This is a genomic window from Cryobacterium sp. TMT1-3 (genome assembly GCF_004402315.1).
In the GTDB taxonomy this organism is placed as follows: domain Bacteria; phylum Actinomycetota; class Actinomycetes; order Actinomycetales; family Microbacteriaceae; genus Cryobacterium; species Cryobacterium luteum.
The window spans coordinates 1-42,432 of sequence record NZ_SOFW01000003.1 but is presented as its reverse complement, the minus strand read 5'-3'; the positions used below and the strand labels follow the sequence as shown (position 1 = coordinate 42,432).

Sequence of the window (42,432 nt, the reverse complement as noted above, 5' to 3'; positions counted from 1 at the left end):
GCAAAGACGGGCGGCGCCGGAGGGGCTGGCGGCGCCGAGAACGCCGGCTGCGCCGCTATCGGCGGGGCTGGCGGCGCGCTCACGTAGAACGGCGGCGGTCCGGTGGGCAGACCACTCACGACGGGCGGAGCCGGCGGCGTGGACGGTACGGGCGGAGCCGGCGGCGTGGACGGTACGGGCGGTGCCGGAGGAGCCGGAGGAGCCGCCGCCAGGAACGCCGCCGGAGGGGCCGGCGGAGCGGGCGGCATCAGGCGCGGCTCGGCCGGAGCAGCAGCCACAGCCGCAGCCCTCATCGACAGGGGCGTCATCGACAGGGGCGTCACCGGGGCAAATGGCACGTATCCGGTCGCGGCCACGCCGGGCATCCAGCCGGTGTCGACGCTCTTGCCAAAGCCGACAACGCCGGCCCAGATGGGAAAGGAGACCAGATAGAGCAGCGTGAATCCGCCGCCGTGGCCCAGACGCCGGTTCACATTGTTGACCGCCATGATGAAGACGACGAGGGCCACCAGGTTTGCTGCGGGAATGAACAGGCCGATAACCCAGAGGGCCGAATAGCGACCGAGCTCGAACAGGGTGATGGTGTTGACGATCGGCACCCAGCCCTTCCAGGCTTGTTCCCCGAGCTTCACAAAGATTCTGCCGAGGGCGATTGCCGAGAAAACGTACACGCCGAGGCTGACCAGCACGGTCACCACGATTGCCGCGATCACCGCTCCAGATGATTCATCCATTTATGCTTCGCGGCCGCTGGTGTGCGGCCGCTCCCCCATTCTGCTGGTGTCGCGCCGGTTCGAGCGCACGGTGGTCGTGACGTATCGAGAAATGCGTCGTCGAAAAGTGAAGAGTCGACCGGCATCCGCCAGCCGAGCAAAGGAGCGCAGGGAGAGGGCGGCGCGCCAGCGGTCGCGGCGCGTGCCGCTCGCGGCGAGGCCCGCCCGTTCCGCGGTGACGAGGGCCCAGAAGGCATCGCTGTCGCCGGTCCCGGGTGGCACCGGGCCGAACACGGCGCGGTCGGCGAGGTGTGCGAGCACGGTGCCGCCGACCGACCCGTACTGCGACGCGATCTCGACCCTGGTCATGCTGCCCTGGTCGGCGAGGCCGCGGTCGACGGCGGCGTCGACGTATTCGTCCCAGCCGCCGGCAAACCGCGCCGACACGTCGGCAGCGCGGTATCGGTCCCGGCGACGCTTCAGCTTGGCACCGAGAATGACCAGGAACGGCGTGCTGATCGCCAGCAAGGCGGCGAGGCTGATGCCGCCAATCTTGAGGGCCGCGAACAGCCAGGCCAGGTCGGGGCCGGTGACCTCTTCCTGTTCCTGCTGGTCTTCACCGCTGGTCGGGTTCGCTTCGGGAGCGCGCTGTTCGGTGGCGCTCTCGGCGATGACTTCGGTGTTGTACTGCGGGTCGCGCGTGGTGTCATCGATGGGCGACAGCGGGTTCTGAAACTGCGGGGTCGCCTCCACGGTGACCCAGGTGTCGTCGCCGGCGGCCACTTCGACCCAGGCCGCGAGGTTCCGCCCCGAGCAGATGCCCTGCAGGCAGGCGCTCGCCGCGCCCACGGTCCGCGCAGCACCCGCAGTGGTCGCAGCGTCGAGGGTGAAGCCGAGCACCACCCGGGACTCGAACCCCAGGTGGCGGGCGAGCAGCGCCGTCGCCACCGCAAATTGTTCGTCGTCGCCGATCGCGGCGACGAGCTGGGAATTCTCGGTGGCCGTGGTGTTGTTCTGCTTCTCGAGCAGCGCGGTGAAGAGCGTGTCGATGCGGGCGACCGAATGCCCGGAGAGGCTCGGCGAGAACTGATAGTCGCCGAGATCGGCGGTCCAGGAGTCTTCGGGCGCTGTGTCGAGGGATGGTGCGGTGAGCGCGTGGCTGAGATAGCCGCGCTCGCGCAGCCGGGTGACCAGTTCGGCCAGTCCGGCACCATCACTCGTGACCGCCTGGGCGTCGACCCAGTCGGCGAGGCTCGCGGGAATCAAAGCGTCGTCGATCGTAACGCCGGCCGGGCGGGTGAGAGCGGCGAGGGTCGTCGCCTCCGTTTGAGATTCGGAGACCATCGTGTAGCGGTCACCGTTTTCGAGGGCGTTGAGCTGAATACCCGAGGCCGTGCCGGCGTTGTAGAAGAAGCCGTCACTCAGTTCGGCGGCACGATCACCGGCAAAGCGGATGCTGGACAGCTCGCCTGCGCCCGGCATCCACACGCCGCTGTACCCGGCGATGTCGAACCTGGTCGTGACGCGCTGCGCGGTCGAGGCACGCGAGTGCGGCACCCGGGCGAAGGCCGTGATCTGGTCGCTCTCGCCCGCGGCGGGGTTCACGACCCGAAACACTTCGCCGTCGTAGTAGCTGAGCACGGCGAGGCGCACGCGCGATGCGGTGCCGGCGGCGGCTGCGTCGGCGGCGCCGGTCACCGTGAACAGTTGCTGGTCGTACCGCTCCGCACTGAAGTAGCTGCGGTACTGGCTGAGCGGGCTGATGTACTCACGCAGGTCGACAGCCGGGTCGATGCTGCTGCGCAGCACGTCGCGAGCCGGCGTCGCCCAGGTGGCCGAGAGTCCGCCGAGCGAGACACCGATGGCGAGCAGCAGCACACCGCCGGCGAGAACGCCTCGGCGCACGCGACCGCCGAGGCCGCCGGGCGTGCGCCGCACCCCGGTCGTGCGGGCGGCCAGGTCGAGCGCGTCGCTGCGGGCAAGGTGGGTGCGCCAGGCCAGAAAGCCGAAGGCGAGCAGCAGGGCGGCGAGGCCGATCAGGCTTTCCCGCGGTGCCGGCACGCTCCACCCGAGCACGGTCAGCGGAATGCTCACGGCACTCGACCCGAAGACCAGGCCAAACAGCTGCACGGCGAAGATCAGCGGCACGGCGAGGGCGAAGAGTCGGCCGCCGCGCCAGACCAGGGACAGCGCAACCGTGGTGCCGCCGAGAAACAGCAGAAAGGCCGGGGCCAGCAGGCTCTGGTAGGAGCCGACCGGCAGAGCGATGGTGACGAGCTCCTTCCAGCTGAACACCGTTGCGGTCACGAGATCGAGCAGCCCGCCGAGAATGTTCGGCACGCTGCTCAGAGCGGTCGGAACGGCGAGCGGAACACCGAGCAGCAGGTAGCCGCCGAGCACGGCCAGCAACACGGTGAACCAGGACCAGCCCCGGCGGGCGCCGAGCCAGGCGAGGGCGATGCCGGTGAGCATCGCGCCGGCCGCCATGATCAGGTAGCTCACGTCCTGGTAGATCGGCCAGGCCGCCCAGACGGCGACGAGCATCATCGCCACAACGAACAGGGCGTTGATCACGCGGGCCCGGCGGCGGTGGCTGCGGGCGCGGCGTGGTCGGCGCGGCCGAATCGTCGGCATGGCCCCGGTCACGGGGCGGCCGGCGTCGGAGGTCGGCGTTGCGGGGGCGCTCATGCGGCTTTTCGGCTCAGCAGGGAGCGAAAGTCGTCGAGCACGCCAATGGTCAGCACGCTCGTTCCGGCGAGGTCGCGAAAGCTCGGCTGCTCGGCGGGGTTGCACAAAACGGCGACGACCTGCACGTTGCCGGCAAATTTGAGGGTGAGCGCCTGCAGGCGCCGCGCGGTCATGGTCGAGCCGCAGACCACGAACGCGATCGAAATATCGGGCACCACCTGGGCGGCGAGCACGCAGACATCTTCAACGTTCATGGCGTGCGGGCTGGTCTCGATCGCGGTGAGGTCGTCGAGCAGGGTGCGGGTCGACACGACACTCAGGCTGCGCACCGAACGGATGCTGCGGCGCACGATATCGGGGATCTCCTCGCTCGCCACGACGGCGAGATCGCGACCGTCGCGAATGGCGCGCACGCCGAGCGACCCGGTGGCGCTGACCGCCATCTCGAACTCCTCCTCGGAGGCGTACTCCGCCGCGTTGAGGCTCAGCACAATGGCCAGGCGGGAGCGTCGGCTCTCTTCGAACTGCCGCACCATGAGCTTGCCGGTCTTCGCGGTGGACTTCCAGTGGATGTGCCGTTGCCCATCGCCGGGGGCATACTCGCGAATGGCGTGAAAAGAGATGTCGGAGTCGACGATGTCACTCGTGGGATTGCCCTCGAGGTCACGCACGAAACCGGCGCTCGTACTGGGAATCGACACGGTCACTGGGTGCACGAACAGGTGGTTCACGTCGGCCCAGGCCACTTCACGGCCGAGCACCCCGAGCGGGTCGCTGCGCACGGTCGTGACCGGGCCCACGTCGATGACGCCGCGGCGGTAGGCGGGCACGCGAACGTGCTCTTCGTGCACCTGGCCGGCGCGCAGAAGCGGCACGTAGACATCCGCCAGTCCTTTGCCGATGGGAACGTCAACGCGACCGGGCAGTTCGAGCCGCTTGGAGATGTTCGTCACGGTGAGGGTGCCGAGCACCTCGGAGCCGGCGACGACCCGATCGACCGGCAGCACGAAGTCCACGCTGTAGGCGCGACCGCCGGCCAGAAACGGCAGCGAGATGAGAATGAGCGCAACCGCCACACAGCCGGTCACGATCAGTTCGGTCCAGCCGAAGACCAGGCCGAGCGGCAGCAGCACGATCGCCGCTGCGACCACGACCCACCCGGCCGGTGTGACCGTCTCACCGACCCACTCAACGGATGCCTTCACACCGATTCGCACCATTCGCGCGACGCGCATCCAGAGCACCACGGCGCCCACGAGGGTCAACGTCGTTGATTTGCTCGTGCGCGTGCTGCTGTACCGGGTGTGCGTTGCAGACCTGGTCTGGGTGCTGGTGCGAGCCAGATTTGACGTCTGGGACCGCCGCGATTCGGTGTGAAAGCTCACGCCAGGTCGCTCCGACTGGGCGGTACGACGTCGAGCAGAATCTGACCGATGACGGCGCTCGCGGTGACGCCGTCGAACTCGGCCTCCGGATCGAGCACCATGCGGTGCGCGAGCACCTGCTCGGCGAGAGCCTTGACGTCGTCGGGGGTGACGAAGGTGCGGCCGTGGGCGACAGCCCAGGTCTTGGCGGCCTTGGTGAGGGCGCGGGCGCCACGCACGCTCACGCCCATGCGCACCTGACGGGCATCGCGGGTGGCCTCGACCAGACGGCCGATGTAGTCATAGACGAGGGGGTTCACGAACACGCCACGAGCGATGTCGCTCATACTCACGAGCGCCTGCGGGGTGATCACCGGGGTGAGTTCGTGCCGCACGTCGGCGGTGCCCTCAAGAATGCGAATCGTCGACGCGAGGTCGGGGTAACCGAGCGAGGCCTTCATCATGAATCGGTCGAGCTGCGCTTCGGGCAGCCGGTAGGTGCCGGCCTGCTCGATCGGGTTCTGGGTGGCGATGACGAGAAAGGGCACGCCGGTGGAGCGGGTGACGCCGTCAATGGTGACGTTACCCTCTTCCATCGCTTCGAGCAGCGCCGACTGGGTCTTCGGGCTGGCCCGGTTGATCTCGTCGGCGAGCACCACGTTGGCGAAGATCGGACCGCTGTGAAACTCGAACTCGCCGGTCTTCTGGTCGTAGACGGTGATACCGGTCACGTCGCCGGGCAGCAGGTCCGGCGTGAACTGGATGCGGGTCGAGACGCCCTGCACAGTCTGCGACATGGCGCGGGCGAGCGAGGTCTTGCCGGTGCCCGGGTAGTCCTCGAGCAGTAGGTGGCCCTCGCTGACCATCGCCGTGAAGGCGAGTTCGATCACGTGGCGCTTGCCGAGCACGACCTGCTCAACGTTGTCGACCATCATCGTGAAGGTCGCGGCAAACCAGTCTGACTGCTCCGAGGTGATTGTCATGTGTGTGGCTCTTTCAGTGGGGCGGGGCGTTACGAGGCGGGATTGCAGGGGATGGCGGTGGTCTGGGTCACGCCGGAGACCGTGGCGAGGCCCTGGGTTTGGGGCGCGGTCCAGGTGATCGTCCAGTTCACGTTTCTCGTCTGGGCTGCGTCACCGGGAACGTTGGCGCCGTCGCGATACGCCCACATGCGGCCGCCGTTCGGGTTGGGCACGTCGTACTCGGCGCGGGTGACGACGGCCGTCGCGAGACCGGTCGAGGTTGCATCGACGGCGACCTCGAGGGTGCTGCCGATCACGCACTGCGCGGTCGTCAGGCTGGCAACCGAGTACCTGACCTGCCAGGCGCGCGAAGCATCCGCTGCCGTCACCGTCGACCAGTCGCTGCACAGGCTGGCGTCATTATCGGTGCAGTACCGCGCGGTGATGCCGGGGTCGGCTCCGAAAACGGATGACCCGGTCGACTCGTCGTAGCCGTTGAAGTCGACCACGAAATCGGCGGGCACGGTGGCCTTGGCGGTCGGCATCGTCAGCCGGTACTCACCGTTGGCCGGCGCCCCCATGCCGTAGGTGTACGTTCCGTTGCCGGGGGCGGCCGGTTTCTCCCAGGTCGTGATCGAACCGGCACCGGTTTGTGTGACCCCGTAGCCGTTGGAGTAGCAGACGGTCACGAAGTACTTGGTGTGCTTGGTCAGGCCGCCGATCGCGGGGTCGTCCGATGAGCCGGCGCCCTCCGGGGTGAATCCCGCCGGGGTCAGCGTGCAGGCTGCACCCGCGGTAAGCGAAGCGACGTACAGCACCTCTGGCGGCTGAACGCTGGAATTCACGTCAAACCGGGCGTCGGTCACGGTGATCGATCGGTTCTGGGAGGTCAGCACCCCGGGCGATGTAATCAGGGGCGATCCGGCCACGAGCACCGTTTGACTCTTCGATTCCTCGGTCGGGCCGCTGCCGGCCGGTTGCACGAAACTGCTGAGGGGGGTGACGATCACGGTCTGTGCCCCCACGCCGAGCGCCAGCTGGTGCACCGTCGTTCGTCCCGCGGCGGCATCGATGACGGCGTCGCCGATGCGGTAGCGGTTCGTGGAAGGGTCGGTGTTCTCGATGGTCACGGTGACCGCACCGGTCGATGCGCTCGTGGTGCCGTCCTTGAAAACGGGTTCCGCCGAGAGTGCGCCCATGCCCGGAGTGTCGTACGACCAGGCCGTCACGCTCACCGCGGTGCGCGATTCGCCGACCGCGTTGACGGCCCTGGCCTCGTAGACCGCCTGGTCGCCGTTCGCCGTCGTGGTGATTTGACCGCAGTTACCAGAGGTATCGCAGCGGGCCACCGAGGCTCCATTGCGGTACAGGTTGAACCCCTCCAGCGCCGGGTAGGCGGCGTTGGCACCGCCGGGGCTCACCGAGAGGGTCAGCGAACGGTTGCCGTAGGCTATCTGCGCCACCGCGTTCGGCGCCTTCGGGTAGCCCTGCAGGTCCACGGTGATCGACCCGTTGCGGCTTCCGGCGCTGAGCTTGCCCTGGGCGTCGCGCACCACGAAGCTCGCCTCACAGCCCCCTCCGGCAGTGTCGCCCGACCAACTGGCTCGCACGTTCTTGGAATTCTCGACCGCGAACGACACACCCACGCAGGTGCTCGGCGCGGTGACGGAGACCAGTTCGAGCGGCGTGTTGCGGTACAGGTTGACCTCACCGGCGGTTCCGACGACCGCGATCGAGCAGCTGGAGCCCGACGACTGCGTGCAGGTCGTGGCCACGGTGCCGCCCTTGGGCAGTTCGCTCGGCGCCGGTCCCACCTTGAGCGCGAGCACCGCCGAAACCACATCGCGGTGGCTCGACAGGCTCACCGAGACGGCGGCTTCGCGGCCGGCCACGGCGTTGTCGGCGACACCGATGGTGAGGATCGCGCCGTCCTGCTGCACGGTGAACTGATCGGAGGAGAAGTCGATCGCAAAGGTCAGGGCCGGCACGTCGCCCTTGCCCTGCCACTCCACCATGTGGCTGAGGTCGTAACGAATGGCCTCGGAGCCAGGGCTCGCGGTGAGTGCCGCCGGGCGCAGTTCCGGCTGCGGGTCGAGCGGTTCGACCACGATCGGCACGACCAGCTGGGTGTAGTCCTCCTGCCCGTCGATGCGCGCCGGCACGGTGCAGGAGTCGGTCCAGGGCGCGTCAGACCCGGCCGTGTAGGTCACCGTGGTACCGGAATCGAAGGTGCAGGTTGCGTTGCCGCGCTCCCCCGACGAGCGGATGCCGGTGCGCTGCAGTTCCAGCGTGGTTCCAGCGGGAATCGATACCAGGCTGGTCAGGTCGAAGCTGACCGAGGCGTCTTCCTTCACGTTTTGCTCGAGGTTGCCCTTTTTAAGCGCGATGATGATGGCGTCCTTCGCCGGGATGCGGAGAAACCCGTAGGTGGTCACCTCGACCCCTTGAAAGTTCGGTCCGGTCAGGACGAACGGGGCGAGCAGGCCCTCGTCGGGAACATCGCCGCTGATCTTCCAGCCCGACACCTCGAGGCCGGGGTGGCTGCCCCACAGCGTGAGGGTGAGGTCAGAGACGTCACCGGAGTTCCAGGAGACCTTGTCGGTGACGACGTCGACGCCCTTCGGGAACGTGTCACGTTCGTCTAAAGCCAGGGTCGTGTCAATCACGACCGGATAGTCCGGAACGGAGGTACGCACGATCTTGACCACGATGAGTCCCTGGCCGACGTCGTCGTTGGCGTTGGTGACGGAATAGACGAAGGTGAGCAGGCCCGGCTCTTCGCCAGCCGTGAACACCACCCGGTCGTCGGTGACGGATTCGATCCGCCCGGCGAGCGCGTCGAACTCGACGGTGCCGGCCGCCGCGTCGGGGGTGACCATGCTCAGGGTCAGGTTGCCGCCACCGGGCTCGATGTCGTTGGCGGCGGGAAAGACCACCACTTGGTTGTCTGCTCCGGCCTGCACCTCGACGTAGTCGCTGAAGGTGATCGGGCTCGGGTTGGAGCGTTGGTCGAGCACGCCGATGCGCACGAGGGCGAGACCGGTGGCCCCGCCGGTGTCGCGCACGCGGTATTGAAATTCGATGGCGCCGTGATAGTCGAGGGGGCTGGAGTAGACGATGGCGTCGCCGGTGGCGTTGATCGACGCCGTTCCGCGGGCCGGCTGGGTGAGTACCCGATCGAGCACGACGTTATCACCGTCGGGGTCGGTGCCGAAGCTGTCGAACGGAATCTCGATGCTCTCCCCCGACAGCACCCGACCGTACAGGGTGTGCGGCTGGGGGGCGGTGTTATCGCCGTCGGGCAGCACCTCGACCGCGACCACGGCCGAGTCGATGAGTTCGGGTGCGCCAGCGGTGTACACGCTGTAGGTGAGTTCGTAGCTGCCCGGTTCGTCGGGGGCGAGGTAGCGCAGCTCGGCGCCGGCCGCGAAGGCGAGACCCCGGTCGCTGCGGTTCCGCACCGATTCGGCGTTGAGCAGTACGATATTGCCGTCGGGCGCCACGTCGTTGTCGAGTACCGGAATGTCGATCTGGGCGCCGACCCGCACCGAGACGCTGTCGTTTAGGGCGATCGGTGCCTGGGGAACGGATGCCGGAAGCAGGTACACCGTGGCCTCGCCGCGCACGGTGTAGAGCGGGTTCTCGGTGCCGTCCGACACGGTGTACCGCACGGTTCCGAGCTTGCCCGGCTGTTCATCGGCCGTGGAACCGCGCACCCGCAGAATGTTCTGCCCGACGACGTCGACGCTGAGGGAAGCGCCGAGCACGGTCTCGGGAATCGCTTCGCCGAGCAACAGCACGCGCCCGGCCGGGTTGGAGACGGCGGAGAAGACGTCCACACTGGTGTCGGCCTTGGGCCGCACGAAAACCGTCACCGGGGAGGTCGTGAGGGCCTGGGCATCCGCTGACACGACCGAGATGCGCACGAGCGACACGACCTCGCTGACGTCGTCGGCGATGGTGAGGCTGACCGTGTAGTTGCCGATGGCGGTCGCGGCGAAGTCGAAGGCGGTACCGTTGGCGGTGATGGCCACGGTGGAGCCCTCGGCGCTCGTCGGGATGGTGGCCGACTCGATGCGGTACAGGCCCGCAACGCCCGACACATACTCAGCCGGATTCACCGTAATGCGTTCATTCACCGAGGCGAGCAGTGCGAACGGTTCCACCGTGAGGCGCGGGGTCGGCGTGACCGTGATCGTGAGCGGTTTCTCGGTCGCGGCACCATGGATGTCCGAGACGCCCACCAGAATAGTGGCGGACTGCGCGCTCTGTTCGGCCGCGTTGGGGTGCTTGTAGACGAGTACCCCGGCCGGCGTCACACTGGCCGAACCGATGTCGGTGGTGTTGTGAGCGGATGCGACGAAAATAGGATCCCCGTCGGGATCGACCCAGCCGGGCAGCACCGGAACGGTCGCCGTGCCGCCCGGCTGCACCTCGGGGCTCGGCCACTCCTGCAGGCAGCCGTCGGTGCCACACCAGACCGGCGCTGAATTCACGTCGTCGCCGTGCACGGTGAGGGTGACTGTGGTGGACGGCGAGTTGAGGCCGTCGGTGCGGGAACCGTCGGTGATGGCGTAGTTGAAGGTGGCTGAGCCGCTGGCGCCGGGGGCGACCTGCACGGCGAGCACCTGGTTCTGGTCGGTCACGAAGACGGTGCCCCAGTCGGGGTCGAGACCGGTGACCGAATCGGGCACCACGCTGAGCACGTCGTCGTTGGCGTCGTGGTCGTTGAGCAACACCGACAGCGTAACGAGCTGGTCGACGCGCACGCCGAAGGAATCCGGCACGGCCACGGGGGCTTTCGGTTCGACGACCTCGGACGCCTCTTCCACGTCGTCCTGCCGCTGCGGTTCGTCAACGGCGGCCAGGGTCCAGTCCTGGGAACTCGGAACGAGGGCGCCGTCGGGAAGCGTCCACACCCATCCGCTTCGGGTGTCGTTGAGAATCATAAGCGATTCGTTGACGCGAAACGCCGGGGCGGCGTCACCGTTCGGCGTGACCGCGCCGTAGCTCAAGGCGGACTCGCCGGCGCTCTCGCTGAACAGCGTTCCGCCGGTGCCGGAGGCGGGCAGCCAGGCCGCGTAGCGCTCTCCGTGATACGACGTGGGGGCGGCGGGCGCACCGAGCACAGCTCCGGCGCCCCCGTTTAGCGCAGTGTCCCCGACCAACTCGGTGCGAGCGCCGTCGGCGAGGGCGAAGGCTGCCAGGCCGGTCTGGTCGGCGATGAGCACGTCGTCATCATCGGTACTGGGGCGTTGCAGCAGGGCCAGTTCGCTCAGGTTCGTCTCGATGGGTTCGTTCCGGCCGGCCAGCCACAGTTGCTCGCCGCTCACGCTGAGCACCGCCCAGGTGTCACCGACGACGGTCAGCTGGCTTCCGGCATCGGCCGGACCGTCGGTGACGGCGTCTTCACCCACCACCTCGTCGTCGTCGATGGAATAGCGGAGCACGCTTTCGGCCCCGCTCGAATAGCTGTACAGCACCCCATCCGGCGTGATCGCAATGGAATCGGAGCGGTAAACGCGGGGAGTCTCACCCGGAACGACCTCATCGTTGGCGTAGGGGTTCACCGGGCGGGGCTCGGCAGCATCACCGGCACCGCCGACAGCGCCGGCGAAGACTGTTCCCGCGCTCGTGAGGTAGCCGACCCAGGAGCCCGACGACACGATGGTTCGGGTGCCGGCCGGCGTGCTGTCGTAGTCGGCCGCGTCGTCACCGAGGTCGATCGGAGCCGCGAGGCTCACGTCGACGACTTTTTCGTTGTTCTGGGCGTAGAGCAGCACGGTGGTATCGGTCTGTACCAGTTCGCTCGGTGCCGGCACCGTCTTCACCGTGTCGACTTCACCGAGGTCGGTGTTGATACGGGCGTAGCGGTTGCCCTCGCCGCTCTGCAAAGCCCAGATCGAACTGGCATTGACCGGCGTCTGCTTCACGTCGAAACCGTCGACGACGATGGCCACCGTGGCCAGCAGCGCGCCGATCGCGGCGACCGCAATGATGCGAACGACGCCGAGGCGCGCCTTCAAGAGCAGCGGCAGGTGCCGACGCCTGCGTTCGCCGCCCATCAAAACACCCCGGCGAGCGCGAGCGCACCGACGGTGGCACCGATTCCGACAACGACCGCGCCAGTGAGGAGCAGGCTGAGTGTGAGCGGGGTGAACCGCGTGCGCTCGGCGCCGCCGCCCGGCATGGTGCCCTCGCGGGTTTGCGAGACTGGGCGCCGCGCGCTGCGCCGCGGTCCGGGGCGCAACGTGGGCATCATCACGTCGGAGATGATCGCCCCGCGCGACTCCTGGTTGTTGAAGTCAACCGGTGCGCCAGCGGATGCCCACGCTTCGTCCGCCACTTCGAGCGCGGTGAGGGGCAGCCCGAGGTCTCGTTCCACGCGCTGCAGGTCGTGGGCGCACTCGAGCAGGCTCGTCTGGCGGGCAGCGGGGTCGCGACTCATCATGCGGGCGAGGGCGTTCTCGAGGGAGGCGGGAACATCCGCTCGCCCGATGTTGGTGTACCTGGCACGGTTGATGCGCTGCTTCAGCTGGGTGCGCGACCCATTGGAACCGGCGGGCAGTTCGAACGGAGCCCGGTCGGCCAGAAGCGAGTAGATGGTAGCGCCGAAGGACCAAACCTCGGTAGCGATCGTGCCGGTGGTACGTTCGTCGACCACTTCGGGTGCGCTCCAGGGCAGCGACATGGCGAACAGTTCGCTCTGGGCACCGCCGGCGAGCGAGGCGGCAATACCGAAGTCGCCAAGCACCGGCCCGCCGAAGGTGGTGGTGAGAATGTTCGAGGGTTTGATGTCGCGGTGCAGCACCTTGGAACGATGGGCCGTCTCGAGGGCGCAGGCGATTCGCACGGCCACAGCGAGCACGGTCGCCACGGGCAGCGGCTCCGCACGCTCGCGGGCCGAGTACGAGCCGGGACAGAATTCCATGACGAGGTACGGGCGGCCATCGGCTGAGATGCTCGCGTTGTACACGGTGAGAATCGCGGGGTGCGAGCTGAGCCGCGCCATGACGTCCGCTTCGGCGTTGAAGGAGCGCAGCACGTCATCGTCGACGATGTCCTGCAGCAGAACCTTGACCGCCACCGAGCGGCGCGGCATGTTCTGCTCGAACAGAAAAACATCGGCGAATCCGCCGGTACCGAGGGGACGCACGTAGGTGTAGCCCGACAAAACGGGCGGAGCGGAAGGAAGCCGTCTGCCCATTGTTCCCCCGACCTGCATTGTTTCTCTATTGCGTTTGATTACCCCACGCAAAGACTCAGCTGGTCTCGAGCTCAAGCCTAACAATGGCACCCGACCCCGTCACCCACTCGGGGCTATGGTACACCCCCAAAATGGGGGTGTCTGTTGTGATGATTGTTGAGGCTGCCGAACGGAACGGTACCGGCAGAAACGTGAGCATTCATGTTGCTTCGGGGGTGGTCGTCGACATAACCTTAAGCATCGTTCGGCACCGAGCCCTTCGGAACTGAAGGGCTCCCCCCATGCTGCAAATAGCACGACTGGCTGTCTCCGTTGTTGGAGCGACCACCGTGATCGTGATCGTCGGCTGGTACACCGGCATGATGGTGCTCACCAAACTTCCCGGCTTTGCGTCAATGAAGCCGACCACCGCTGTGATTTTGTTGTTACTCGCGGTGGGGCTGCTCCTCATCGATAAGCAGCGGGTTGCTGTCACGATCGGCACCGTGGTGGCGCTTCTCGGCACCCTGACCCTGGTAGAAGTGCTGATGGGCAGGTCGATCGGTATCGACACCATTCTGATGGGCATCAGACCCGGCACCGGTTCGCTCCTTATGGCCCCCGCCACGGCGCTCGTCGGGCTTCTCCTTGGCTGTTCGCTGGCGACCAGTGGCCTGGCCCGCACCTGGCTGTCCCCCGCTTTCGCGCTTCTGGCGTTGTGCGGAGGCCAGATCGCTTTTTTGGGGTATCTCTATGGGGCGTCGTCGTTGTACGCGTTCGGCAGTTTCGCCGCCATGGCCCCGCAGACCTTCGTCTGCACGATCGTTCTGGGTTCCGTGCTCCTACTGCACCGCTACGAAAGCAGCCCCGCCGGACTGCTCGCGGATCGCGGCAGTGCCGGAACTCTGCTGCGCTGGACTATCCCCTTTTTCATCATCGGCCCGCTGGTGCTCGGACTGGTACGCCTCTGGGGGCAGCAGGCGAACCTGTACGACACCAAATTCGGGGTGGTGTTGCTCGTCATCACCATGACGGTGCTGGGTTGCACCGTCAGTTGGGTCGCAGCGGCACGACTGCGCGACCTCGACCGCCTGCGCGACCACGCGACCGTCGAACTTGCCCAATCGATCGCCGGTCTCGAATCGGCGGTGACGGAGCGTACCGCCGAGCTGGCCGACACCGCCCTGCAGCTGAACGCACTCGTGCGGCTCGCCCCCGTTGGCATCGTGGAGCTCGACCCGACCGGCGCTCTGCTGACAGCGAATGACCAGTGGCTGGCCCTCAGCGGCCTGCGCCTCGTCCAGTCCCTCGGGTCTGGCTGGGCGGCCGCGATCCACCCCGACGACCTGGAGCGGGTGACCAGCGAGTGGGCGGCGCATGCCGCCGCCGGCACCGCGTACCAGACGTCGGTGCGCTTTCGCACGCCCAAGGGTCGCATCAACTGGGTGCAGGTGCACACGTCGCCGACCGATTCAGACGGGGTGGTGGTCGGGCATGTGGCGGCCGTCACCGACGTGACCGCTCTGCGCGTGGCCGAGCACGAGGCATCCGCTGCCCGCGCCCGTTTCGAGGCAGCCTTCGAATCGTCTCCCCTCGGAACGGCCATCGTCACCCTCGACGGGTACGTCGTCGAGGGCAATCGACGCCTGTTCGAGCTCGCGGGACCGGCAGGAAAGGTGCTGAACCGGCCCATCGAGAACATTTTTCAACCGACGATTTCAGCGGATGAAAGTCACCCCGTCACCCCGCCGGCTCGCCCCCAGTCACACCAGTCGTCCGAGCGCCAGCTGCGCGGTAGCCACGCGCAGGAGATCACCGTCAACGTCAGCGTCGCCGAGATTCACGAGGACGCGCGGGTGACCGGGCTGCTCTACCAGCTCGAAGACATCACGGCCCGGCTAGTGGCCGAAGCACGGGTGGAGCACCAGGCTTTCCACGATTCCCTGACCGATCTGCCCAACCGGCTGCTGCTGCTCGGCCGTCTCGACGACGCCCTGCACGCGGCTACGCAGAGCGGGCGCGGTGTCGGGGTACTTTTTCTCGATCTGGACGGCTTCAAGGCCGTGAACGACACGCTCGGCCACCAGGCCGGAGACGCCGTTCTCGTTGAAGTCGCCGCTCGTCTGGTGGGCGGCGCCCGCGCCAATGACACCGTGGCCCGCATCGGCGGCGATGAATTCGTCGTGCTCTGCCCCGACATCGCTTCGACCGCTGAGGTGGCCGTCATCGCCGAACGTCTGCAGCAGTCGCTCGTGCAACCGATCCGTGTTGGCACGGCGACCGCATCGATCGACGCGAGCATCGGAATCGCGTTCGGCAGTGGCTCGTCCGATCCCGAATCGCTGTTGAGTGACGCCGACCAGGCCATGTACCTGGTCAAGAATCAGGGTCACGGTGCGGTTGAAGTCGGCGGCGAACGCGTTCGCGCGGTCACGTCAAACCGGCTGGAGACCGAGATGGCCCTGCGCGAGGCCGTCGGCCGCGGCGAGATCGAGACCTGGTATCAGCCCATCGTCGACCTCCAAAACGGCGGGGCGGCCACGGTCGTCGCGACCGAGGCCCTGGCGCGCTGGCGACGCCCGGCCACCGGAATCATGATGCCGGGCGACTTCATCGCCCTCGCCGAAGAGTCCGGCCTCATCGCCGACATCGGCCAGGCGGTGCTCAACCAGGCCTGCCTCGCGGCAACGGGGCTCGACCGGGTGACCGTCAGCGTCAATGTCTCGGCCCGCCAGTTCACCCGCGACGATTTCAGTGACGTGGTGCGGCAGGCCCTGCGCGTGTCCGGGCTTCCGCCGGAGCAGCTTTGCCTGGAGCTGACTGAAAGCTCCCTCCTCGACGCCATCGGCACGGCCGCCGCGACGTTCGCCGAGCTGCGACAGCTCGGCGTGCGCCTCGCCATCGACGATTTCGGCACCGGCTATTCCTCGTTCACGCACCTGCGGGCTTTCACCTTCGACCTGCTCAAGATCGACATGACCTTCATTCAAGGCATCGAAGAATCGGGCCGCGACCGCGGAGTGGTCGAGGGAATTCTGCGGCTGGCTGACGTGCTGCACCTCGACGTGATCGCCGAGGGAATCGAGACCGCCGGTCAGCGCGACCTGCTGCGCGAGATGGGCTGCCGCTACGGTCAGGGCTATTACTTCTCCCGTCCCTCGCCGGCGGCGCAGCCCACCCTGGTCGCGCACCCGTGAGATCGCCCGAACTCAGTCCGTGTTGAGCAGCACGTAGACGATCCCCGCGATCTGGCCCGTCACCTGGTCGGGAACGTCGGCGCTCGGGGTGCCCGAGCTGAACGAGGTCACCGTCATCAGACGCTGACCGTTGTGCAGGCCGTCGAGAAATTGCAGTACGGCGTCGAGACTTCCCGTCACCGAGATCGTGACCGGCACGGCGACGAAATTGTCTGTGGTCACCAGTGGGCTCGGCGCGGCGGAGGCCGCATCCGCAGCCTCCGGCACCGTCGTGTCGGGCGTCGCGTCGGGCACCGTGGTGTCCGGTGCTGACGTGTCGGGCACGATCGGCGCATAGGGCAGTGCGTCGGCCGAGGAGAATTCGGTCAGGGTGACCGAGGTGCGGGCGGCGATCGCGTCGAGCTGACCGACAAAGGTGGGAAGCGCTGCCCCCTCCGGAATCGCCTCCCGAAGCACCGCGAGCTCGTCCTGCACCGTCTCGAGGCCGTCGAATTCGCGCTGCAGGGCAGCGAGCTGCAATTCGTAGACGTCGTTCTGCGCCAGCGCCGCGGTGCGCGTCGCGCGTGACGCGCTCAACTCCTCGAGTTTGGGTGAGATACCGAACGTGAATCCGGCCGAGACGACGAGCACGATGACGAGTATCGCCCCCACCAGCCACCATCTGGTCATCGTCACTGGGTCACCTCGGCTTCTGCGAATCGGTTGGAGAATGCCTCGGCGTTGACGTGCAGGGTGAGGCTCACCTCGTACCCGCCGGAGTCGAGCAGCGCCACCCGGTTCGGTGCGCTGTCCGCGTAGCCGGGCAGGGTCGCCATGGCGTCGAGCCAGTCCGGAACGCTCGGCAGGGTCGGGCTGGTCAGCGTGAGACTAACGGTGGCCACGCGCCTCGGCTGCAGCGGCGCGGTCGACTGCCCGTACGGCGCCCACGGCGAACCCGCGTCGAGCACCACGGCACTGATCACGACGTCGCCGGGCAGGCGCGTGCGTATCTGCTCCAGGTAATCGGTCCAGTTGATATCAACGGATGCCGCCAGGCGGCGCGCCGCGACCGTCGCGTCGACCTCCTCCTGCGCCCGGCGCACCTCCACGTACTCACCCTGCGCGGCGAGGAGTTCGGCCGTGCGGGCCTCGACGACGGCGAGGCTGGCCTCGCTGCGCTGCGCTTCCCAGAAGACGGCCGCGACGCCTCCGGCCGTGACGAACACGACCGCGACGACCGCGACGGCGAGTGCGCGGCGCAGCCGGCCTCCCTTCTGCTCGGCCGTGACTTCGGGCGGCAGCAGGTCGACCCGGGGTTCGCCGCCGATGACCGGGTCGTGCAGGGACTTCGCGGCGCTCATGCTGTTCGTCCGAGCGCGAGACCGAGTGCAACGAGATAGTCACCGCGGGAATTGACCAGCCGCTCGGCGTCGACGCCTTTGCCCACGGCGAGACCGCCGGTCGGGTTCGGCGGTACGACCGGCAGGCGGGTGAGGTCGGCGAGTTGGGCGGCGAACCCGCCCAGCCGGGCTCCGCCGCCGGTGAGGACGATGCGGGTGACGGGCAGGTCGCTGCGGGTGTGGATGAAATAGTTCACGGTGTTGCGCAGGCTCGCCAACAACTCGCTCACTCCCTCGTGAATGACGAGCGCAGCGGTCGCAGCGGCGCCGTCGGCAGCGGTATCGACCGACCCGCCGGCATCCACTGTGCTGGCCGTGAGCGGCCCGCCGAGGCCGATTCCCGACGCGCGTTTGAGGGCTTCCGCCTGATCGGCGGGCAGGTCGAGGTGCGCGGTCAGGGCCTGGGTGAGGTCGTCACCGCCGGCCGGAATGAGCCGCACGAACTGGGGCACACCGGCCGCCGTGATCACGACACTCGTCGTGCCGGCGCCGACGTCGATCTGCGCGACGACGTCGTCGGTGGGACCGCCGCGACGAATGGCCCGGCTGAGGGCGAACGGAATGAGGTCGACCGCCACCGGGTTGAGACCGGCCAGCTGCACCGCGCGAACGTTGCGCAACACGACATCTTTCACCGCGGCGATGAGCAGTCCATTGAGCTGCGGCCCCGACTGGCCGTCACCGGGCATCGCCTTGATCGGGTAGAAGTCCAGCAGGGCCTCGGACACCGGAACGGAGAGCAGGTCCTGCACCTGGAACGGCAATGCTTCGCGGATGCTGCGCATCGGTTGCGCAGGCACGGTCAGGTCGCGAGCAACCACCCGGTGATTGCCCATGCCGATGACCACATTCTTGCTGGTGAACTTGCCGCCGGCCCATAACCGTTTCAGCTGGGAAGCCACCGTGTTGGGCTCGAGAACTTCGCCGCGCCCCACGGCACCGTCGGGCAACGCCTCCTCATGAAAGCGCACGATTGTTGGTTGCTCCCGGCTGGCGTCGGCCAGTTCAACCGCGCGCAACGAGGCCCGGCCGATGTCGATGCCGACAACGTGGCGCGTCATAGTGTGTTATCCATCGTTCAGGTCCCTCATTGACGTCATGTTTCCCAGCCGGGCAACAGCACCGGCCGAACCTCCCCCGGTGACCGTGCCGGTCTCGAGGTCGATTCCCGGCAGCCCGAGCGGCGCGGACTCGAACCGGGTGTTGTTCTTGAAGTCGTTGGCGCCGTTCGCGTAGAGCTGGCCGCGCCATTCGAAGTTGTTCATGGCGTTGAACCGGCACGGGGTGTAGGTCATCGCGTCGAGTGTGGGCGCGATCGTGAAGCTGTTTTTCATCCAGAAGTCGCCCTGCAGCACACCGCAGGTGGGCAGCTGGTCGGCCACCAGGTCGGGCGTGATGAACCAGAGCTTGTGCCGCGCAGTCGTCGAGGACTGAAATTGCACATTGTTGACGAAGGTGAATTTGTTCGCGAAGATCACGACGTCGCCCGGCAGCTTCACCGTGCCGACGGCGGTGACGCCGAGCGGGCAAAGGGCCAGGGCGTTGATGATGATGGGTTTGCCGCCGTTCACCGCCACGGCCGCGGCCAGAAGGCTCGTGTCGATCGTGCAGCCGAGGCCGATCGGCGCGACGCGGTACGGCAGCCCGTTCGCGTCGACCCAGTCGCTCGGCACGTAGTTCAGGTCCACCCAGGCCGGCACGGTCGGAATGGGCGTGCCGACGGTGTTCCGGGTGTAAACGCCACCGATCCGGCTGGCCCGCTGGGCCGCGGTCAGGTTGACGCTCGCCGCGGTCAGGTTGCCGGTAACTGCGCCGAGCGTCGCCGCCCCGGATGCCCAGGCGTTGCCCTCGATGGAACATCCGCTGATATTGAGGTTGCCAGCCGCTACGACGACATCGCCCTCGATCACGGTGTTGTTGGAGCACGACACGTTGCCGTTTTTCACCTGGATGGCCGCCCGGCCCGACTCGGCAACGAGCAGGTTGGCGTTGTTCATGAATACCACGCCACCGTGGAGATACATGGCTGCACCACTGGGCTGCACGCCGGGGGACACGGCCGATTCGTAATCGAAGATGGCCTCGACCGTGGCCTCGTCCGACGCCGGGCCGGTGAGCGAGCTGCCGGTGGATTCGACGCGCAGCCGCACGGCCGGCACACCGACCGGCGGGCAGCCCGCCACCCAGGCGTCACCGGTCCCGCTCACTGAGTACGACACCGCGGCCGTGAACTGCGGCGACGAGCGCGAGAAAGCGGGGCGACAGGTGCCCGTGGTCAGGCTGAGTTGGGCGGCGCTGACACCGCTTTCGGCGGCGGCGACCGATTGCACCGACGCCCGGGTGCTGCGGGTGAAATCGAGCGAGTACAGCGTGGCCGTGGTCAGGGTGAGCGTGATCACGATCAGCACGCCCATGACGCCGATCACGCCCATGAGCGCGCTGCCCCGCTCGGTGCCCGGGTGGCCGAGCTGTCTTTGGTTCAGAGGCACGGGGCACCCACCGTTGCGAGTGTGCGCGGCGTCACCGTCGTGTTGACGATCACGGAGGGCTGGGTGCCGGCCTCAAGATCGAGGGCGATCGTGATGCGGTCGTTGACCCCGCCGAAAACCGCTGAGCCGTTCGTGCTGACGCCCTCGCCGAGCTTGATCCAGCTCGCCAGGTCGCCGCCGGGTGCCGCGATGAGGCTCGCCGGTGAAATGCGTTTCGTGTAGACCGAGCCGCCGGCCGCCGGTGTGTAGAACCATGCCTGGCACGCCCACACCACGGATGCCGCGCTGCCCGCTGTTCGTGCCACCAGGAGTTGGGTGTCGTCGATGTTCTGCAACGACACCTGTGAGGCGTTCCGCACGCCGGACTGCACCGACCGGCTGATCAGCTGGCCGAGATTGGTCGCTTCGGTCGTGCTGCGCACGTCACGCTCGGTTCCGACCGAGCTGATCAACATGCCGCCGACGATCACCAGTATGACCACGGCAAAACTCACGTAGACCAGTAGTTCGATCAGGGTGAATCCCGACTCCGGCGCCGTCGAAGCGGATGCAGCGGTGCCTCTGGCAGCGGAGCCGGTCACGGCCGCGCCGGTCACGGCCGCGCCGGTCACGGCGCATCCAGCAGAATGAGAGTCTCCGCGGCGGCCAGTTCCTCGGATGAGCCGACGTCTGACACCCAGACCCGCAGCTGCACGACGCGCAGGTACGGCTCGACGCAAACATCGGACACCGGCAGGTCAAGGCTGAGGTGCGGTTGCAGCAGACCACGCTCGGTCGACACCACCGCCGGAACGATCGCGGTGATGGCCTTGACCGCTGAGCAGCTCGACCCGGCGGCCCCGACGCGCTCCAATTGCTGGGCAACGATTTGGGTCGCTTCGGTGAGGCGAGCGTTCGCGGCGGTCACTCGAACGCTCTGCACCAGAATGGGAAGGAACGCCACCGCCAGGATCCCGATCAGGAACATGGCCACGACAATCTCCACCACCCCGAAACCGCGCTCGTCGCACGGTTCCGGGACGCGTTTCGGCCGCGAGGGCATGGTCGCCCCTTTCACTGGTGGTTAGCGCAGGCGCGGTTACGGAGTTGTTGCAACTGCGACGAACGCCGTGCTGCAGGTGCCTTGGACGGCGGCCCCGTTGTCATCAATGGCGAAGGTTCGCGTCGAGCCGGTGTATTTTCCGCTGATGCAAAAGGCAGCGGCCGAACCGGTGAGCGTCACGGTGACTTCTTTGCTCTCGGTGTACGCGCTCGCGGCGGCCAGGCTGGCGGGGAAGGTGTTGGTGACCATCTCAGCGACGACGGCGGTCTTCGCCTGGGTGATCTGCGCCTTGACGGCGCTGTCCTTGGCGCCCTCCTGCTGGTTGAGGAAGATCGGGATGGCCACGGCGGCGAGCACGCCGATGATGAGCACGACCACGAGCAATTCGATCAGGGTGAAGCCCTGTTGCCGATCGCGAATCGCGGTGCGTGTGCGGGTGAGTGCGGCCAGGGTGCGGTGAATCATCGGTCGAATCATGAGCTTGTGTCCTTATTGCTGTGCAAGAGTTGCTGCGCAGGAATTGCTGCAAATATTGCTGTCGAGGTGGGGATGGTGGGTAAATGGGAAATGCCAAAAACTCACCTGTTTTGATCTTACGGTTTCAGTCCCCTTAATGGGGGTCTTTTCGTAAAGTCATTCTCCGTGACCTCAGATGGACTATTTCACGTACTCGAAGATGCTGAACATGGGCAGGTACAGGGCCACGATCATGCCGCCGATCACCACACCGATGAATGCGATCATGAGCGGCTCGATGAGGGCCGTGAGCTGCTCGGTGGTGGCCTGCACCTCCTGGTCGTAGAAGTCGGCGACCTTGGCGAGCATCTGCTCGAGTGCGCCGGCATCTTCCCCGACGGCGATCATCTGCACGACCATCGGCGGAAAGATCGGCTCCAGCGCCAGTGGACCCGCTATCGAGCCGCCCTGCCGCACCGACTCGGCGACCTTCCGCAGGGCGGATTCGATCACCCAGTTGCCGCTCGTCTCGCCGACGATGGCGAGCGACTGCAGAATAGGCACACCAGCGGCGATCATGGTCGAGAAATTGCGGCTGAACCGCGCAATAGCGAGCTTCATGAGCAATCGACCGAAGACCGGCAGTTTGAGCTTGAACGGGTCGAGCCGGCGGCGCACCGCTTCGGTGTTCTTGTTGGTGCGCCACCAGAACGCGAGAGCGGCGCCGAGCACCAGCAGAAGCGGCCCGAGCCAGACCATCATCCTGGACAGCACCACGAGCACCTGGGTGGGCAGCGGCAACTCGCCGCCGAGCCCGGCGAACATCTTCTCGAAGACCGGCACGATGAAGATCAGCATGCCGATGACGGCCAGCACCGCCATGATGAGCACGACGACCGGGTAGGCCAGCGCCGACTTGATCGTGTCTCGCAGCTTCACTTCCGATTCGAAATTGGCGGCCACCGAGGTGAGCGAACCTTCGAGAAAACCCCCGGTCTCGCCGGCGCGCACGAGGTTGATCATGATCGGCGGAAAAACCTGCGCATGCTTCGCCATAGCCTCCGACAGCGACGCTCCGGTTTCCACCTCGGTGCGAATGGTCGCCAGGATTCGTGCGAGCTGTGGGTTTTCGGTCTGCTCAGAGAGAATGTTCAGCGTGCGCAGCAGGGACAGCCCCGCACTGGTCATGGTGGCCATCTGTCGGCTCATGATGGCGAGGTCCTTCAGCCCCACCCCCTTGGAGAAACCGGGGATGCGCAATTCCCGTTTCAGCCCGGTACCGACACTGACCTCCGCCACCGAGATCGGTGCAAGTCCCATGGTACGCAGACGCTGCGTGGCCGCGTTCTCGGACGCGGCATCGAGGCGGCCGCTGACGATCTTACCCACCCCATTGCGGCCCCGGTAGGCGAAGACGCCGCCCGTGGTCATTGCGGTTCCCGCATGGAGTAGGAGTCACCAAAGTCGATGCCGTCCGATGACGCCGGACCGGCTGCGCTGTCGCCCGCATCCGACTGTCGCAGCAGCTGGGCGAGGCTGGCCCGATCCTGCGCCTTCTCTTCGGCTGCTTTTCGGGTGATGAGCCCGGTCGTGACGAGTTCGGCGAGGTGCTGGTCCATGGTGTTCATGCCGAGGGCCCGCCCGGCCTGCATGGCCGACGGAATCTGATAGGTCTTCCCTTCTCGGATCAGGTTTGCGATGGCCGGGGTCGCCACGAGCACTTCAATGGCCACGGCCCGTCCGCCACCGATTTTCTTGATCAGTGCCTGGCAGACCACGCCTTGCAGGGTCGCTGCGAGCTGGGCGCGCACCTGCTCCTGTTGGAACGGCGGGAAAACATCAATGATGCGGTCGATGGTCTGTGCGGCATTCTGGGTGTGCAGGGTGGCGAATACGAGGTGCCCCGTCTCCGCAGCGGTCAGCGCCACCGAGATGGTCTCCAGGTCTCGCAGCTCACCGATCAGGATCACATCGGGGTCCTGCCGCAGCACGTGTTTGAGAGCGGATGCGAAGCTGTGCGTATCGTGGCCCACCTCGCGTTGGTTCACCAGGGATTTCTGATGCTTGTGCAGGAACTCGATGGGGTCTTCGACGGTGACGATGTGATCGGCCCTGGTGCGGTTGACGAGGTCGATGAGGGCGGCGAGCGTTGTCGACTTGCCCGATCCGGTCGGTCCGGTCACGAGCACGAGGCCGCGGGCCAGCTGGGCGAAATTGCCGACCGATTGGGGAACGCCGAGATCGGAGAGCGGTCTGATCTCCAGCGGGATCAGCCGGAACGCGCCGCCGACCGAGCCGCGCTGAATGAAGTAATTCACTCGAAAGCGGGCTCCGCCAGCCGTGTACGCGAAATCGAGCTCGAGTTCACGTTCGAACTGCTCGAGTTGCGCCGCGGTGAGCAGACTGTGCAGGGCGGGCGTGACCTTGTCTCGCATCCACTTGCTGGAATTCTCCAGCGGTCGCAAATTGCCGTCGACCCGCACGCACGGCGGAGCCCCCACGGTGACGTGCAGGTCGGAGGCGCCGAGATCGAGCACGGTCAGCAGTGCCGCAATGAGATCGGGGTCAGGCCCTTCGTCCAGCGGCGACCGCTGGCCGCGTCGGGTCGGCTCGGCCGCGTCCTCTTCCTCGCGCGCCGCTGCCCCGCCGGCCGGTTCCGGCACGTCGAGGGCTGGATCGTCGAGGGGCCAGGCCGCGCCGGCCGCCCCCGGGGGCGTGACCGGGATTTCGTAGATGGGGTGGGTCATGACACTGGTCCTTTCGACCTAAGCAACCACGCGCAGAATTTCTTCGATGGAAGTGAGACCGAGGCGCACCTTGGCCCACCCGTCGTCACGCAGGGAGATCATTCCCTGCTCCCGGGCAGCGAGCGTGATTGCCGCGCTCGAAGCCCTGGCTACACAGAGACGTTCGATTTCCTCGGTGACCGTCATCACCTCATGTACGGCAAGCCGGCCCCGATAGCCGGTGTGCGAACAGTTGATGCAGCCGGCGGCTTTGTAGATCACCGTCGGTCTCGCGTGGGTGAATCGTTCGACGTTGGCGTCGAATCGAAGGGACGTCAGTTCGTCAATGCTGCGCGTATCGGGCACCTTGCAGCGGTCACACAGGCGGCGGGCCAGCCGTTGAGCCACCACGCAGTCGAGGGCACTGCCCACGAGAAAAGGTTCTATCCCCATCTCGGTGAGGCGGGTGATCGCGCTCGGTGCGTTGTTGGTGTGCAGGGTGGAGAGCACAAGGTGACCGGTGAGCGCCGCCTCGATCGCGATCTGGGCGGTCTCGTGGTCGCGAATCTCACCGAGCAGAACAACGTCGGGATCGCACCGCAAAATGCTGCGGAGTGCGCTCGCAAAGGTGAGGCCCGCCTTCGGGTTCACCTGCACCTGGTTGATGCCCGCCATACGGTATTCGACGGGGTCTTCGACGGTGATGACATTGATCTCCGCACGGGCGACCGAGTGCAGGGTCGTGTAGAGAGTCGTCGACTTTCCCGACCCGGTCGGCCCCGTCACGAGGATCATGCCGTAGGGCTTGGAGTAGGCCTTCTTGAAGTCGTCATAGTTGTGGTCGAGCAGCGACAGTGCGCGCAGGTCCATGCTCGTCGTCGAGTTGTCGAGAATACGCATCACGACCTTTTCGCCCCAGACCGTCGGCAGGGTCGCTACTCGCAAGTCGATTTTTCGGCCGCCGTGACTGACCGACATGCGGCCGTCCTGGGGTTTGCGCCGTTCGGCAATATCGATATCAGCCATGATTTTGAGGCGGCTGATCACTCCGTTCTGAATACTTTTCGGCGCGCTCGGCATCTCGTGCAGCACGCCGTCGATGCGATAGCGCACCCGCAGGCTTGCCTCTCCAGGCTCGATGTGAATGTCACTGGCCTTGTCCTGAATGGCCTGGCTCACCAGCAAATTCACGAACCGCACGATGGGCGCGCCGTCGTCGTTGACCTCGTCGCTGGGGTCCGGCGTCGACGAAATGGAGTCGTGTTCTTCCTCGAGCGTGGTCGTCAGGTTGCTGAGCTCGTCGTCGGCACGGTGATACCGCGCGATGGCCGCGAGCAGGTCCGATCTTTCGGCGACGACCGGGGAGACCCGCAGGCGGGCAGCTTCACCGACATCGTCGAGCGCAAACACGTTACCTGGGTCGACCATCGCGAGCACGAGACGTCCGGCCACGATCCCGATCGGCAGCACCTCATGGCGTCGACAGATCAACGGTGACACGAGGGCGAGGGCACTCGCCTCGACCGCGTATTCGAGCAGTTCAACGAAGGGGAGGTTGGCCTGGGCGGCCCGCGCCTTGGCGAACTGCAGCTCGGTGATCACTCCGCTGTCAACGAGCCGCCGCACGGCGCCCTCGTCGGCCGGATCACCGGCCATCAGGGTGTCGAGCACCTCGATCGGCAGCAAGCCGTGCAGAATGAGAATCTCGGTCAGGGTTGCCACGCGGGCCTCCCCCGAACTGGTCACATCTACTCTAGACCCCGAGTATACGTCCCCCGCCCCCGTTTTTTCTCCTCCCCTCCACTTCCCTCTCCCCTGCGCCCTCTGCCCTTCCGGCACTTTCCGGGCCCGGGCCCGGAAAGTGCGACCACGATAGATCATGGGCCCAGTTGCCTAAGGTGGTCCCGGACGGCGGGGCGCACCTGCGAAGCCAGCGGGCGGCATCCGCTTACCCTGCACATGCTCGCCGACCCGTGTGTGCTCGCCGACCCGGGCTTAAATAACGGATGGCCCCTGCCGAAGCAGGAGCCATCCGTTGGTGCTAACCGAGGTTAGTTGTACGTACCGGGAGCCAGGTCGTCCGACGAGAAGCTGTCGAAGTCGACGAAGCTCAGGTCACCCTCGTTGAACGTGGCATCTTCGGTGAAGATGCGGTTCGGGTAACGCTCAGCCTTGGCTTCTTCCGTTGCCTCGACGGTGACGTCGCGGTAGCGGGGAAGGCCGGTGCCGGCGGGGATCAACTTACCGATGATGACGTTCTCCTTGAGGCCCATCAGCGGGTCGCTCTTGCCTTCCATGGCCGCCTGGGTCAGAACCCGGGTGGTCTCCTGGAAGGAAGCGGCCGACAGCCAGGACTCGGTCGCCAGGGAAGCCTTGGTGATACCCATGACCTCCTGGCGAGCGGATGCCGTCTTCTTGCCCTCGGTGAGCGCGGTGCGGTTGAGGTCGTTGTACTTCAACCGGTCAACGAGCTCGCCCGGAAGCAGTCCGGTGTCGCCGTGTTCGACGACGGTCACCTTGCGAAGCATCTGGCGAACGATGACCTCGATGTGCTTGTCGTGAATCGGTACACCCTGCGAACGGTAGACCTCCTGCACACCGGAGACGAGGTGCTTCTGCACCGCACGAACACCCTTGACACGAAGAACTTCCTTCGGGTCGACGGCGCCGATGATGATCTGCTGTCCGAGCTCGACGTGCTGGCCGTCTTCGACGAGCAGGGTCGAACGCTTGAGCACCGGGTAGGCGATAGCTTCGTCGCCGCTGTCGGGGGTCAGGATGACCTTGCGGCCCTTGTCCGAATCCTCGATCGTGATGCGTCCGGCGGAGTCGACGATGGGCGACGCACCCTTGGGGGTACGCGCCTCGAACAGCTCCTGTACACGCGGCAGACCCTGAGTGATGTCGTCAGCGGATGCCGACCCACCCGTGTGGAAGGTACGCATGGTCAGCTGGGTGCCGGGCTCACCGATGGACTGCGCGGCGATGATACCGACGGCCTCACCGATGTCGACGAGCTGGCCCGTGGCGAGCGAGCGGCCGTAGCAGACCGCACACACACCGACGGCCGACTCACAGGTGAGGACGGAACGCACCTTGATGGTTTCGACACCACCGGCGATGAGCTTCGCGATGAGCACGTCTCCGACGTCGTCTCCGGCGTCGGCGATGACCTCACCGGCAGCGTTGACCGCGGCTGCGGCCAGGCTGCGAGCGTAGACCGCGTTCTCAACGTTGAAGTCGACCAGGAGGCCGCCGTCTTCGTCGCGCAGGAGCGCACCGGTCGTGGCATCGGTTCCGGCGATGGGCAGTTCGAGACCCTTCGTCGTTCCACAGTCGTCTTCGCGGATGATGACATCCTGCGAGACGTCAACGAGACGACGGGTGAGGTATCCCGAGTCGGCGGTACGCAGAGCCGTGTCGGCCAGTCCCTTACGAGCACCGTGAGTAGCAATGAAGTACTCGGCGACGGACAGGCCTTCGCGGTAGCTCGAGATGATCGGGCGAGGGATGATCTCACCCTTCGGGTTGTTCACGAGGCCTCGCATGCCGGCGATGTTACGCACCTGCAGCCAGTTACCACGAGCACCTGAGGTGACCATGCGGTTGATCGTGTTGTCGGCCGGGAAGTTCGCCTGCATCGCTGCGGCGACGTCTTCCGTGGCACGGGTCCAGATCTGGATGAGCTCCTGGCGACGTTCGAGGTCGGTCGTGAGACCCTTGTCGAACTGTGCCTGAACCTTGGCGGCCTGCTTCTCGTAGCCGGCAACGATCTGCGGCTTGTTCGGCGGGGTGAGGATGTCACTGAGCGCAACGGTGACACCGGAACGGGTTGCCCAGTAGAAACCGGCATCCTTGATCCGGTCGAGGGTTGCAGCGACCTCCACCTTGACGTACCGCTCCGCGAGGTCGTTGACGATGGTCGACATGGTGACCTTGTTGGCAACGTCTTCGAAGTACGGGTAGTCGGCCGGAAGCGCCTCGTTGAAGATGGCGCGACCGAGGCTCGTGGTGACGAGAACGGTTCCGACAGCCTGACCGTTGACCAGTTCGACACCCTCGGGCTGGGTGCCCTCGGTGAAGTACTTGTCGGTCAAGCGGATGCGCACCTTGGCATTCAGGTCGAGCGACTTCTGGTCGAACGCGAGAATGGCCTCCGACACGGTGGAGAATGCGCGGCCTTCTCCGACCACACCTTCCTTCAACGTGGTGAGGTGGTGCAGACCGATGATCATGTCCTGGGTGGGCAAGGTCACCGGGCGGCCGTCAGACGGCTTGAGGATGTTGTTCGAGGCGAGCATCAGGATGCGTGCCTCGGCCTGGGCTTCAACCGAGAGCGGAAGGTGGACGGCCATCTGGTCACCATCGAAGTCGGCGTTGAACGCCGCGCAGACGAGGGGGTGCAGCTGGATTGCCTTACCTTCAACGAGCTGAGGCTCGAAGGCCTGGATGCCCAGACGGTGCAGGGTGGGTGCACGGTTGAGCATGACGGGGCGCTCGCGGATGATCTCCTCGAGCACGTCCCAGACCTGCGGACGCGAGCGTTCGACCATGCGCTTGGCGGCCTTGATGTTCTGAGCGTGGCTCAGGTCGATCAGGCGCTTGATCACGAACGGCTTGAACAGCTCGAGTGCCATCTGCTTGGGCAGACCACACTGGTGCAGCTTGAGCTGCGGGCCGACCACGATGACCGAACGGCCGGAGTAGTCCACGCGCTTGCCGAGCAGGTTCTGACGGAAACGACCCTGCTTTCCCTTGAGCATGTCGCTCAGGGACTTGAGGGCACGGTTTCCGGTACCCGTGACCGGGCGACCACGACGACCGTTGTCGAACAGTGCGTCGACAGCTTCCTGCAGCATCCGCTTCTCGTTGTTCACGATGATCTCGGGAGCTCCGAGGTCGAGCAGACGACGCAGGCGGTTGTTGCGGTTGATCACACGACGGTAGAGGTCGTTGAGGTCGCTGGTCGCGAAACGGCCACCGTCGAGCTGCACCATCGGGCGCAGTTCGGGCGGGAGCACGGGAACGACGTCGAGCACCATTCCGGCCGGCGAGTTGCCGGTCATGATGAAGGCGTTGACCACGCGCAGACGCTTGATGGCGCGGATCTTCTTCTGACCCTTGCCCTCGGCGATCTGCAGGTGCAGGTTTTCGCTCTCGGTGACCAGGTCGAAGGCCTCGAGGCGCTTCTTGATGGCTTCGGCGCCCATGTAGGCCTCGAAGTACATACCGAAACGGTCCTGGAGCTCGTGGAAGACGGAGTCTTCCGGCTTCAGGTCGCCGACCTTGAGGGTGCGGAAGTCTTCCCACACACGCTCGAGGTGAGCGATCTGCTCGTCCAGAGACTTGCGAATCTGGCCCATTTCCTTCTCGGCGGCGTCCTTGGTGCGCTTCTTCTGGTCGCTCTTGGCGCCTTCGGCCTCCAGTGCTGCGAGGTCGGTTTCGAGGCGCTGCAGGCGATCGGCGATGCGCGAGTCGCGGCTGGACTCGATGGTCTTGAGTTCGAGGCGCAGCTCGTTCTCGAGGCCAGGCATGTCCTGGTGGCGACCGTCTTCATCTACCGTGATGACCATGTAGGCGGCGAAGTAAATGACCTTTTCGAGGTCCTTCGGAGCCATGTCCAGCAGGTAGCCGAGACGCGAGGGCACACCCTTGAAGTACCAGATGTGCGTGACGGGGGCAGCGAGTTCGATGTGGCCCATGCGCTCACGGCGCACCGACGACTTCGTGACCTCGACACCGCAACGCTCGCAGACGATGCCTTTGAAGCGAACACGCTTGTACTTGCCACAAGAGCATTCCCAGTCCCGTGAGGGTCCGAAGATCTGCTCACCGAACAGGCCGTCTTTTTCCGGCTTGAGCGTGCGGTAGTTGATGGTTTCGGGCTTCTTGACCTCACCGTGCGACCAACGACGGATGTCGTCTGCGGTAGCCAGGCCAATACGAAGCTCGTCAAATGTTGTTACGTCGAGCAATTTCTCTCCTTGGAAAGTTTTCGAAGTTTCTTTGGACCGGGCTTAGATGTCGTCGATGGACGACGACTCAAACCGGGTGGAAATGTTGATGCCGAGTTCTTCCGCAGCACGGAACACCTCGTCATCCGTGTCGCGCAGGCTGACTGCGGTGCCGTCGGCCGAAAGCACTTCGACGTTCAGGCAGAGCGACTGCATTTCCTTGATAAGAACCTTGAAGCTCTCGGGAATGCCGGGTTCCTGGATGTTCTCACCCTTGACGATGGCTTCGTACACCTTGACGCGGCCGAGGATGTCGTCAGACTTGATGGTCAGGAGTTCCTGCAGGGCGTAAGCGGCTCCGTATGCTTCGAGCGCCCACACCTCCATCTCACCGAAACGCTGGCCACCGAACTGCGCCTTACCACCCAGCGGCTGCTGCGTGATCATGGAGTACGGTCCGGTCGAACGAGCGTGGATCTTGTCGTCGACGAGGTGGTGCAGCTTCAGGATGTACATGTAGCCGACGGACACCGGCATCGGGAACGGCTCGCCGGAGCGGCCGTCGAAGAGCTGGGTCTTTCCGGTGGAACCGATGAGGCGTTCGCCGTCGCGGGTCAGGGTCGTGGAGTCCAGAAGGCCCTCGATCTCGATCTCGAGCGCACCGTCGAACACCGGGGTGGCGACCTTCGTGCCGGGGGCTGCGCTGAAGGCGTGCTCCGGAAGACGAGCAGCCCACTTCGGCTTGCCCTCGACGTTCCAGCCCTGCTTCGCAATCCAGCCGAGGTGCGTTTCCAGCACCTGGCCGAAGTTCATTCGACCGGGGATGCCGAGCGGGTTGAGGATGATGTCAACCGGGGTTCCGTCGGCGAGGAACGGCATGTCCTCGATCGGCAGAATACGGGAGATGACACCCTTGTTGCCGTGACGGCCGGCGAGCTTGTCACCCTCGGTGATCTTGCGCTTCTGGGCGATGAACACGACAACGCGCTGGTTGACGCCCGAGCCGAGCTCGTCGTCGCCGTCCTGCGAGTCGAACACCTTGACACCGATGATGGTGCCGCGCTCACCGTGGGGAACCTTGAGCGAGGTGTCGCGAACTTCGCGGCTCTTCTCGTTGAAGATGGCGCGCAGCAGGCGTTCCTCAGCGGAGAGCTCGGTCTCGCCCTTGGGCGTGACCTTGCCCACGAGGATGTCGCCGGGGCGAACCTCGGCTCCGATGCGAATGATGCCACGCTCGTCGAGGTCGGCGAGGAAGTCCGGCGACACGTTGGGAAGGTCGCGAGTGATCTCTTCCTTACCCAGCTTGGTGTCGCGGGCATCCACTTCGTACTCTTCGATGTGAATCGAGGAGAGGGTGTCGTCTTTCACCAGGTTCTGGCTCAGGATGATCGCGTCCTCGAAGTTATAGCCTTCCCACGGCATGAATGCCACGAGCAGGTTCTTTCCGAGGGCGAGTTCGCCCTGGTCGGTGGCGGGTCCGTCGGCGATGACCTCGCCGGCTTCGATGCGCTCACCGGCGTTGACGATCACGCGGTGGTTGAAGCTCGTGCCCTGGTTGGAGCGGCTGAACTTGCGCAGGTAGTAGTCCTGCGTGCCGCCCTCATCGAGCTGGATGGTGACGACGTCAGCCGACACTTCGGAGACCACACCGGGCTTCGACGCGGTGAGCACGTCACCGGCGTCGATGGCCGTGTAGACCTCCATGCCGGTTCCGACGAGCGGGCTGTCGCTGAGAAGAAGCGGCACAGCCTGACGCTGCATGTTGGCACCCATGAGCGCGCGGTTTGCATCGTCGTGCTCGAGGAACGGGATGAGGCTGGTCGCAACCGACACCATCTGGCGCGGCGAGACATCCATGTAGCCGATGTCTTCAGCGGGAACGAGGTCGACCTCGCCACCCTTCTTACGAGCGAGCACGCGGGCCTCGGCGAAGTGCGAGTCCTTCGTGAGCGGCGCGTTGGCCTGGGCGACGATGAAGTCGTCTTCCTCACTCGCGGTGAGGTAATCGATGGTCTCGGTGACCTTGTTGTTGAGTACACGACGGTACGGCGTCTCGATGAAGCCGAACGCGTTGATCTGCGCGAACGAGGCGAGCGAGCCGATCAGGCCGATGTTCGGGCCTTCCGGGGTCTCAATGGGGCACATGCGGCCGTAGTGCGAGGGGTGAACGTCTCGCACCTCGACGCCGGCGCGGTCACGGGACAGACCACCCGGGCCCAGCGCGGACAGGCGACGCTTGTGCGTCAATCCAGCGAGCGGGTTGTTCTGGTCCATGAACTGCGACAGCTGCGAGGTACCGAAGAACTCCTTGATCGCGGCGACGACGGGGCGCACGTTGATCAGGGTCTGCGGGGTGATCGCTTCGATGTCCTGCGTCGTCATGCGCTCGCGAACGACGCGCTCCATGCGGGACAGGCCGGTGCGCACCTGGTTCTGAATGAGCTCGCCAACGGCACGGATACGACGGTTACCGAAGTGGTCAATGTCGTCGATGTCGATGTTGATGTCGGTCATCTTGCCGTCGCGCAGGCCCGGAAGGGTGGTCTGGTTGTCGTGCAGGGCAACGAGGTACTTGATGGTGGCCAGGATGTCCGCGAGCGTCAGTACGGAGTCGCTGAGCGGCGCCTCGAGGCCGAGCTTGCGGTTGATCTTGTAACGACCAACCTTGGCCAGGTCGTAGCGCTTGGAGTTGAAGAAGAAGTTGTCGAGGAGCGCACGCGCAGCCTCGGCGGCAACCTGCTCGCCGGGACGAAGCTTGCGGTAGATGTCCTTGAGGGCTTCTTCCTTGGTGAGGATGTTGTCCTTCTCAAGGGTGAGCTCGATGGACGCGTAGCCCTTGAACTCTTCGAGGATCTGCTCGCTAGTGAGGCCGAGGGCCTTCAGGAACACGGTCACGGACTGCTTGCGCTTGCGGTCGATGCGCACGCCAACCTGGTCGCGCTTGTCGATCTCGAATTCAAGCCAGGCACCACGGCTCGGGATGACTCGGGCGGAGTAGATGTCCTTGTCAGACGTCTTCTCCTGCTCGCGGTTGAAGTACACGCCCGGGGAACGCACCAGCTGCGACACGACGACACGCTCGGTGCCGTTGATCACGAAGGTGCCCTTGGGGGTCATCAACGGGAAGTCACCCATGAACACGGTCTGAGTCTTGATCTCACCAGTGAGGTGGTTCATGAATTCAGCGTTCACGTAGAGGGGTGCGGAGTAGGTCTTACCCTTTTCCTTGCACTCGTCAATGGTGTACTTCTCCGGCTCGAGCTCCGGGTTGGTGAACGACAGCTGCATCGTTTCGCCGAGGTCTTCGATGGGAGAGATCTCCTCGAAGATCTCATCGAGCCCGGTGCGATTCGGCAGGTCCTGGCGTCCGGCTTTCTGGGCCTCGGCGACGCGAGCCTTCCAGATGTCGTTGCCGACGAGCCAGTCAAAGCTCTCGGTCTGCAAAGCGAGCAGATCCGGAACGTTCAAGTGGTCGCTGATCTTTGCGAACGACAGACGCTCGTGCGAGCGGCCGTTCTTGGGTGAGTTGGTGGTTGCGTTGCGCGCAGCAGCCAAGGAAATAACCTCCGTGGACCCCGTCAGGTCTAGTTACTGTTATTGGTGATGACTCCGCAGACCCTCATAAGAGGTGTGCCTCAAGGTGGCTTGAACACGCAAAGCCGACCGCAATATGAAGGCATAGTTTGTCTGGGAGCGCAAGGGTCAACTATATGCCTTCCTGACCGGTGTGTCCACCTAATTGTTGCGATCAAGCAGATTCTCAGGTATAACCCCCTCAGTTCTGGCCGCAAAGGCGGCAAATCGTGGCTGAACGCATGCCGGAGCTCTCTCACGAAACGGATGGCGCGGCGCCGCCCCACGGATCGTGCGCAGTCGGCCCCGTGGGAGGGCGCACACTGGAACCATGAGCACTGGGCGTAAGAGTGAGGCGAGCGACGGGCATCCGTCTGTCGTGTTGACGTTGAGCGGACACACCGCGGTGATCGAGCCTGACCGGTTCACCCCCGGCAGCTTTCAGCTCGTGGTCGACGGCACGCCGCAGTCGCACGTGAACCTCGACCACCCGGACGAGTTGTTCTTCGAGTACATCCAGCGCATCGGGCACGTGATCGACCTGCTCGGCGATCCGCACGAGCCGATCACGGCGGTGCACCTCGGGGCCGGCGCCCTCACGCTGCCGCGCTATGTGGAGGCGACCCGGCCGGGTTCCCGCCAGCAGGTCGTCGAGATCGAGAGCGACCTGATCGACCTCGTTCGCGAGGTGCTGCCGTGGGACAAACGCGCTCAGTTGCGGGTGCGCCACGGCGATGCGCGCGAGGTGCTCGGCAAACTGCCCGCGGGACTGCACGGCGCCGTCGACCTCGTCGTGGTCGACATCTTTTCGGGAGCGCGCACCCCGAAGCATGTGACGAGCCGCGAATTCTTCGCGCTCACCGCCCCGCTGTTGTCGGCGCGTGGCGTGCTCGCCGTCAACGTAGCGGATGGTCCCGGCCTCGCGTTCGCGCGGGGCCAGGCCGCCACCCTCTCGGCGGTGTTCGAACACGTGATCGGTTTCGCCGAGACGCAGGTGCTCAAGGGCCGACGGTTCGGCAATATCGTGTTCGTGGCAGCGCACACGCCGATCGACCTGAACTGGATTCCGCGCTTGCTCGCCAACGGACCGCACCCGGCGAAGGTGATTGAGGGAGCGGAACTGAAAGCGTTCATGGCCGGATCTCTCGTGGCGACCGACGAGACCTCGACCCAGTCACCGCTGCCGGGCCGCACGGTCTTTCAGATCGGGCACTAGCTTGCTCCGGGGCTAATTCAGGAGATGCGGGCGCGGCGCGGGGGCGGCATCCGCTTTCTCGCGGTTGCGCCACGACCCATACTGCGATTTTCCTGATTAAGCCACCGGGCCGGCGCGACACCGTCGGAGCTACGGCCGGATGCCCGCCCGCGGCGGTACTCTGGGTGCACCCGTCAATCACCGCGGCCCCCGGCCGCCCTCGCCATTACAGGAACACACCCTGAGTTTCATCATCGGTTACGACCCCATCACCCTGCGCGAAAAAGTCGACCTGCTGGCCGCCGGCGAGCGGCTGGAAGAACTCGGCAACCTGCGCAGCCTGGCCGCGCTCAACGAGAAGGTTGCCCTGCTGCGCCTGGTCGGTCGGCTCGACGAGGCCTGGGAGATCGCGAACGAGGCGCTGCGCCAGTCCCGGTTCACCGGCAACCGGGAGCAGGCCGTGGCCAGTCGCATCCGTCGGGCGCAGGTTCTGCAGTTTCAGGGCAAACTCGACGAGGCCGCGAGTGAGCTGACCCACTGCATCCTCGACTCCGAGGTGCACGAATGGACCCGCCTCGCCGCCTACGCCCGGCAGCACCGCGGCAAGGTGTACTTCGACCAGGGCAACCTCGACGGCGCACTCGCGGACTTCACCGCCGCCGTGTTTCTGCGCGAGAAAGACGGCGCAGACGCCGACGAGCTCGACAGCTCGCTGCTCGCCGTGGCCGTCGTGGAGTCGCACATCGCGGCGCGCGGCTGACCCAAGCCAGCGGGCCCGCGTGCATAACTCCTGCAATTCGGCGCAGACCATGGAAACAGGCCCGGAATCACGCGGTACCCGCTGCGTTCAGCCCGAAATTGCAGGAGTTGTGCACCATCCCAGACGGAACGTAGCCGGTGACCGAGATCTACGGCATGCTGTGTTCACCACGAAGGCGAGGTGAACGGTGACTGATCTTTCGCTGCGTCGCGCGGTTTTCTCCGTGTCGGCCGTGCTGCTGGTGCTCGCGGTGAGCGGATGCACCGCCGCGGCACCGCGCGCCACACCGGCGACGTCCACACCGGCCGGGCCCGCCCCGACCGCCACGGAAAACGGCCAGCTGACTCCGGTGCATCCGCTCGGCGAACCGGTGGTGATGGCCTCGGGTCTCGCGGCTCCGTGGTCGATTCTGCCGCTTCCAGACGGCGCCACGCTCATCAGCGAACGCGACACCACCCGGGTGCGTGAGTTTCTGCCCGACGGCAGCCTGCGGGAGGCCGGCAGTATCGCGGCGGCGCGACCCGGCGGGGAGGGTGGGCTGCTCGGTCTCGCGTTCCTGCCCGACACCTCTGCCCCGGGCGGCGCGGGCTGGGTCTACGCCTATTTCACCACCGCGTCCGATAATCGCATCGAGCGGATGCCGCTGGCCGGCTCCCCCGGCAGCCACACCCTCGGGGCGCCCACCCTCGTGCTGGACTCGATCCCCCGCGCCGGGAATCACAACGGCGGTCGCATCGCGTTCGGTCCCGACGGACTGCTCTACGCGAGCGTCGGGGACGCCGGAAACACGGCCACTGCCCAGGACACGGGCTCGCTCGGCGGTAAGATTCTGCGCCTGACGCCCACCGGGGCCGTGCCGGAGGGCAATCCGTTCGGCACGCTCGTGTATTCGTTCGGGCACCGGAATCCGCAGGGCCTGGCCTGGGATTCGCGCGGTCAGCTCTGGGCAAGCGAGTTCGGCCAGAACACCTGGGACGAACTCAACCGCATCGTGCCCGGCGGTAATTACGGCTGGCCGCTGGTCGAGGGCCAGGCGGGGGATCCGGCCTATGTCGATCCGGAACAGCAGTGGTCGACCGACCAGGCCAGCCCGAGCGGAATCGCCATCGTCAATGACACCATCTTCATGGCGAGCCTGCGCGGGGAACGACTGTGGAGCATCCCGATCACGGCTGCCTCCTCCACAGACACGCCCACGGAATGGTTTGTGAACAGTTATGGCCGCCTGCGCGACGTGGTGCCGGGGCCGGCTGACACACTGTGGTTTGTGAGTAATAACACCGATGGCCGCGGATCCCCGGCGGCCGGCGACGACCGGCTCTATCAAGTGCAGGTGGCACCCCGATGATGCACGCGCCCAATTCGGCCCAAGCACCCGGTTCCGACGCTGCAACGGCGGGCCCTTAATGGCCGACCTCGTTCAGGTGCGCCGGTGGGCCGATGCGCTCATCGCGCTCCACCTTGACCCCAGCTGGACCTTCGGCTTCGACAATGCGAAGAAGCGGGCGGGCCTGTGTAATTTCAGCAAGAAGCACATCACTGTGTCGCGCTACCTCGCCGCGCGGTATTCCGACGACGACGTGCACCAGATTCTGCTGCACGAGCTCGCTCACGCTCTGGCCGGTTCGCGCGCCGGCCACGGCCCGCGCTGGAAGAAGATGGCGTTCGACCTCGGCTACGACGGCAAGCGCACCCACGACGGTGAGATCGCCAATGAGCTCGCCCCCTGGGTGGGTACCTGTCCCGCCGGGCACACTCACTTTCGCTATCGACAGCCCACCCGGCCCCTGGCCTGCGGCCTCTGCGCCCGCCGTTTCGACCAGGCCCACGCCATCACCTGGTTGCGGCGCGAGATCACCCCGGCGATCCGGCGCCGGGCTGCGGCATCTGCTGGCCCCTAGCCGTTCTCCTTCAAGCGAGCGCACCTCCAGCGGATGCAGGTGGGGGCTCGTACACTCTCGACCTCGTCTAGTGCGTGTCGTAGCGGGCGAGGGCGTCGGCATCCGTTGCGAGGGTCATCGCCCGGCGGGCGGTGTCGAGGGCGGTCACCGGGTCGGTCTCGGCCACGGCGATCGCCAGCTGGCGCTCGGCCTCGGCCAGGCGGGTGCGGGCGCCGGCCTGCACCCGGCCTCGATTCGCGGCGACGAAGTCGTGGGTGACGGTGATCTGGCTGCGCGCGGTGAGCAGCGCGCCGGCCAGGGCGGTGCGCGCGTTGTCGAGGCGCAGCTGACGGTTGCGCGCCTCGGAGCGGATGCCGTCCAGCCCGTTCATCGCCGTCTCCAAGGCCACAAGATCGGCGGCCGGGTCACTGCGCCGTCCGGCCTCACGCAGAGAAGCCTGCACCGACGCGGCGGCAGTGATGACCTGGTTGAGCGACGCGCTCGCGTCGGATTCCTCGTGACCATCGCGCAGGGCGCGGGCTTCGGCGAGTTCCGACCCGGCCGATTCCAGCGCTTTCTGCAGGTTCGCGAAGCCACGATGCAGCTGGTCTTCGCCGGTTTCGATGGCATCGAGCAGCTGCGTGGCCTGAAACAGCGCGTGCTCGGCGGCCTGCAACTGTTCACCGACGGGTTCGGACGATGCCGCCTCGAGGCGGGCCGCCGCAGCATCGGCACTCACCCTGGCCGCGTCGAGAGCCGTGCGGGCCCGGTCGACGTTGCCGCTGATCGGCGCTAGGGCCGCCGCGGAATAGCTCAGCCCCAGCCGGGTGAGGGTGCTCGTGCCGCCGGCGACCCGGTCGGATACCCGGTCGAGTCGGCGGCGCAGCTCGTCAAGCTGTTGCGGCGCATTGCGTTCTACGCCGCGCTTGGCCGTGAAATCCCGGGCTTGGCTGGTCAGCCGGTTGGTCGCCTCATCGGCGAGCTGCACGATCTGCTGGTTCCAGCGGGTGCGTTCGGCCGCGCTGTCCGGTACGGCATCGTCGAGTTTCTGCTGCAGCGCGAAGGCGTCGCTGAGCTGCCGCCGGGAGGTGCCGAGCGCGGCCGCGAACTCCCGGGTCGACGATTCCCCGAACTGCGCGATTGCGAAACTGAGCTCGTCGGTCGCGTCCTGCACGAGGTCGTCGGCGCGCACCAGGCTGCTCGCCGCGGTGCGCTCCAATTCGGTGGCCGCCGCGCGCACCTGCCCGAGTCTGGCCCGGGTGCGCCGCCGCGAGGCAGTCACCAGCGCCCAGACTCCGGCCACAACGAGGCCGATAACGATGACCGAGGGTACCCACCAGAGATCGCCATTCATATCAAGAAGTCTAATGAGGCATGCTGGGTGCTACCGGTCGTCGGCGGAGGGCCGGCGCATCTGTTGCCGAATCATCTCGAAGTCGTGCCGCGAGATCTCGAGCACGCCGCGGCGCAGCTGAAATCCCCAGTCCGAGTTGCCGCGGGTCAGCTGCAGCACCGGCAACAGCGGGCGGATGCTGGTGGGCCAGGCATCCAGGTCGTAGTCGGCCCGGCGCCGCCACGGCCGCCACTCGTTGCCGGGGTCGCCTACCCGATAAGCGTGCGCATCCGCTATTCGACCGATTGCGGTGAATTCCTTGAGCGGATCGCCCTCGATCGCGGTCTTCGGCGAGTAGTAGACGATGCCGTCGGCCTCACCCATCTGCGCGATCACGTCGCCGGCACCGCGATTGGCGCGGGCAATGCCCAGATCGACCCCGCGCAGCACGTGCTCGCGGTGCACCACGCCGAGCCAGAACCGAATTGCCACCCTTCATTTGTACTGCATCCAGTTGTACTGATGGCCACCGTCAACCAGACTGGGCAGATGCGCGTACTGCTCAAAGAGATCCTCGACTGCACACCGGATGCCGCCTGGCACGCCATCCACAGCCCCGCCGTGTTCCGCGAGGTGAGCAGCCCGTTCATGGCGGTTGAATCACTCGAAGCCGACGGCTTTCCCACGCGCTGGGAGCCCGGGGAGCACCCCGCCGTGTTCTCCATGCTCGGCCTGGTGCCGATGGGCACGCAGATCATTCGGCTCGCCAACTCCACCCACCGGGCCGACGGGGTGCGCATCCTGCGCGATACCGGCCGCGGTGTGTCCGGCGCGCTGAGCGCGGTGACGCTGTGGGATCACCGCATGGCGATCGCGCCCGACCCGGCCGGCACCGGCAAAACGCTCTACCGCGACCAGCTCATCTTTCGCGGCCGCCCGGCCACGCTCGCGCTCTGGCCCACCTTCTGGGCGTTCTGGCAGTGGCGCATGCTTCGACTCAAACGCCTCGCCCCCACCTGGCAGCACGATGTCGGCATCGACGACCCGAACTTCGTGCCGTCGACGGCGGCAGCGTAGCCACCGTGAGTTCTTCGCTTGGAGCCTTGCAGGTCGCCGACTGGCGTCGTCGCGTCACCGGATTGTACGCGGGGGTGCGCCAGTTGAGCGTGAGCAGCCCGCAGACCGGGCACGAGCTGTGGCGTTCCGGGCGGGACGAACTGTTTGCCGGGCATCCGTCGTCGCCGCTTCTGCCCGACGACCGTTCGGTGTTCACCGGTCTGCCGATCGCCGCCTATGACCCGGACTGGCGGTTCGAGGCGGAGGTACACCGGGCCGATCAGCCCTATCGCCTGAACGTGGAGACTGGAACCGACGGCGCCGTGCCATTCGACCTGGTCGGAACCGTGCGGCTGCCGTACCTCGGTTCCCTCGACGTCTGGCGACTCGCCAGCTACGGCGGGGGCCTGTTCTTGCCGCTGAAGGATGCCCTGGCCGGCAAGAGCGACGGCACCTATGGCGGCGGACGCTACCTGCTCGACACCATCAAGGGCGCGGACCTCGGGCCTGGGCTGGGCGACGACACCCTCATTCTCGATTTCAACTTCGCCTACAATCCGTCCTGCGCCTACGACCCGATGTGGGCCTGCCCGCTGCCGCAGAGCGGCAACGTCATCGGTGTCGAGGTGCCCGTCGGCGAGCTGTACCACGGCGACCACTCGTAGCGGTCCGGGTGCCCGTTCATAACTGCGGAGAATTCGCTGATTCGCCCACCTCCGGGTGCGATCGTGGCTGAACTTCGGATAGTCTCCGCAGTTCCGTACAGCACCCCCGATACGAAGGTACAGACGGTGCGCGCGGAGCCGATTTGACAGCATCCGCTAGAGTGAGAGTACTTGCGAGTGCGTAGTTGTGCTCGCTGCGTCGTAGAACGCCCTCTTCTCTATCCGGCGGCCCACCAGGGCTGACCTGATTTTTCGAATGAAACATTCTTACGGCGAACGGATGTGCCCCTCGGCACCTTCGCCATGTGAATCCTCCTGGTTTGCTTACCGCTGCGCGGTAATTCGAACGGGCGAGGAGACTGATGCCCCGAAAGGCACCACTTTGTCTACAACCACCACTGTGTCCACAACCTTTGGCACGCTCGGCGTGCCGACTCCCCTGGTCAAAGTTCTCTCCGGCCAGGGAATCGACACCGCCTTCCCGATCCAGGTCGACACCCTTCCCGACACCCTGAACGGCCGCGACGTTCTCGGCCGCGGTAAGACCGGCTCCGGCAAAACCCTGGCCTTCTCCATTCCGATGGTGTCGCGCCTCGGCGGCAACCTCGCCGGCGGCAAGCGTCGCCCCGGCCGCCCGCTCGGCCTGATCCTCGCGCCGACCCGCGAGCTCGCCACGCAGATCACCAACGCCATCACCCCGCTCGCCGAGGCCTACGGCCTCAACACCACCACCATCTTCGGCGGTGTCTCGCAGGGCCGTCAGGTCGCAGCGCTCAAGGCCGGCGTCGACATCGTCGTGGCCTGCCCCGGCCGCCTCGAAGACCTCATGAAGCAGGGCTTCGTGAACCTCGACACCATCGAGATCACCGTGCTCGACGAGGCCGACCACATGGCCGACCTCGGCTTTCTGCCCGTCGTCACCCGCATCCTCGACAAGACGCCCGGCAACGGACAGCGCATGTTGTTCTCCGCCACGCTCGACAACGGCGTGGACAAGATCGTCAAGCGCTTTCTGCACGACCCGGTGATGCACTCGGTCGACGAGGCCAACAGCCACGTCTCGGCCATGACCCACCACGTGTTCGAGGTCTCCGGCGTCGACGCGAAGAAGGAACTCGTGCAGAAGCTCGCGAGCGGGTCCGGCCGTCGTATCCTCTTCATGCGCACCAAGCACCAGGCCAAGAAGCTCGCCAAGAGCCTCACCGACGCCGGCATCCCCTCCGTCGACCTGCACGGAAACCTCTCGCAGGTGGCCCGTGACCGCAACCTCGCCGCCTTCAGCGCCGGCACGGTCAAGGTTCTCGTCGCAACGGATGTCGCCGCTCGCGGCGTGCACGTCGACGACATCGAACTCGTCATCCACGTTGACCCGCCGGCCGAGCACAAGGCGTACCTGCACCGTTCGGGCCGTACCGCCCGGGCCGGCAGCGCCGGTGACGTCGTCACCGTCGTGCTGCCCGAGCAGAAGCGCGACACCGATGCCCTGCTGCGGAAGGCGTCCATCAAGGTGACCCCGCAACGCGTCGATGCCGCCTCCCCCGCCGTCGACGCCCTCGTCGGCGATGTCGCCGCCTACGTCAAGCCGGCGCCGCGCGTCGAGGCGCCGCAGCAGCAGCGCCAGTCTCAGGGTGGCCGTTCGCAGGGAGGTCGCTCACAGGGCGGCCGTTCGCAGGGCGGATCGCAGGGTGAGCGCAGTGGTCGCCCCAGCCGCGACGGCGACTCCAGCCGTGGCGGCCGCTCCGGCGCAAGCCGGGACGGTGCCGCCCGCACCGACCGCAACGACGGCGGCCGCAGCAGCGACTCGGCTTCGGCCG

The 42,432-nt window shown here is 66.2% G+C and carries 28 protein-coding genes; 8 read left to right on the top strand and 20 right to left on the bottom strand.

Annotated features, from left to right (window positions below):
• From E3O25_RS16825 to E3O25_RS00220, 6 genes are all read right to left on the bottom strand, one after another.
• Positions 1–734: DUF5684 domain-containing protein (locus E3O25_RS16825; protein WP_241988457.1), on the bottom strand; the 734-nt coding region annotated here is incomplete at its 3' end.
• On the bottom strand, positions 735–3,401 hold the full coding sequence (locus tag E3O25_RS00240; protein ID WP_134360177.1) for a transglutaminase-like domain-containing protein: 2,667 nt from the start codon (positions 3,399–3,401) through the stop codon (positions 735–737).
• On the bottom strand, positions 3,398–4,786 hold the full coding sequence (locus tag E3O25_RS00235) for a DUF58 domain-containing protein (protein WP_092107167.1): 1,389 nt from the start codon (positions 4,784–4,786) through the stop codon (positions 3,398–3,400). Before E3O25_RS00235 ends, E3O25_RS00240 begins: the two co-directional genes overlap by 4 nt.
• Entirely contained in the window at positions 4,783–5,748 is a 966-nt protein-coding gene (locus E3O25_RS00230; RefSeq protein ID WP_092107165.1) for a MoxR family ATPase, read from the bottom strand. Before E3O25_RS00230 ends, E3O25_RS00235 begins: the two co-directional genes overlap by 4 nt.
• A gap of 29 nt (positions 5,749–5,777) precedes the next feature.
• Complete coding sequence (locus E3O25_RS00225; RefSeq protein WP_134360176.1) at positions 5,778–11,792, bottom strand: Ig-like domain-containing protein; 6,015 nt, start codon at positions 11,790–11,792, stop codon at positions 5,778–5,780.
• Complete coding sequence (locus tag E3O25_RS00220) at positions 11,792–12,934, bottom strand: serine/threonine-protein kinase (RefSeq protein ID WP_134360175.1); 1,143 nt, start codon at positions 12,932–12,934, stop codon at positions 11,792–11,794. The genes E3O25_RS00225 and E3O25_RS00220 overlap by 1 nt, the downstream gene beginning before the upstream one ends.
• 281 nt (positions 12,935–13,215) lie before the next feature.
• Between E3O25_RS00220 and E3O25_RS00215 the strand changes: the two genes are divergently transcribed.
• On the top strand, positions 13,216–16,110 hold the full coding sequence (locus E3O25_RS00215) for a bifunctional diguanylate cyclase/phosphodiesterase (protein WP_134360174.1): 2,895 nt from the start codon (positions 13,216–13,218) through the stop codon (positions 16,108–16,110).
• A 12-nt stretch (positions 16,111–16,122) separates the two neighbouring features.
• Here E3O25_RS00215 and E3O25_RS00210 read toward each other — a convergent pair whose 3' ends face one another.
• From E3O25_RS00210 to rpoB, 12 genes are all read right to left on the bottom strand, one after another.
• Entirely contained in the window at positions 16,123–16,785 is a 663-nt protein-coding gene (locus E3O25_RS00210; protein WP_134360173.1) for a hypothetical protein, read from the bottom strand.
• Entirely contained in the window at positions 16,782–17,450 is a 669-nt protein-coding gene (locus E3O25_RS00205) for a hypothetical protein (protein WP_092107155.1), read from the bottom strand. The genes E3O25_RS00210 and E3O25_RS00205 overlap by 4 nt, the downstream gene beginning before the upstream one ends.
• Entirely contained in the window at positions 17,447–18,550 is a 1,104-nt protein-coding gene (gene pilM, locus E3O25_RS00200) for a type IV pilus assembly protein PilM (RefSeq protein ID WP_092107153.1), read from the bottom strand. Before pilM ends, E3O25_RS00205 begins: the two co-directional genes overlap by 4 nt.
• 6 nt (positions 18,551–18,556) lie before the next feature.
• Positions 18,557–19,978, bottom strand: coding sequence for a hypothetical protein (locus tag E3O25_RS00195; RefSeq protein ID WP_134360172.1), 1,422 nt, complete (start codon positions 19,976–19,978; stop codon positions 18,557–18,559).
• Complete coding sequence (locus E3O25_RS00190; RefSeq protein WP_166805927.1) at positions 19,969–20,589, bottom strand: type II secretion system protein; 621 nt, start codon at positions 20,587–20,589, stop codon at positions 19,969–19,971. Before E3O25_RS00190 ends, E3O25_RS00195 begins: the two co-directional genes overlap by 10 nt.
• Positions 20,586–21,020 carry a type II secretion system protein gene (locus tag E3O25_RS00185; RefSeq protein ID WP_092107147.1) on the bottom strand — a complete coding sequence of 145 codons (435 nt, stop codon included), beginning with the start codon at positions 21,018–21,020 and terminating at the stop codon, positions 20,586–20,588. The genes E3O25_RS00190 and E3O25_RS00185 overlap by 4 nt, the downstream gene beginning before the upstream one ends.
• Positions 21,021–21,056: 36 nt before the next feature.
• Positions 21,057–21,497 carry a type IV pilin protein gene (locus E3O25_RS17735; protein ID WP_277871549.1) on the bottom strand — a complete coding sequence of 147 codons (441 nt, stop codon included), beginning with the start codon at positions 21,495–21,497 and terminating at the stop codon, positions 21,057–21,059.
• Positions 21,498–21,677: 180 nt separating this feature from the next.
• Positions 21,678–22,907 (bottom strand): type II secretion system F family protein, encoded by a 1,230-nt coding sequence (locus E3O25_RS00175; protein ID WP_134360170.1) that lies wholly within the window; start codon positions 22,905–22,907, stop codon positions 21,678–21,680.
• Positions 22,904–24,223 (bottom strand): type IV pilus twitching motility protein PilT, encoded by a 1,320-nt coding sequence (locus E3O25_RS00170; protein ID WP_134360169.1) that lies wholly within the window; start codon positions 24,221–24,223, stop codon positions 22,904–22,906. Before E3O25_RS00170 ends, E3O25_RS00175 begins: the two co-directional genes overlap by 4 nt.
• Before the next feature lie 18 nt (positions 24,224–24,241).
• Positions 24,242–25,924 carry a GspE/PulE family protein gene (locus E3O25_RS00165; RefSeq protein WP_092107593.1) on the bottom strand — a complete coding sequence of 561 codons (1,683 nt, stop codon included), beginning with the start codon at positions 25,922–25,924 and terminating at the stop codon, positions 24,242–24,244.
• A 329-nt stretch (positions 25,925–26,253) separates the two neighbouring features.
• Positions 26,254–30,177 (bottom strand): DNA-directed RNA polymerase subunit beta', encoded by a 3,924-nt coding sequence (locus tag E3O25_RS00160; protein ID WP_092107141.1) that lies wholly within the window; start codon positions 30,175–30,177, stop codon positions 26,254–26,256.
• Between the two features lie 42 nt (positions 30,178–30,219).
• Positions 30,220–33,711 (bottom strand): DNA-directed RNA polymerase subunit beta, encoded by a 3,492-nt coding sequence (gene rpoB, locus E3O25_RS00155; protein ID WP_092107139.1) that lies wholly within the window; start codon positions 33,709–33,711, stop codon positions 30,220–30,222.
• A gap of 349 nt (positions 33,712–34,060) precedes the next feature.
• On the opposite strand from rpoB, the gene E3O25_RS00150 reads away from it, so the two are divergent.
• From E3O25_RS00150 to E3O25_RS00135, 4 genes are all read left to right on the top strand, one after another.
• A complete protein-coding gene (locus E3O25_RS00150) occupies positions 34,061–34,945 on the top strand; it encodes a spermidine synthase (protein ID WP_092107137.1) in 885 nt (294 codons plus the stop codon).
• A 139-nt stretch (positions 34,946–35,084) separates the two neighbouring features.
• Positions 35,085–35,684 (top strand): hypothetical protein, encoded by a 600-nt coding sequence (locus E3O25_RS00145; protein WP_241988456.1) that lies wholly within the window; start codon positions 35,085–35,087, stop codon positions 35,682–35,684.
• Positions 35,685–35,871: 187 nt separating this feature from the next.
• Positions 35,872–37,032 (top strand): sorbosone dehydrogenase family protein, encoded by a 1,161-nt coding sequence (locus E3O25_RS00140; RefSeq protein ID WP_241988455.1) that lies wholly within the window; start codon positions 35,872–35,874, stop codon positions 37,030–37,032.
• Between the two features lie 58 nt (positions 37,033–37,090).
• Positions 37,091–37,585, top strand: a complete 495-nt coding sequence (locus tag E3O25_RS00135) for a SprT-like domain-containing protein (RefSeq protein ID WP_134360168.1) — start codon at positions 37,091–37,093, stop codon at positions 37,583–37,585.
• Between the two features lie 67 nt (positions 37,586–37,652).
• Here E3O25_RS00135 and E3O25_RS00130 read toward each other — a convergent pair whose 3' ends face one another.
• Together E3O25_RS00130 and E3O25_RS00125 are read right to left on the bottom strand one after the other, a co-directional pair.
• Positions 37,653–38,918: a hypothetical protein gene (locus E3O25_RS00130; RefSeq protein ID WP_134360167.1), complete on the bottom strand. Its 1,266-nt coding sequence runs from the start codon at positions 38,916–38,918 to the stop codon at positions 37,653–37,655.
• 30 nt (positions 38,919–38,948) lie between these two features.
• On the bottom strand, positions 38,949–39,389 hold the full coding sequence (locus tag E3O25_RS00125) for an EVE domain-containing protein (RefSeq protein WP_241983932.1): 441 nt from the start codon (positions 39,387–39,389) through the stop codon (positions 38,949–38,951).
• A gap of 30 nt (positions 39,390–39,419) precedes the next feature.
• Between E3O25_RS00125 and E3O25_RS00120 the strand changes: the two genes are divergently transcribed.
• The 3 genes from E3O25_RS00120 to E3O25_RS00110 all read left to right on the top strand — a co-directional run.
• On the top strand, positions 39,420–39,974 hold the full coding sequence (locus E3O25_RS00120; protein WP_241988454.1) for a hypothetical protein: 555 nt from the start codon (positions 39,420–39,422) through the stop codon (positions 39,972–39,974).
• 5 nt (positions 39,975–39,979) lie between these two features.
• Positions 39,980–40,618 carry a DUF1684 domain-containing protein gene (locus E3O25_RS00115; protein WP_134360166.1) on the top strand — a complete coding sequence of 213 codons (639 nt, stop codon included), beginning with the start codon at positions 39,980–39,982 and terminating at the stop codon, positions 40,616–40,618.
• 400 nt (positions 40,619–41,018) lie between these two features.
• The coding region (locus E3O25_RS00110; protein WP_241988453.1) for a DEAD/DEAH box helicase at positions 41,019–42,432 on the top strand (1,414 nt) is incomplete at its 3' end.

Excerpts from the sequence above, each read along its gene's own strand:
- E3O25_RS00135 (WP_134360168.1), top strand. The coding sequence starts at position 37,091 with ATGGCCGACCTCGTTCAGGTGCGCCGGTGGGCCGATGCGCTCATCGCG.
- E3O25_RS00215 (WP_134360174.1), top strand. The coding sequence starts at position 13,216 with ATGCTGCAAATAGCACGACTGGCTGTCTCCGTTGTTGGAGCGACCACC.
- E3O25_RS00130 (WP_134360167.1), bottom strand. The coding sequence starts at position 38,918 with ATGAATGGCGATCTCTGGTGGGTACCCTCGGTCATCGTTATCGGCCTC.
- E3O25_RS00145 (WP_241988456.1), top strand. The coding sequence starts at position 35,085 with ATGCCCGCCCGCGGCGGTACTCTGGGTGCACCCGTCAATCACCGCGGC.
- E3O25_RS00220 (WP_134360175.1), bottom strand. The coding sequence starts at position 12,934 with ATGGGCAGACGGCTTCCTTCCGCTCCGCCCGTTTTGTCGGGCTACACC.
- E3O25_RS00170 (WP_134360169.1), bottom strand. The coding sequence starts at position 24,223 with ATGACCCACCCCATCTACGAAATCCCGGTCACGCCCCCGGGGGCGGCC.
- E3O25_RS00150 (WP_092107137.1), top strand. The coding sequence starts at position 34,061 with ATGAGCACTGGGCGTAAGAGTGAGGCGAGCGACGGGCATCCGTCTGTC.
- E3O25_RS17735 (WP_277871549.1), bottom strand. The coding sequence starts at position 21,497 with ATGATTCGACCGATGATTCACCGCACCCTGGCCGCACTCACCCGCACA.
- E3O25_RS00120 (WP_241988454.1), top strand. The coding sequence starts at position 39,420 with ATGGCCACCGTCAACCAGACTGGGCAGATGCGCGTACTGCTCAAAGAG.
- E3O25_RS00240 (WP_134360177.1), bottom strand. The coding sequence starts at position 3,401 with ATGAGCGCCCCCGCAACGCCGACCTCCGACGCCGGCCGCCCCGTGACC.
- E3O25_RS00230 (WP_092107165.1), bottom strand. The coding sequence starts at position 5,748 with ATGACAATCACCTCGGAGCAGTCAGACTGGTTTGCCGCGACCTTCACG.
- E3O25_RS00225 (WP_134360176.1), bottom strand. The coding sequence starts at position 11,792 with ATGGGCGGCGAACGCAGGCGTCGGCACCTGCCGCTGCTCTTGAAGGCG.
- E3O25_RS00175 (WP_134360170.1), bottom strand. The coding sequence starts at position 22,907 with ATGACCACGGGCGGCGTCTTCGCCTACCGGGGCCGCAATGGGGTGGGT.
- pilM (WP_092107153.1), bottom strand. The coding sequence starts at position 18,550 with ATGACGCGCCACGTTGTCGGCATCGACATCGGCCGGGCCTCGTTGCGC.
- E3O25_RS00205 (WP_092107155.1), bottom strand. The coding sequence starts at position 17,450 with ATGAGCGCCGCGAAGTCCCTGCACGACCCGGTCATCGGCGGCGAACCC.
- E3O25_RS00185 (WP_092107147.1), bottom strand. The coding sequence starts at position 21,020 with ATGCCCTCGCGGCCGAAACGCGTCCCGGAACCGTGCGACGAGCGCGGT.